Below are 57,311 nucleotides of genomic sequence, written 5' to 3' on the forward strand. Positions count from 1 at the left end.
AGACGGCCCTGCCCGCGCCCGGGGCGGGCAGCACCGGGGCGGCCCGGCACCGGAGGCGGACCGGCGCCCGAGGCGACCCGGCACCACCGCATGCCCGGCCCGCGTCTCGGCTTGTGCCGCGCGACAACACCCGCCCCCGCGCAATCGGCCCCCAGGACAGTGCGGCGCGCGCCCCCGCCCGCCCATGATGCGTACGCAGCACGCGACACCGGGGAATCCGGGGGAAGCCAGGGGAAGGAGAACGCCACCGTGTCCACACCACGCAGCGCCGTCGTCGTCGGGGCCGGAATCGTCGGGCTCGCCACCGCGTGGGCCCTCCAGAGCCGGGGCGTCGAGGTCACGGTGGCCGAGCGGCGGCGGCCGGCGGCCGGGGCGTCGTGGGGGAACGCGGGGTGGCTGACACCGGCGCTCGCCATGCCGTTGCCCGAGCCCGCCGCGCTGCGGTACGGGGTGCGCAGCCTGGTCACGCCGACCTCGCCCGTCTACATCCCGCCGCGGGCCGATCCGCGGCTGGCGCGCTTCCTGCTGTCGTTCACCCGGCACTGCACCCCGCGCCGCTGGCGGGTGCTGGCCACCACGTTCGCCGCGCTGAACCGGCAGGCGCTCGCCGCGTACGACGACCTCGCGGCGGGCGGTGTCCAGGAGCCGACCGTCCCGGTGGACCCGATGCTGCTCGCCTTCGGTACGGCGGCCGAGCGGGCGGGGATGGTGGAGGAGCTGGAGCACGCGCGGGCGGCGGGCTACGAGATTCCGTACGAGACGATCGACGGCGACCGTGCGCGCTTCCTGGAGCCGGTGCTCAGCGACGCGGTCGGCGCGGGCATCGCGCTGCACGGGCAGCGGCGGCTGAACCCCGGGAACTTCGTGCGGGCGCTGGCGGACGCGGTGCGGGAGCGCGGCGGGAAGGTCGTGGAGCAGGCCGACGTATCGGGCATCCGCGACCTGGGCACGGGCGTCGCGGTCGGCACGTCGCAGGGTGATCTGCGCGCGGACGTCGCCGTCGTCTCCACCGGGACCTGGCTGAACCGGCTGGTCCGGCCGTTCGGGGTACGGGTGCCCGTCCAGTCCGGGCGCGGCTACAGCTTCAGCGTGCCCGCCGCGGGCGCACCGGCGCGCCCGACGTATCTGGCCGGGCAGAAGGTGGTGTGCACCCCGCTGGGCGACGGCCGGGTGCGGGTCGCCGGGATGATGGAACTGGCGCCTCCGGAGCGGCCGGTCGATCCGCGGCGCATCCAGGCGATCATCGCCGCGGCCCGTCCGCTGCTGCGGGACGTCGACTGGGACGCCCGTACGGACGAGTGGGTCGGCTCGCGCCCGTGCACCGCCGACGGGCTGCCGCTGGTCGGCCCGACCGCCTCGCCGCGGGTGTACGTGAACGGCGGCCACGGCATGTGGGGCGTGGCCCTCGGCCCCCTCACCGGCCGGCTGCTGGCCGACGCCATCGCGACCGGCACCGCCCCCGCCGAACTGGCCGCGCTGCATCCTCTGCGCTGACGTTTTACGGGCGCGGGCACGGTTACCCGGTGCGGCGACAGCGTCGAAAGGAGTCACCGATGAGCACCGTGCGGGAGACCGTCGAGGTTGAGGTTCCGCTGCACACGGCCTACAACCAGTGGACGCAGTTCACCGAGTTCCCGCGGTTCATGGAAGGCGTGGACCAGGTGACCCAGGTGGACGACCGTCACAACCACTGGTCGACTTCCATTGCCGGTGTGCACCGCGAGTTCGACACCGAGATCGTCGATCAGCTCCCCGACGAGCGCATCGCCTGGCGTACGACCTCGGGCGATGTGCAGCAGCAGGGCCTGGTGACCTTCCGGTCCCTGGACGCCACCCACACCGAGGTCAACCTGGCCATGGTCTTCGAGCCGACCGGCATGGCGGAGAAGGCCGCGGACATGACCGGGACGCTCGACCGCCGGATCAAGGGCGACCTGCACCGGTTCAAGGACTTCATCGAGCACCGGGGCCAGGAAGAGGGCGGCTGGCGGGGCCGCATCAGCCCCGGCTGACCGCCTTCGCTCCGGATCGAGGGCGTCGGCCGACTATCCGGGTCGGCCGACGCCCTCGCGCATGCCCTGACGGTGCCGCCCGAGCCCGGCCGCGGATCGCCCTTGCCCGGCCGCCGTACCGGGCGCAAGCTGGTCATATGGGTACTCCAGGAGGCCCTACGCTCATCACCTCCGTGCAGCGAGCCTTCCGCCTGATGGAGGCCGTGGGCGCACATGAGGGCGGTGCGCCGGCGAAGCAGCTGGCGCGGGAGGCGGGGCTGCCGCTGGCCACCGCGTACCACCTGCTGCGGACCCTGGTCCACGACGGCTATGTGCACCGGCTGCCCGACGGCGGCTTCGTCGTCGGCGACAAGCTGCACACGCTCCAGGTCGGCAGCCGCGGGCAGGCGCTGCTCAACCGGGTGCGGCCGGCGCTGGCCGGGCTGCGGGACGAGCTGTCGGCGGCCGCGTACCTGACCTTCTACGAGGACGGCGAGATCCGGGTCGCGGAGATCGTCGACAGCCCCCGGGCGCCCCGGGTGGATCTGTGGGTGGGGTTCGAGGACGCCGGGCACGCCACCGCGCTCGGCAAGTGCGTGCTGCGCGAGCTGGGTGACGAGGCCCGCAGCGACTATCTGTCCCGGCATCCGCTCGCCGACCTCACGCCCCGCACCGTCACCCGCCCCGCCGAGCTGCTGCGGCGGCTGGACGCCTCGGCCGCCGACGAGCCGATGATCGACCTGGAGGAGTACGCGCTGGGCACGGTCTGCTTCGCGGTGCCCGTGTACAGCGGGGACCGGCTCGGATCGCTGGGGGTGTCGCTCCAGGCCGGTCGGGCGGGTCTGGCCGGTCGGGCCGGTCAGGCGGACCGGGACGCGCGGCTGGAGGAGATACGCGAGCGGCTGCTGCCGACGGCCGACCGCGTGACCAGGAGCCTTTCGCTCACTATCTGAAATTCCGGCCCTTGTCGCTCCCCGCGAAGCGCTGGTTCTCTGGATGAAACGGACATCACGCCGTATCCGAACGAAGCCGGCGAGCGAGAGAGAGCAGTCGACCCGGACATGATCCAGGCCCGTACCCATCTGGACCAGCCCTATCCCCCCGCGCCGTTCGCGGCCGGAGTGCCCGTACTCATCCTGGGTGCGGTCGCGGCCATCGCCTTCGTCACCGGAGACGGGACGAGCTGGCTGCCGCTGCTCGCCGTCGCACCCGCGCTGGCCGCCGCCGCGTGCCGCCCGTGGGCGGTGCTGCGGATCGGGTTCCTCGCCGTCGCGCTGGGCGCGGGGCTCGGCGCGTGGCAGGCCGCGCCGGTCCACGGGCAGGCGGTCATGCTGTCGACGCTCATCGCCGTGACCCTGGCGAGCTGCCTGGCCAGCGTGTTGCGCAGGCGCCGGGAACGGGTGCTGGCCGCGGTCCGCTCGGTCGCCGAGGCCGCGCAGAACGCGCTGCTCCGGCCGGTGCCCGCGAGGGTCGGCCAGTTCCAGGTGGCGGTCCGCTACAGCGCCGCCGCGGCGGAAGCCCGGGTGGGCGGCGACCTGTACGCGCTGGTGTCCACCCCGTACGGGGTCCGGCTGATCGTCGGCGATGTGCGCGGCAAGGGGCTGCCCGCCGTGTCCACCGCCGCGCTGGTGCTCGGCGTGTTCCGGGAGGCCGCGTACGACGAACCGGACCTGCTGGACGTCGTCGGCCGCATCGAGCGCAGCCTCGCCCGCAACCTGGCCCCCGACGACTTCGTCACCGCCGTCGTCGCCGGATACCCGGCCGACGGGCGCATGGAGATCGTCAACTGCGGCCACGCGCCGCCGCTGCTGATCGGCCCGGCCGGTGCGGTCGTGCCCGTCGAGCCGGTGCGCCCGGCGCCGCCGCTGGGCCTGGCCTCGCTGGGCGGGGAGGCGCCGAGCCTGGAGGTGGTGCCGTTCGCCGACGGCGACCAGATGCTGCTGTACACCGACGGGGTCATCGAGGCGCGCGACCACGGCCGGGCGTACTTCCCGCTGGCCGAGCGGGTGCCCGGGCACGTGTCCGACGAGCCGTCCCGGACCCTGGCCGGGCTGCACGACGAACTGCTGGCGCACGTCGGCGGTCGGCTGCACGACGACGCGGCGCTCCTGCTGCTGCGGAAGCCCGCCGCCTCGGGCCGGGTGGAGTCGGCGGTCGACGCGGCCACCGACACCACGGGCGTCTGAGCGGCGGCCCGTCCTCGCTGCGGCGGCCCGCTCTAGCCGAAGTCGGCGATCAGTTCATGGAAGAGATCGTGCACGGCATGGGCGGGCTCCGACAGCGGCTGGTGGTCGGACGTACACAACGAGAGCTTGACCGGGATGGTCGGGTTCACGATCCGGCGCACCACCAGGTTCTGCACGTCGAGGATCGCGCGCGCCGCCGACCACGGCAGCACCGTCGCCCCCAGGTCCGCGCCGACCGCGCTGACCAGCGTCAGGACGGACTCGACCTCGCCGATCACCCGCGGCTGGAGTGAGGCCTGCTGGAACGCGGCGTCCACGACCTGACGGATGGTGTGGATCCGGCTGGGCAGCAGCAGTTCCACGTCCGCCAGTTCCTCCAGCGGGACGTCCGCGCCCCCGCCCGGCTCCGTCGTCCTGCCCGGCGCCGCGATCAGGAACAGGTCCTCGGTGCGCAGCGGTTCGAACTGCACGCCCCGCAGCGGCCCCGCCCCGTAGATGAACGCCATGTCCATCCGGCCGGTCATGATCGCCTCGCTGATCACCCCGCCGAAGTTCTCGTTGATGTGCAGCACGATGTCGGGGTAGCGCTCGCGCACGCTGGTGAGCAGCGGCAGCGCGAGCGCCGCGCCCATGCTGTACGGGGCCAGGCCCACCGAGACGCTGCCCGCGGGTGCCCGCCCGGACACGTCGACGGCGGCCTGCGCCAGTTCGACCTGGCGCAGGATGAGCTGGGCGTGCCGGTACAGCGCCCGGCCCGCCTCGGTGGGTGCCACGCCGCGCTTGCTGCGGATCAGCAGCTGCTGTTTGAAGTGGGACTCCAGGTAGGAGAGCTGCTGGCTGAGGGCGGGCTGCGCGATGTGCAGGATGTCGGCCGCGCGCGTGATGCTCCCGGCGTCGACGATCTTCACGAACGAGTACAGACGCCTGGTGTCCATGGGCGGTCCTCCGGGCTGGGCGGGCCCTCATGGTAGGCGCCGCACCGGCGGCCGCAGACGGCGAGTGTGGTCCAGGTCATAACCAGAGCTGATTACGTCACACCCAACGCATATTTGCCGCCTTCTCTCCCGCAGATTACGTTCACCGGAACGCGAATTTCTCTCCACGCGAAGATCCCTCTCGCGACCCTCTCGCACGCTCCCTCTCACGAAAGTGCGACACCGCCGCTTTCTTCAATTTCCGGAGGACGTCAATGACGCATGCCGTCGATCTCGTGGCCGACCTCGGCGAGGGATTCGGCGCCTACACCATGGGCGACGACGAGGCGCTGCTGGACGTGCTGACATCGGCCAATATCGCGTGCGGATTCCATGCGGGCGATCCGAGAATCATGGACGCGACGGTTCGCCGCTGCGCCGAAATCGGTGTCGCCGTGGGCGCGCATCACAGCTTTCCCGATCTCGTCGGATTCGGCCGCCGCGCGATGGATCTGACCCCGGACGAGGTCCGCACCGACACGCTGTACCAGATGGGCGCGCTGCACGCCTTCGCGACCGCGCACGGCACCGGGCTACGGCACATCGCGCCGCACGGGCGGCTCGGCAACCTGGTCGCGACCCGCCCCGACTACGCGGAGGCGGTGGCCGGGGCCGTGGCGTCCTTCGACCGGTCCCTGATCGTCCTCGCCCAGGACGGCGAACTCGCCGACGCCGCCCGCGCCCTGGGCCTGCGGGTCGGCATCGTCGGCATCGCCGACCGGGCGTACCGCGACGACGGCACGCTGGTGCCCCGGAGCGAGCCCGGTGCGGTGCTCCACGACGCGGGGGAGATCGCCGAACGGACGGTCCGGATGGTCACCGAGGGCGTGATCCGCACCGTCGGCGGCCGTGACCTCCCGGTCGCGTGCGACACCGTCCTGCTGCACGGCGACACCCCCGGCGCCATCGCGCTCGCCCGCCGGATCCGCGGCGAACTGCTCACCGCGGGGGTGCGCATCGCGCCGCTCACCGAGGTCCTGGACCTCAAGGCCGACGCCACCGTCGGGAGCGCCTGACATGGCGGGCGAGGCCACCCTCGGGGACTCGGGCGAGGTCACCATCGCGGACTGCGGCGACTCGGCCGTCGTGGTCAAGGCCACAGGACTGCCGCCGGACCGGGCCTGGCGGACCGTCCACGCCCTGGCCGACGCGGTCGAGGCCGCCCGGCCGGGCGGGGTGTACGGCATCGTGCCCACGTACGACACGCTGCTCGTCGAGTTCGACTGCGCCACCACCGACCACCTCACGCTCCGGCGCCTGTTGCGGTACGAGAGCGGTCGCCTCGCCGAGGGCCCGCGCCCCGGGCCCGCGCCCCGGCGCTTCGTCGTACCGGTGGTGTACGGCGGCGAGCACGGCCCCGACCTGCCCGTCGTCGCCGAGCAGCTGGGGCTCACCGAGGCCGAGGTGGTGGAGCTGCACGCGCGCGCTCCCCTCACCGTCCGCTGCTTCGGCGCCCCGGCCGCGGCCCCGATGATGGACGGCCCGGCGTTCCCGCGCCCGGTGCCGCGGCTCGCCTCGCCGCGGACCAGCGTCGTCCCCGGGTCGGTCGCGGTGGCCGGACGGCAGGCCGTCATCTCCCCGATGCCGTCCCCCGGCGGATGGCCGCTGCTGGGCCGCACCCCGCTGCGGGTGCTCGACCTGGACGCCCGGCCGCTGACGCCGTACCGGCCCGGCGACACCTTCCAGTTCGTACCCATCGCCCCCGAGCAGTGGGACGAGCACGCGGGCGCACCCCTGGCGGCGTGCCATGACTGACGCCCCCACCGTGACGGACGCCCTCACCGTGACCGACACCCTCACCGTCCACCGGGCGGGCCTGGCGACCGTGCAGGACCTCGGCCGGTTCGGCCACTCCCGCTACGGCCTGCCGGTCAACGGCGCGCTCGACCAGCACTCCGCCCGCGTCGCCAACGTGCTGGCCGGGAACGACGAGGGCGCGCCGCTGGTGGAGATCACCGCCCTGGACTTCGGCTGCACCCCGTCCACCGACATCCTCGTCGCGGTCACCGGCGCGCCCGCCGACGTCACCGTGGGCGGGGTGCCGCGGCCGATGTGGGAGCCGCTGCCGGTACGGGCCGGGGAGACGATCACCGTCAGCGGCATCCGGCTGGGGCTGCGCGTCTACCTCGCCGTCCTCGGCTCGGTGGACACCCCGTCCCTGCTGGGCAGCTGCGCCCCCGACACGATCCTCGGCTTCGGACGGTCGCTGCGCGACGGCGACGAGCTGGCGCTGCGCACCTCCTGCCCGCCGGTCGCCCATCCGGTGTTCGGCATCCCGCTGTTCCGGGTGCACGCCCCGGTGGCGCACTTCGCCGAGTCCTGGACGGTCGACGTGACCGACGGCCCCGACCTCGCCGAGTTCGGCGACACCGCCGAGCGGCTGTTCCGGTCGCCGTTCACCGTGACCCCGCGCAGCAACCACATCGGGCTGCGGATGAGCGGCGACGTACCGCGGCGGGTGGCGACCGGCGAAGTGCTGTCCCGCGGTGTGCCGGTGGGCGCGGTCGAGGTGCCCGCGGGCGACGAACTGCTCGTCCTGCACCGCGGCCGCGGCGTCACCGCCGGATATCCGGTGCTCGCCGTGGTCACCGCGACCGGTCTGTCCGCGCTCGGGCAGGCCAGGCCCGGCCAGTCGGTCCGCTTCCGGCACCGGACCGTGGAGGAGGCGGTGGCCGACCACCGGTCCCAGCGCCATGCCGTCCGCGCCCTGGCCACCCGCGTCCGGACCGTCTTCGACGAGCTGGGCGTCCCCGTCCCCCCGGCCACCCCGTCCGTCCCCGCCCCTGTGTGACGTCCCGCCCCTGTGTGAATCCCCGTCCCCGTGTGACCTCCCGTCCTCGTGTGACCTCCCGTCCCCCTTCCCCCTGTGAGTGATCCGCCCCACCTGCCTGACCCCGCTCCAGAAAAGAGACATCATGACCGCCGTCGCCGCCGCCCAACCCACCCCCAACGTCGTCGATCCCAGAACCGCGCGAAAGGTGACCCTCGCCGGATGCGTGGGGATCTTCGCCGAGCTCTACGACAACGGCATCTTCGGTTTCATGGCGGGCACCCTGGGTGTCGTCTTCTTCCCCGACGCGTCCAACGCGGTGCAGGTGCAGCTCGTCTTCCTCGGCTACGCCGTCTCGTTCTTCTTCCGCCCCCTCGGCGGCATCATCTGCGGGCACCTCGGCGACCGCATCGGACGCCAGCGGATGCTCGTTTTCGTCATCCTGCTGATCAGTGTCGCGACCGCGGCGATCGGCATGCTGCCGACGTACGCGAGTATCGGCATCGCGGCCCCCATCCTCCTCATCCTGCTCCGCGTGCTCCAGGGCTTCTCGGTCGGCGGTGAGGCGTCGGGCGCGATGAGCTTCCTCGCCGAGCACGCCCCCGAGGGCAAGCGCGGCCTCTACACCAGCTACGCCCAGATCGCCTCGTTCCTCTCGCTGCTCACCGGCACGCTGGTCGCCGCGGGCATGACCAGCGGCCTCGGCTCGGACGCGATGGAGTCGTGGGGCTGGCGCGTTCCGTTCCTGCTCGCCGTCCCGCTGGGCGTCGCGGGCCTCTACATCCGCAAGCGCATCAGCGACACCCCGAACTTCAACCGGCTGAAGGAATCGGGCGGGCTGTCGAAGAACCCGCTCAAGGAGGCGTTCACCTCCTCCGAGCACCGTCGCGCGATGCTGCTCGCCCTGTTCATCCCGCTGATGAACGGCTCCGGCTACTACGTGCTGTTCGGCTACATGCCCACGTTCATGAGCACCGAGCTGCACTTCAGCAAGGTGCAGGGGCTGCTCGTCACCTCGGCCAGCCTGGTGGCCATCTCCCTCGCCATTCCGTTCATGGGCAGGCTCTCCGACCGGATCGGGCGGAAGAAGGTCCTGTCGGGCGCCGCGATCGCCATGGCCGCCCTGGGCGTTCCCTGTTACCTGCTCATCGGCACCGGCAATGTGGCGCTGGCCATTCTCGGCGCGAGCGTCATGGCCGTCGTCTTCGCGGGCCACACCGGCGTCATCCACATCCTGCTGGTCGAACTCTTCCCGACCCGGGTGCGCTACTCCGCCTACGGCCTCGGCTACAACATCTCCTCGGCACTCTTCGGCGGTACCGCGCCGCTGCTGATGACCTATCTCATCGCCCAGACCGGAAACGTCAACGTGCCCGCCTTCTACGCGGTCGTCACCGCCCTCGGCACGCTCATCGCCGTATCCCGGGTGACGGACAAGGCACATCTGCCGCTGCGCGACGCCTAACTCCGAACCCCCGCCTCACACTCCCTTTCTGACAGGAGCGAAGCCCCGATGCCCTTTTCCGACTACAAGACCGCACTGGTGACCGGTGCCTCCACCGGAATCGGCGCGGTGGTCGTCGAGCGGCTGGCCAAGCAGGGCCTGGAGGTGCACGCCGTCGCCCGCAACGCCGACCGGCTCGACGACCTCGCCCGGCGGACCGGCTGCATCCCGCACGCCGTCGACATCACCGACACCGCCGCGCTCACCGCGGAACTGCGGGATCTCCAGGTCGACGTCCTCGTCAACAACGCCGGGGTGTCCCGCACCGGAAACATCCTCACCGCCGACGAGTTCGCGGTCGACGAGCAGATCGCCGTCAACATCCAGGCGGTGCTGCACCTGGTGCGGCTGGTCATGCCGGGAATGGTGGAGCGCGACCTCGGCCACATCGTCAACGTCAGCTCCATCGCCGGTGTCTACAACTTCGGCGGAAACACCATCTACCACGCCACCAAATCGGCCGTGCACACCCTCTCCCGCCAGCTGCGGGTGGACGGATACGGCCGCCGTATCCGGGTCACCGAAATCTGCCCCGGGCGGGTCGAGACGGAAATCTTCGGACGGCTGCTCGGCGACATGGAAGAGGCCCAGCGCCAGTTCTACGACGGCTACGAATCGCTCAAGCCGGAGGACATCGCCGACGCCATCGAATTCGCGATCTCCTCGCCGCGCCACGTCAACATCGGCCATGTGGAGATCCTGCCCACCTTCCAGGTGCCGGGCGGGCTCAACTTCGAGCGGAGGGCCGACTGAATGAGCACCGCACAGCGCGGCACCGCACAGCGCGTCGGCCGTATCAAACCCTCGCCCAGCACTGCGGCCGCCCAGCGGGTCCGCGAACTGAAGGCCCAGGGCCGGGACATCCTCGACCTCACCGTCGGCGAACCCGACTTCGACACCCCCGGCCATGTGAAGGACGCCGCCATCGAGGCGATCCGCCAGGGCGCCACCAAATACACCCCCGTCAACGGCACCCCGCAGCTGCGGTCCGCCATCGCCGACCGGCTCCGGCGGCGCCACGGGCTGGACTTCCCCGACGACCGGATCGCCGTGGGCGGCGGCGGGAAGCAGATCATCTTCCTCGCCCTGATGGCCACGCTGGACGCGGGCGACGAGGTCGTCATCCCGGCCCCGTACTGGGTCTCGTACCCGGACATGGTGCTGGCCAACGACGGCACCCCGGTGGTCGTCCCCTGCCCGGAGACCGACGGCTTCAAGCTGACCCCCGACCGGCTGGCCTCCGCCCTCACCGACCGCACCCGCTGGGTCGTCCTCAACTCCCCGGGCAACCCGACCGGCGCCGTCTACACGGCGGACGAGCTGCGCGCCCTCGCCGGGGTGCTGCTCGACCACCCGCACGTCCACGTGCTCACCGACGAGATCTACGACGAGATCTTCTTCGGGACGGGCCAGGTCCACAGCCTCGCCGCCGTCGAGCCACGCCTGGCCGACCGCGTCTTCTCCACCAACGGCGTCTCCAAGACGTACGCGATGACCGGCTGGCGCATCGGCTACGGCGCGGGCAACGCCGAGCTGATCCGGGCCATCAACACCCTCCAGTCCCAGATCTCCTCCTGCCCCTCCTCCATCAGCCAGGCCGCCGCCACCGCCGCGCTCGGCGGCGACCAGGGGTTCGTCCACGACAGCGTCGCCGTCTACCGCAGCCGCCGCGACGCCGTCGTCAAGCTGATCAACGACATCCCCGGACTGTCCTGCACCCCGCCGGACGGCGGCTTCTACGCCTTCGTCAACTGCACCGGCGTCCTCGGCACCCGCACGCCCTCCGGCCAGGAGGTCCGCACCGACGAGGACGTCGCCGCCCATCTGCTGGAGTCGCAGTCGGTCGCGGTGATCCACGGCGCCGCGTACGGCTCCCCGGGCTACTTCCGCATCTCCTTCGCCACCTCCAACGACGTCCTCACCGCGGCCTGCGAGGCCATCGCCCGCGCCCGCGCCGAGCTCTCCTGAAGGAGTCGCATGATCCGCGTCAACACCGCCTTCACCCGCCCCGATCCTGACCTGGTGAAGCAGCTGAGCGGCTACTCCGCCGCCACCATCCACGAAGCCCAGGGCCGCCTCGGCGCCCTCGACTCGACCATCAAGCCGGTCGACCCCGCGATGTCCCTGTGCGGCCCCGCCTTCCCCGTGGTCTGCGCGCCCCGCGACAACATCATGCTCCAGGTCGCCATCGCCCACGCCCGCCCCGGCGACGTCATCACCGTCTCGGCGGGCGAGTACGCCGAGGCGGGCTCCTTCGGCGACGTCCTGGCCAACGCCTGCGTCGCCAAGGGCCTCGGCGGCCTGGTCACCGACACCGGTGTCCGCGACACCCGCGAACTGCGCGAACTCGGCTTCCCTGTCTTCTCCTACAGCGTCTGCATGAAGGGCACGGTCAAGGAAACCGTCGGCCCGATGGCCGAACCCGTCCTGATCGGCGGCGAGATCATCCGCCCCGGCGACGTGGTCCGCGCCGACGCCGACGGCGTCGTGGTGGTCCGCCACGAGGACCTGGCGGACGTCATCGCCAAGTGCCAGGAGCGCGTCGAGGCCGAGGACGCCTTCATCGCCGCCTACCGCTCCGGCAAGAGCGTCATCGAGGTCTGCGGCCTCGAACCGGTCCTGAAGGCCAAGGGGTTGGTCATCGACTAGCCACGGCGCGGTCCCCGGCGGTGGCGGGGCCCGGGCGGGCATCTGAGTACCCGGGCTCATGCGCCCCGCCCCGCCTCCGGGTTGGCTGGAGCCCATGGCTGAGAGCCCTGTGTGCGAGAACGCGCCGTGTCACGACGTGTGGTGCGACGACGTACGGTGCGGCGCCGCACCGCCCGAGCGGGAGCGCGGCCCGGACGACCGGGTCTCCTGGCAGTGGATCGCACCGCTGCTCTCCACGCTCGTCACCCTCATTGTGGGCTTCTACATCACCGTCGGGGCCGGGTTGTCCCAGATGGCCTGCGACGCCCCCGGCGAGGCGGCGCGGGCCCGGTGCGAGTCCACCTTCCACCCCGCCATGAGGGTCTACTTCGGCGGTCTCGCCCTGCCCTTGGGCCTGCTGGTCGCCGGCTGGGCCCTGCCGCGGCGCCGACGCAACATCCCGCGCCGCATCCGCCTCGCCTTCCTGGCCCCGCTCTCGGTGGCCGTCCCGTACGCGGTCTTCAACGGGCTGGTCGACTGGCCGTGACAGTCGGCTGGGCGCAGGAGCCCCACCACCCGCCCCGTTGCGCTTCCGGACACGGGTTGCGATCATCCGGTTACGGTTCCCGCGACGCGCGGCGGGACGCACGGCAGTGGGGGAAGCAGCGGTGGGGCTCCAGGTGGGGCGGCGATTCTTCGTAGCGCTGGGCAGCGGGCGGTACTGCCATCTGCCGGAGGAGGAACAGCTGCCCCAAGTGCCCGGGGACGTCGCCGCGATGACCGGGCTCTTCGAGGGGTTCGGCTACCAGGCCGTCCTGCCGGGGCTCGGCGACTACGACGGCGCCGAGCAGATCCGGCAGAAGCTGCGCCACTGGTCGGCCGACACCCGGCTCACCCCGGACGACGTGGTGGTCGTGTACTTCGCCGGGCACGGCCTCGTCCACGACCGGGACCGGCACTATCTGCTGTGCTGGGACTCGCAGGACGACGACCCGGCCACCACCGCCCTGGCCACCGAGGACCTGGTGCGCATCCTGTGCCGGGGCGAGCTGCGCCATCTGCTGATCGTGCTGGACACCTGCGGCGGCGGCGCGGGCAGCGCGGATGCCGCCGGGCTGGCGCTCCAGTCGATCGCGTACCGGCACGGCGGCGGCGCGGCCTCGACCGGGCTGTGGTTCCTGGCGTCGGCCCGCCGCAAGGACGTCGCCGAGGACGGCGCGTTCGTGGCGGCCCTCGGCTCGTCCGTGGAGATCACCACGGAGCGCACCGGGCAGCGGCAGCAGTACCTGGACCTCACCGAGCTGGTGAAGGCGGTCAACGAGTGCTTCGACGCCGCCGGCCGGGGCCAGCGCGCCGAGCTGGCCAGCGGGCTGGTCACGGGCCTGGCGCCGTTCCTGCCCAACGCCGGGTACCGCGAGGAGCTGCCGCCCCTCGGCACCGACCTCGAAGTGCAGCGCCGGGTCGCCGAACGCGACCTCACCGAGCACTTCGGGCCCCGCGCCCGCGGTGTGGAGTTCGAGTCCGAGCAGGGCCTGTACTTCAGCGGCCGCGAGCGGGTGCTGACCGAACTCGTCGCCTGGCTGACCGCCGAACACGGCGATGGCAAGGGCCGGGTCGTCACCGGAAGCCCCGGCTGCGGCAAGTCGGCGGTCCTCGGCCGGATCGTGGCGCCGTCGGACCCGGCGTACCGGGCGAAGTTCGACCGGGAGGGCGTCGATCCGGCGACGCTGGTGCCCGAGGGCTGTGTCACGGCCGCGGTGCACGCGCGCCACAAGCGGCTGGAGGAGGTCGTCGAGCGCATCGCGACCGCGCTCGGCACCCGGGCCGACGGCACGGCCGCGCTGCTCCAGGAGCTGACCCGGCGCGGCCGCCAGGGCCCGCCGGTCGTGGTCGTCGTGGACGCCGTGGACGAGGCGGGGTCCGACACCGCCGCCGACGCGGGCGGCCACGGCGAGCCGCGCCGCATCACCCGCGAACTGCTGCGGCCCATGTCGGAGATCCAGGGCGTACGGCTCCTGGTGGGCACCCGCCACGAGCTGGTGCAGCCGCTCGGCCCCACCTTCACCTGCCTCGACCTGGACCGTCCCGGCTACCGGGCGGAAGAGGCGGACGTCGCCGGGTACGTCGCCAAGGTGCTCCTCGCCGTGGAGGAGCCGGAGGTCCGTACGCCCTACCGGGACCGGCCCGCCCTCGCGGAGACCGTCGCCCGGGGCGTCGCGAGGAAGGCCGCGGGCGTCTACCTCTACGCCCGCACCACCGCCCGCACCCTGCGCTCCGACCGCGCCGCGGTCGACGTGGACCACCCCGGCTGGGCGGACCGGCTGCCCAGCGAGGTCGGCGAGGCGTTCGACGACTATCTGGCCCGGTTCGGCCCGGACGAGCCCCGGGTGCGCCGGATGCTGCTTCCGCTGGCCTTCTCCGAGGGCAAGGGGCTGCCGCGCGGCCAGGTGTGGACGACGCTCAGCTCGCTGCTGTCCGGCACCGACTGCACCGAGGAGGACGTCTCCTGGCTGCTGGACGTCGCCGAGGCGTACGTCGCGGAGGTCATCGACGACGACCGCCGCTCGGTGTACCGGCTCTACCACAAGGCGCTGGCCGAGCATCTGCGCGCGACCGCCGACCGGCCGTCCGCCGAGATCCAGAAGCCCGTGGTCGAGGCGCTGGTGTCGGTCGTTCCGGCGCCGGACGGGCGGCCCGACTGGTTCGCGGCACCCCCGTACGTACGCCAGCACCTGGCCACCCATGCCGGGGCGGCGGGCCTGCTCACCGAGCTGATCAGGGACCCCGGTTTCCTGCTGGCCGGGGAACCGCTCGGGCTGCTGCGGGCGTTCGCCTCGATCGACGGCGACGGGCCGCGGCGGATACGCACCGCGTACGAGCAGGTCGCACACCGGCTCACTCCCGACCGCCCGCTCGGCGGCCGGGCGGCCGACCTCCAGCTGTCCGCCCGCCGCTGCCAGGCGGACGACCTCGCCGACGCCATCGGACGCCTCGGCGTCGCCCTGCCGTGGACGGCCCGCTGGGCGTGGTGGTCGGCCACGGGTGCGCACCGGCTGCTGAGCGGCCACACCAAGCAGGTCGGCTGCGTCGCCACCGGGGACCTCGACGGCAGGCCCATCGCGGTGACCGGCGGCGAGGACCGCACCGCCCGGGTCTGGGATCTCACCAACCAGCGGCAGATCGGCGAACCGCTGCCGGTGTTCGTCCCGGTCAGCGCGGTCGCCATCGGAGACCTGGGGGACTACACGGTCGCGCTCACCGGCGGCGTCGACGGCACCGTCCGGGTGTGGGACCTGTCGGCGGGCCAGGAGTACGGGCAGCCGCTGACCGGGCACACCAACCGCATCGAGGCCATGGAGATCGGCGCCATCGATGACAGGCCCGTGGTGCTGACGGCCAGCCAGGACGGCACGGCCCGGATCTGGGACCTGGCCGGGCGCCGCCAGCTCGGCTGCGACCTGGCCGTCCACAAGCGCACCGTCCTGGACGCGGCGCTCGGCGAACTCGACGGCCGCCCGGTCGCGGTCACCGGCGGCGAGGACAAGACCGTCCAGGTCTGGGACCTGAGCGATGTTCTCGACGGCGGCGACGCCCGGATCGACGGCAGCCCCCTGATCGGCCCCGCCGAGGCGGTCACCGCCGTATGCCTGGGGCGGCTGGAGGACCGTACGGTGGCCCTCGTCGGCGACAAGTCCGGCATGCTCAGCCTGTGGGACCTGGCCGAACGCCGCCAGCTCGGCGAACCCGTCACCGCCCACCGCTACTTCAGCCGCAGCGGCGTCGCCTCCGCCGTCATCGGCGAGTTCGACGGCCGCACCGTGGCGCTCACCGCGGGGGTGTGGGAAACCCGGCTGTGGGATCTGCGCACCCTGCGCCAGGTCGGCCACTCGCTGCGCGGCCACGTCGAGGACATCACCGCCGCCGCCCTCACCGGCGGCGACGATCCGCTCGCCGTCACGGTCGGCAACGACCGCACCGCCCGCATCTGGGACCTGTCGGCCGATCAGCCCGCCGAGGGGCACACGGGCCAGGTGTGCGCGGTGGCCTACCGCGACGTACGGGGCACTCCGTTGGCCGTCACCGGAGGCCAGGACGGCACCGCCCGGCTGTGGGACCTGCGCACCCGCACCCAGGCCGGGCGGCCCATGGAGGGCCACCGGGGGCAGGTGCAGGCCGTCGCCCTGGAGCGCATCGACGGCCGCCCGGTCGCGGTCACCGGCGGCTCCGACACCACGGTCCGGCTCTGGGACCCGGTCAGCGGCGAACCCCTGGGCGCGCCGCTGACCGGTCACACCAACGTGGTGCGCTGCGTCGCCACCGGCACCCTGGCCGGGCGGCCGGTCGTGGTCAGCGGCGGCGAGGACGGCACCGTACGGATCTGGTACGCGCCCTCCGGCGAGCCCGCGACGCCGCCGCTGGCCGGACACATCGGCGGCGTACGGTATGTGGCGGTCCGGGGGACCACCGGGGGCATGGAGATCGCCATCGCCACGTCGCTCGACCACGCCTATGTGTGGCGGGTCGACGGCACGGGCACGGCCCCGCCCACCGGACCGTCCGCCCACTTCGACGTCGAGGACCTGACGCGGTCCTCGCGGGCCGTCGGGGTCGCGTTCCACGGGGACCGCCCGGTGGTGCTGTCCTCGCACGAGGGCAACGGCCTGTACGTACACGACATCGCCACCCGCACCGCGGTCGGCCGCCCGCTGCTGGGCCACACCGACTTCGTGGCGGCGGGCAGCCTGGCCCAGGTCGGCGGCAGGACCCTGGTGGCGTCCATGGCCTTCGACGACACGGCGCGGGTCTGGGACCTGGCCACGGGGAGGGCACTGGGCACCCCGATGGAAGGGTCGAACAGGGTCATGGCCCAATACCCCCCGGCCACGGCGCTCGGACTGGTGGACGGCACCACGGTCGCGATCACCGCCTTCCCCCGCGTGGTGCGGGTGTGGGACCTGACCGCCACCCGCCCGGTGGGGGAGCCGCTGTGCGGGGTGACCCACAGCCTGATCTCGGCCGACATCGTCGCGATTCCGCACACCGGCGGCTCGGCCGTGATCACCGGCGGTCTGGACGGCACCGTGCGCACCCACGACCTGCACAACGGACGGCAGATCGCCGCCCATCTCGTGTCGGCCGAGCACACCATTTACTGCATGGCCGCCGCCCGGGTGGACGGTGAGGCCGTCGTGGTGCGCGGGGGCTGGACGGGAGCCGACGTCTGGAGCCTGGGACTGCGCCGTCGGCTGGTCCGGCGGTCCGGCACCGCTCTGCGGGCGTGCCCGTACGCCCTCGACGGCCGGGCCCTGGTGGTGTCGGCCGCGAAGGATCACACCCTGAACATCTGGGACCTGCGCACCCAGGCCCCCGTCCATCCGCCGATGGCCGGTCACACCGCGGACGTCATGGCCCTGCGGGCGGGCCGGGCCGGCGACCGGGAAGTGATCGCCAGCTCCTCGGTCGACGGCAGCGTCTGGCTGTGGAACCCGCGGACCGGCAAACCCTTCGCGGAACCGCTCACCGGCCACACCATGGGCGCGCTCAGCGTCGATTTCGCCCACCACCTGGGCCGGGACGTCCTGGCCGTGGGCACGGGCGACGGCCAACTCCGCTTCTGGGACCTGGCCGACCACTCCGACCTCGGCATCGACCTGGAGCCCTTCCCCTCCGGGGTCCTGGCGGTCGAGGCCGCCGACATCGACGGCGTGCCGATCCTGGTCGCCGCCGACGGCTTCGGCCTGGTCCGCGTCTGGGACCTGCGGTCCGCGTCCTGGACGGCCGAGATCGACATCGGCAGCAGCATCCGGGACGTGGCCGTCGGCGGCGGGCAGCTGTGCGTCGCCACCCACATGGGCGCCGTCGTCCTCGGCCTCAACGCCCCCGGCACCGAGGAGCCCGACCCCCGATGACTCCCCTTCACGACTCCGCCCGCGAGGGGAGCCGCGCCCGATGACCCGCGTCGTACTCGTCCACGGCATCGCCCAGCAGGTGAAGGGCGCCGAGACGCTTCTCGCCGACTGGTACCCGGCCCTGTGCGACGGCCTCGCCCTCGCCTCCGGCCCCCGCCCGGAGCGGCACGAGGTGTCCATGGCCTTCTACGGCGACCTCTTCCGCCCCGCGGGCCACCGCGGCCTCGGCGTCCCCGACCTCGACGCGTCCGACGTCGAGGAGGGCCTGGAAACCGACCTCCTGCTCGGCTGGTGGCACGCCGCCGCCCAGCACGAACCCCAGGTCACCGGACCCGAGGCGACCACCCGCCTGCGCACCCCGTACGCCGTGCAGCGCGCCCTGAACGCCCTGAGCCACTCGGCCTTCTTCGCCGGGCTCAGCGAACGCCTCATGATCGCCAGCGCCCGGCAGGTGCGCCGCTACTTCACCGAACCCGACCTCCGCGCCCGCGTCCAGGACCGCCTCGCCCGCACTGTGACGGCCGACACCGAGGTCATCGTCGCCCACTCCCTGGGCACCGTCGTCGCCTACGAAACCCTCTGTGCGCACCCCGAGTGGCCCGACCTGCACCTCATCACCCTCGGGTCGCCGCTCGCCATCCCCCGTCTGGTCCTCGACCGCCTCCTGCCCCCACCCGCCCCGCACCCCCGCTGGCCCGCCCCCGTCGCCCGCTGGACCAACATCGCCGACCGCGCCGACGCCGTGGCCCTCACCAAGACCCTCGCCCCGGCCTTCGGTCCCCGCATCACCGACCTCCTCGTCCACAACGGCCCCCAGGCCCACGACGTCCGCCCGTACCTGACGGCCCGCGAAACCGGCGCGGCCGTCGCCGAGGCGCTGGCCGTGTAGCGCCCGGCACCCGCGCGGCTCCCGGCACGAGCGTTCCGACAGCGCCACTCGGATACCGCCGTTCCGCCGACAGCCGCCCGGGTGGATTCCGGGCGGCCCGGTGGCGTGGTGCGGACGGCGGCCGGGGGTGGGTTCCTAAGGTCGGGGTCACGGCAATGGGCCGATCGTCCGGAAATCACAGGTGGGTGTGGAATGGGCCGCTTCTCCGTACGGCACCGACTGACCGCGCTGGCGGGAATCCTGACGCTGTGTGCGTACGGGCTCGTCTCCGGCCTCGCCCCCGCGGCCGCCGCGCCGCGGGTCGCGCAGCTGTACGTCTCGGAGTACACCGACAACACCGTGCTGAAGGTCGCCACCGACGGCAGCGGCCAGAGCACCGTGCCCACCATCGGCCTCACCCGCCCCACCGGCCTCGCCGTCGACACCGACGGCAACCTCTACGTCTCCGACACCGGCAATAACCGGGTGGTGACGGTCCCCGCGGACGGCAGCGGTCAGAGCACGCTCCCCACCACCGGGCTGTCCCGCCCGATCGGGCTGGCCACCGAAGGCGAGGACGGTGACGATGAAGGTGACGACGACCTGTACGTCGCCGACAGCTTCAACGACCGGGTGGTGGAGGTGGCCACCAACGGCAGCGGCGGCCAGACCACCGTTCCCACCACCGGCCTGGTCCATCCGGACGGCCTGGCGCTCGACGCGCACGACAACCTCTACATCGCCGACTTCGTCAACGACCGCGTCGTGGTGGTGCCCGTGGACGGCGGGCCGCAGCTCACCGTGCCCACGGCGGGGCTCTCCGAGCCCACGGGGCTCGCGTTCGACCACGCCGGGAACCTGTACGTCGCCGACTCGGGCAACGACCGCGTGGTGAAGCTGCCCCGGGGCGGCGGCCCGCAGACGACCGTCCCCGCGACCGGGCTGAACACCCCGCAGGGGCTGGCGGTCGACGCGTACGGCAACCTGTTCGTCGCCGACTTCGGCAACGACCGGGTGGTGGAGGTCCCCGCGGACGGCAGCGGCCAGACCACCGTGCCCATCGCCGGGCTGAGCAGCCCGGTCGGGCTGGCCATCCCGCCGTCCCACCCCGTGTCCACCCGCCTCGAGGCGAGCGCGGCCACCGTGGAACGGCACACGTCGCCCGCGTCGCTGCGGGTCAAGGGGCTGTCCGCAACGCTGACCACCGCCGACGGTGACCCGCTGCCCGGGCAGACGGTCCGGTTCACCGACAACACCGGCGCCCGCAAGCTGTGTGCCGCGGTGACGAACGCCCGGGGCCGGGCGCGGTGCGACGCCACGCTCCGCACCGGTTCGCGGGCCCGCTACGACGACCTGCGCCACCACGGCTACCGCGCCACGTACGCGGGCACCGCCCCGTACCGTCCCAGCTCGGCCGCCGCCCACCTACGTGCCGCACGCCGCACCTGAGGCCCCGCCCCCGGCGGATCAGCCCGCGGCGCGCCGCCCCAGCAGCTCCGGGGCGAGCACCGTCACCGACCGCGGACCCACCTCGATCAGGCCGTCGCGGCGCAGCCGGGCGAGGGCACGGTTGACCGTGACCCGGGTGACGCCCAGCAGGTGGCCCAGCTCCGCTTGGGTGCCCGGCAGCGGGACCCGGCCCCCGGCGGCCGTCGCGGCCTCCTCCAGCAGCCAGGCCGCCAGCCGCGCCTCGGCGGACCCGGTGGCGGTGGCCATGAACCGTTCCTGCTGCCGCCGCGCCTGCCCGGCCAGGACGCGCAGGACGTGACCCCGTACCGGGGCCGCGTCCGGAGCGGGGTCCTCGACCAGCGCCAGAAAGCGGTCCCGGCGCAGCCTGCGCACGGTGCACGGGGTGAGTGCGGTGAATGTCGCGGTGTGCCCCCGGCCGTCGATCACCGCGATCTTGTCGAGGGCGCACGGACCGGACCACTGGCCGAACCGGACGACCCGCCCGGAGGCCGTCGTGCCGGTGGCGGCCACCGAGCCCCGCAGGAGCAACGGGAGGTACCCGGCCGGTTCGCCCGCGGCGGCCAGCACCTGCCCGGCCGGGCAGGTGCGCTGCGCCGAAGCGGCCCACAGCGCGCGCAGCCGCTCCTCCGGCAGCCCGGCGAGCAGCGGTACCTCGCCCAGCAGCCGCCAGCCCGCGGCCGGTGTATCGGCCGATACAGACCCGCCCATCCTCACCCGCCTACCTTCGCCGCATGCTGATCGTGGAACTGGCCTTCATGCCCACGCCGGAACGCCTCGCCGCCCGCCCGGCCCACCGCGCCCTCCTCGGCGACCTCTCCGCGGACGGCCGTCTCGTCGCGGCGGGCCCCTGGGCGGACGACACGGGCGCCCTGCTGATCTTCGACGTCGAGCGGGAGGACCTGGACCGTATCCTCGCCGCCGATCCGTACTACCGCACCCCCGGCGTCGACATCACGGCCATCCGCCCCTGGACCCCGCTGTTCGGCCCGCCGCACCGCTGACGCCAACGGCGGGCCGTCGGCTCACCTGGAGTGGCCCGTCACGCGGCCGATCCACGTCATGAAGTCCGCCGCGTCCTCGTTGGCGCCGTGGCCGGCGTCCCAGTACATCAGGGCGTTGACGTCGTCGCCCAGGTTCTCCAGGCCCGCGGCGAGGTTGCCGACGACGGTGAGCGAGGTGTCGGTGTCCTTGGTGCCGACGCGGATCCACCAGTGCTTCGCCCGGCCGGGGTTCCGCTGCCCGATGAAGAACATGGGGTTCATCAGGTCGAGTTTGCGGGGCAGGTCGCCGTCGAGGCGTGCGCTGTCGTTGCCGGTGGCGTGGCGGAGGCTGTACAGGGTGAAGTGGCGGGCCTTGGTGGCTCCCGTGCCGAACAGGTTGTTCTCCGGTGCGGAGAGGTCGAAGGGGTCGAAGGCGGGGGTGTTCTTCTTGCGGGCCCCTACGTGGGTGAGGAAGTCGCTCCACGCGAAGGCGGCCCGGTCGCCGGACCAGGTGAGCCACGGGTTCTTGGCCAGGTAGCCCGAACGGTCGGCTGCCGGGAGGGACTTGAGGTAGGTGGTGGCCGCCGGTTCGAGGTAGGTCGTGACGAGGTAGTCGTCGTAGGTGCGGGCCGTGAGGGGGCCGAAGCCGTGCTTGCCCCGCAGTTTCAGGGCGGCCTGGTATTCGGCGAAGGCGGAGCGCAGCTCCTTGGAGATGGTCTGGTCGACGGTGTCGCCGGAACTCAGCTTGTTGCCGCCCCAGTTCCATTCGTACGCCATGTCGGCGTGTTCCAGGTCGGCGATGGGGCACCAGGCGCCGCCCGCGAAGATGGCGTCGCCGGCGGGGGCCGCGCCCAGTTCCCTGAGGTCGGCCTCGTACAGGGGGCTGTCCCCGGACGCTCCGAGCAGGGCGGACAGGGCGCCTCCGGCGCTGGTTCCGGAGGAGACGATCCGGTCGGTGTTCCCCGGTATGCGGCCCTCGTTGAAGCGTACGTACCGCACCGCGGCCTTGAGGTCCACGATGGCGGTCGGCGCCGTGCCGTAGTACGTGCCGTCCGCGTCGACGAGGGTCCGGCCGCGGGCGCCCGGCTCCACGACGACGTAACCGGCGGCGACGGCCAGCTTGGCGTTGCTGACCATGGCCGCCTGCCCGCCGCCACTGCCGCCACCGCCACCGCCGCCGCCCCCGCCGGGCGGGGTCATCGGGGAACCGCCGACCCCGGTGGCGTCCGCCACGGACGACGGCATGTAGCCGCCCACCGAGTTGGCGAAGAGGATCGGCGCGCGGGTGGCGTCGACCGCCGTGCCGTCGATCTCGACGGGCACGCTGACGTTGAGGCACTGGTACTTCGCGTCCACCGGGTTCGTGACGTACGTGATGGCCTTGTAGAAGTGGTACGTCACGGCCTTGTCGCCGTCGTCCGTGGCGACGGTCGTCGTCAGGACCGTGTAGGCGTCCTTGTCGAAGACCAGCGCGTCCGAGGGCTTCCGCGAGCGGGCGGCGGCGACGCCGACCCCCGCCGTCGACGCCGCCGCGGTGGCCGCGGCGAGTCCCATGACCATGGTCCTGCGCTTCACTGACATCTCCTGCCGGTTCGTCCGTGGTCCCCGTCGCTTGGTGAACGTATGGATCGTCCGCAATATCGTCAACAATTTCGGCGGCATTCATGGCGAACGCACAGGCGGGGCAGAGCGGTTGCGGCACGGGGCAGGCGCTGAAACCGGCGGGACGGACGCCGCAACCGGACTGAAGCCGCGCTGAAGCCGAGCACCCGCAGTCTCTGGGGCATGACCTCACGAGACGGAACGACGGGCGCGGCGGCCGCGTCGGCCACACCGGCCATCGCCGCCGAAGGACTGCGCAAGGCATACGGCGACAAGGTCGTCCTCGACGGGATCGACCTCCACGTGCCGCGGGGGACGGTCTTCTCCCTCCTCGGCCCGAACGGCGCCGGGAAGACCACCACCGTCCAGATCCTCTCCACCCTGATCACCGCCGACGGCGGCCGGGCGAGCGTGGCCGGGCACGACCTGGCCGCCGCCCCGCAGGCCGTGCGTGCCGCGATCGGCGTCACCGGGCAGTTCTCCGCCGTCGACAACATGATCACCGGCGAGGAGAACATGGCCCTCATGGCGGATCTCCACCACCTGGGCCGCCGGGAGGGGAAGCGGATCACCGCCGAACTCCTCGACCGCTTCGACCTCGTGGAGGCGGCCAAGAAGCCCGCCTCCACCTACTCCGGCGGGATGCGGCGCCGCCTCGACATCGCGATGACCCTGGTCGGCTCGCCGCGCGTGATCTTCCTCGACGAGCCGACCACCGGCCTCGACCCGCGCAGCCGCCACACCATGTGGGAGATCATCCGCGATCTCGTCGCGGGCGGGGTGACGGTCTTCCTCACCACCCAGTACCTGGAGGAGGCGGATCAGCTCGCCGACCGCGTCGCCGTCCTCAGCCGGGGCCGACTGGCCGCCCAGGGAACCCCCGAGGAGCTGAAGCGGCTGGTGCCCGGCGGCCATGTCCGCCTCACGTTCGCCGATCCGGCCGCCCTCGCCGCCGCGTACCGGGCCCTCGGTGACGGCGCCGCGGCCGACGAGGAGGGCCTGTCCCTCCGGGTGCCGAACGACGGCAGCGTCCACGCGCTGCGCTCGCTGCTCGACGGCCTCGACCGGGCCGCCGTGACGTCCGAGGGCCTGACCGTGCACACCCCCGACCTGGACGACGTCTTCTTCGCGGTCACCGGCCGCCCCGGAAACGACAAGGTGGAAGCCCGATGAGCGACCGTTCTCCCGCCCCGCACCCGCTGCGCGACTCGATGACCATGCTGCGGCGCAATCTGCTGCACGCCCGCCGCTACCCCTCCATGACCATCGGCGTCACCGGGATGCCGGTGATCATGCTCCTGCTCTTCGTGTACGTCTTCGGCACGGCGCTCAGCACCGGCCTCGGCGGCGGAGGTGACCGTTCCGCGTACATCGCCTACGTCGTCCCCGGCATCCTGCTGATGACCGTCGGCTCCGGAACGGTGCCGACCGCCGTCGCCGTGTGCACCGACATGGCCGAGGGCATCGTGGCCCGCTTCCGCACCATGGCCATCTCCCGCTCCTCGGTCCTCGTCGGCCATGTCGTCGGCAGCGTCGTCCAGACCATGATCAGCCTGGCGGTGGTGACCGGGGTCGCGCTCGCCATCGGGTTCCGTTCCGACGCCGGAGCCGTCGAATGGCTCGCCGCCGCCGGAGTCCTCGCCCTGGCCTGCTGCGCGCTCACCTGGCTCGCGGTCGGCATGGGCCTCGCCAGCCCGACGCCCGAGGCCGCCAGCAACGCCGTACTGCCGCTGTCGTTCCTGCTGCCCTTCATCAGCAGCGCGTTCGTGCCGGTCGACGCGATGCCCGGCTGGATCCGGTGGTTCGCCGAGTACCAGCCCTTCACCACCGTGGTCGAGACCCTGCGCGGGCTCCTCACCGGCACGGAGATCGGTCACAACGGCTGGCTGTCCGTCGCCTGGTGCCTCGCCATCACCCTGCTCGGCTACGTCTGGTCGCAGCGCCGCTTCGCCCGCGACCCCCGCTGAACCCCTCCCACTCCACAAGGAAGCGAGACCGCCATGTCCGAGAACGCCGTCCACCTCACCCCCGAGCAGGTCGAGGACCCCGCACGCGGCTACGCCGACCTCCGTACCCGCGACGAACTCCCGCAGGTCGTCCTCCCCGGCCTCACCACCCCCGTCCGGCTGGTCACCCGGTACGCCGACGTCAAGGCCGCCCTCACCGAGCCGCGGCTGATCCGCGACCGCACCCGGATCCCGGGCGACGCCGACGAGGCCCAAGCCTCCGACGCGCAGGACGAGTTGCTGGAGGCGGCCTCCGCCGGGCTCCCCGCCGAGTACGTGAAGTACTTCGCCGGACACCTCGCCCTCTTCGACGGCGAGGAGCACGCCCACCGCCGCGCCCCGCTGACCCGCGCGTTCACCGCCCGCCGCATCGCGGCACTGCGTACCTTCGTCGAGCGGACCGCGGACGCCCTGGTCGCCGAGGCCGAGGGGAACGGCGGTACGGACCTCCTCGGCGCCTTCGCCTACCCCCTGGCCACCCAGGTCATCTGCGAACTGATCGGCGTCGAGGAGCGCGACCGCGACCAGGTCTGCTCCTGGATGCGGGACTTCGCCTTCGGCGACGGCAGCCGGGCCGGGGAGGCGCTCGTGGCGCTGGTCGAATACGCCAAGGAGCTGATCGCCCGCCGCCGGGCCGAACCCACCGAAGACCTGATCTCCGCCCTCCTCGACGGGGACGTGCTCACCGAGGACGAGCTGATCGGCATCGTCTTCCTGCTCATCAACACCGGCATCACCCCGCCCGCGCTCTTCCTGGCCCACGCCGCCCTCGCCCTGCTCGACCACCCCGAGCAGGCCGCCCGGCTGCACGCCGACCCCGAACTCCTCCCGCGCGCCGTCCCCGAACTCCTCCGGTACGTCTCCATCGTCCGCATCGGCGCCACCCTCTACGCCACCGAGGACTTCGACTTCGCCGGTACCGCGCTGCGCCGGGGCGAGTCGGTGACGGTCGCCCTGCTCGCCGCCGACCACGACCCGGAGGAGTTCGGCGACGGCGCCGGACAGCTCGACGTCGGCAGGGAGTTCGGCCGCGGCGACGGCCACCTCGCCTTCGGCCACGGCGCCCACTACTGCATCGGCGCCGCGCTCGGCCGCCTCGTCACGAGCGTCGTCCTCGACCGCCTCTTCGTCCGCCGCGACGACCTCCGCCTCGCCGTGTCCCGCGCCGAGCTGGAGTTCGGCCACTGGCCGGGCGACGGCTTCCACCTCCTGCGCCTGCCGGTCCGCCTGTGACCCCGGGCCACCGGCTACTGGCCACGGGTCCCGGCGCCCGTCTACCGGGGCTTGGGGCCCGCCCCGGCCACCGGCCCGCCGCCACAGGAGTCACCGGCCTGCGGCACCGGCCCCGCCACAGGAGGACACCGGCCTGCGGCCCCCGGGGCACCGGCCCCGCCACCGGTTCCCAGCCTCCGGCTCAGGCGCCCCGGTTACAGGGAGCCACCGGCCCCCCGGCCCCCGGCGCACCCCCCTCAGGCGCGCTGCCTCAGCAGCGCGACCGCCGCGCCCGGGAGGTCGTCCCGGCCCAGGGCGGCGTACGTCGACATCGCGTCGTCGTACGCCGCCCTGTCGGCCGTCTGCGCCGCGTGTCGCGAACGGGGTGACGCCGTCGTCGGCTGGAAACTCCGTAGGCACCGGAAACGCTCGGCCAGCGCGATCAGCCGCACGCCCGTACCGGGCCGGCCCGCCGCGAGGTCGGCGTAGCCCAGGGCCAGCAGCACCACGCCGCAGACCGGGATGTCCACCGCCACGCCCCGGTCGAGCAGCGTCACGATCCGTTCCGCGAGCGTCGCCGCGGACCCGGACACCAGGTCGAGGCGGCCGTGCTGGGCGTGGGCCGCGATCGAGACGGCCTGGATCTCCAGTGGCCACGGCTCCAGCAGCGGATCGCCGTCGGTCTCCAGGGTGCTCGTGGCCCGCCGCCACAACGCCAGCCCCCGCTCCGTCTCGCCCCGCGCGAGCGCGATCTCCGCGCGTGCCCCGAGGTCGGGGGTGAGCAGGTCGACGGCCTCTTCCGGCCGGTGCAGCACCGCCTGTTCCAGCCAGTGTTCGGCCGCGTCGAGGTCGCCGGTCTGGAGGTTGGCCAGCACCATGCCCCAGCGCAGGCCCATCATGTCGTTCCAGTCGCCCAGTTCGTCCATGATCCGCATGGCCTCAGCCATGTGGACCAGCGCCTCCGCGCCCCGTTCGGCGTGCAGGCACAGCTCGCTCAGCCGGGAATGCCCCATGACGGACAGCCACGGCACGCGCCGTCCCTCGAACGCGGCGAGCATCCGCCGGGCGGCGGCCATGGCCCGCTCCGGCTCGTTCTCGCTCTCCCACAGGTAGCCCGCCACCCCCTCCGCGACCCCCGCCACCAGTGGCTCGTCGCTCGCGCACAGCCGCTCCAGGGCCGTACGGTCCGGACCCAGCACCTCCGGTATTCGGCTGAGCACCGTGGCCAGCGCGCCGATCAGGGTCTCGGGCGCGCCCGGGGGCAGTCGGCGCAGTACGGCGAGGAAGCGTGGCGCGCTCGTGCCCCCGCCGAGGAAGGCGTTGACCGCGACCAGGGTCGCGAGGGTGCGGACCGGCTCGACGCCGTCGGGCTCCGGCCGGTAGCGGGACAGCAGCGGGCCGGTGTCCTCGGCCAGCGCGAACAGCCGGGTGTAGTGGGCCTCGGTGGCCCACAGCGTGCCCAGGGCGGCCGCGGTCGCCACGACCGTCGGCATGTGGCGCGCGTCCAGCCCGATGCGCAGCGCCCGCACCAGGTTGTCCTGCTCGGCCCGTGTCCGTTGCCAGGCGGCGATGGCGTCCGGGCCGAAGGGCGCGTCGTGGTACGTCGTACCGAAGTACCGGGCCCAGCCGAGGAAACGCCCCGTGACCTGCTCGTCCTCGCCCGCCGCTGTGCGGTGCGCCGCGCTGAACTCCCGTACGGTCTCCAGCATCCGGAACCGGGCGCCCGCCGGGGTGTCCGTCACCTTCAGCAGCGACTGCCCGACGAGATCCTCCAGGATCTCCAGCGCGTCGTGCCCGACGAGGTGCTCCGCCGCGTCGGCCGTGAAACCGCCCGGGAACACGGACAGCGCCCGCAGGGCCGCCTGCCCGTCCGGTGCGAGCAGATTCCAGCTCCAGTCGACCACCGCGTGCAGCGTGCGGTGCCGCTGCGGCGCGTCCCGCGTCCCGCCCCGCAGCAGCGCGAACCGGTCCTCCAGCCGCCGGGCGATCTCCGCCACCGACAACACCCGCACCCGCGCCGCGGCCAGCTCCACGGCGAGCGGCAGCCCGTCGAGACGGCGGCACAGCGCGGCGACGACCTCGGCGGGCAGCCCGACGTCCGGCCGCGCGGCCCTGGCCCGCTGCTCGAACAGCTCGACCGTCGTCGAGGGGTCCAACTCCGGCAGCAGATAGACCGATTCGGCGGCGATACCCAGCGGCGTACGGCTCGTGGTGAGCACCCGCAGCTCCCGGGTCACCGCCACCAGCGCCCGCACCACCTCGGCGACTCCGCCCACCACCTGCTCGCAGTTGTCGAGCACCAGCAGCACCGGGCCCGCCCCGAGCGCCGCGACGAGCCCGCCCAGCACCTCGGCCGAGGGCGCGCCGCCCGCGCCCCCCGCCCCGGGTGCGAACCCGCCCCCCACCGCGGAGGCACCCACTGCGGAAACACCCACCGCGGAGGCACCCACCGCGGAGGCGATCTCGCCCGCCACGTCCTCGTCCCTCGTCACGCCCGCCAGCGGCACCAGATGCACCACCCGCTGCTCGGCCGCCCGCGCCACCGCGGCCGCCAGCCGGGTCTTGCCGAGGCCGCCGGGCCCGACGATCGACGTGACGCGCGAGGAACGCAGCAAGCCCGCCACGGCCGCGATGTCCCCGTCCCGGCCGAGCAGCGCGTTCGGCTCGTGCGGCACCCCGCGCCGCACCACGGGCGCCTCGCCCCGCAACAACTCCTCGTGCAGGGCCCGCAGTCCCGGCCCCGGGTCGGCGCCCAGCTCGTCGCGCAGCCGCCGCCGGTAGCGCTCGTACGTGGCCAGGGCCGCGGCCGTGCCCGCGGTCGCCGCCTCGCAACGCACCAGCTCGAGCCACAGCTCCTCGTCCCTCGGGAACTCCCGCACCAGCTCCGCCAACGGCCCGGCCGCCGCCTCCCGGTCGCCGGTCCGGGCCAGACCCAGCGCCCGGCCCCGTACCAGTGCCCGGTGCGCCGCCGCCCGCTCGGCCCGTAGCGCCGCGACGGGATCGCCGAGCACCGCGTCCGCGTCCCTTCCGCCGTCGCCGCCGCCGTCCCAGAGGGCGAGCCCTTCCTCCGCCTCGGCGAGCGCCCCGGCATGGTCCCCGGCCCGCGCCTTCTCCGCGCAGGCGGCGGCGTGCAGCAGAACGGCCGAGGCGTCCACGCGCTCCTCACCGAGCCCCAGCCGATACCCGCTGGGCGTGCTCACCACTACCTCGGCCCCGAGCCGCGACCGCAGCCGTGAGACCAGGATCTGCACCGCCTTGACGGGGTTCTCCGGCTGCCCGTCCGGCCACAACCCGTCGACCAGCCGCCCGGTGCTGCACCCGGTGCGCAGGTCGGAGGCGAGCAGCGCGAGCAGCCCCCGGAGCCGCGGGGCGGTGATTTCCTCCCCGCGATACGAAACCGTCGACAGGACGGTCAGCTCGATGGTCACCCGCGCAGATTAGCGAGCGGTGCGCGGACGTTGCGGCTGTCCGGTCGATCGTGCGGGAGAAGAGCTCCGGCCCGCCCTGTCGATCCCGTGGTTCCCCCGCCCGAGCGGTTAGCGTGCGATCCGGTCGTCAGACGCCCGTCGGTCCGCCGGGCCGCACCGGAATGGAGCGCGCCAGACCACGTCGTCCTCGATCCGGAACGCGATCCGGAACGCGATCCGGGCCGCCCTCCTGCTGCTCGCGGCGCTGGCCATCGCGGTCGTCGGAGGCGTCACGGAGGTCGGTGCCACGTCGCCACCCGGGAACCCCGCCCCCCGCAGCCCCTTCCTCGCCGAGGTCGCCGAACAGATCGCCCTGCCGAAGCGGACCTGGACGGCGTGGGGCACCCATACCGCCACGGGCTATACGACCGAGGCGGCGCGGACCGTCGACGTCGAGGGCATGAAGGCCGACTGCGAGAACATCAACCTCAACAAGAAGCTGGCCGCCGATTTCCGCAGCGATGTGTTCGGCCCCGGCGTGAAGGGGTTCTTCCACCGGTGCGAGCGGGTTGCCTGGGACACCAACACGTACTGGTTCACCATCAGCTCCGCCGATCGATCCCAGATCGACGAACTCTGCGACCCGGACACCGAGTACCCGATCGTCTACGACGAGCAGCACAACACCTACTGGCTCGACGAGCCCTTCACCTGCACCAGGCGCGCCGCCCCCGCGTAACGAGGGGTCCACGGTCCTCGGTCAGCTCCTCCGCTTGCCCTTCCTCTTCTGCGGCTTGCTCCAGTCACCCCGGTGCAGCTGGCAGCGGGAGTAGCCGACCATCGCGGGGTTCTGGCACGGCCTCCCGGTCGCCGTCTTGGTCGATCCGCACTTCACCTGCTTGCCCATACGGTCGTTCCCCCCTTGCCCGGTTGATGCCGTCTCGGGTGAAGCGTCACCGGGCAGGGGCACGGTCCACACGGACCAGGGACACATGCGGCCGAATCCGGGCCATCCGAGGCCGGATCCATGGCATGGACCGCTGCCGGCTGCTACGCGTCGCCCTGCGGCAGGTGCGCCTTGGCGTCGTCGTACGTGGCGTCGCCGGGCGCCTCGGCCAGGGCGTAGACCAGGTGCAGCACGCCGGTGCTGAAGGTCTTGGAGGACAGCAGCCGCAGCGGAATCGTGGTCTCGCCCTCGTCGAACAGCCGCATGCCCTTGCGCACGGCGATCGGGTGCACCAGCAGGTGCAGCTCGTCCAGCAGCCCGTGCGCCAGCAGCTGCCGTACGACCGACACGGAGCCGCTCATCGCGATGTCCTTGCCCGGTTCTTCCTTCAGCGCGGTGACGGCGTCGACCACGTCGCCCTTGAGCTGCTCGGTGTTCCGCCAGGTGAACGTGAGCTCCTGGCGCGACACGACGATCTTGCGGGCATCGCCGAGCTTCTTCGCGAAGTCGGCGTCCTCACCCCCGGCCGCCTCCCGCTCCGGCCATGCCCCGGCGAAGCTGTCGTAGGTCTTGCGGCCCAGGAGGAGCGTGTCGGTCACGCTGAAGGTCGCGTCGACGGCGGCGCCCATCTCGTCGTTGAAGTAGGGGAAGTGCCACTGGTCGGGGGCTTCCACGACCCCGTCGAGCGAGATGAACAGGCTGGCAATGATCTTCCTCATGATGCCCCTCCACGAGTGGTGCGGATGACCCTTCCTCCTCTCGGACCGCGGTCACCGCACAAACTCATCGGCGGGGCCGGGGTGAAAAAGGAGCCGGGTCGTACGCTGTGGGCGCAGTCGGTGCGCATCCCCCGACGGGGTAGGCGTCGGCCGTAGCTCAGCCGAAGGAGTTCCCATGTCGATGGTCGGCAACCTCCGGAAAGTGGCGCGCCTGGCCCGGCGGCGCCGCCGCGTCGATCTCAACCACCCGGCCCGCTCGCCGCTCGGTACGTCGGTGGTGAACTGCGTGGCGTACGTCGACGGGAAGCGCCAGCCCGGCGACTGCCCGGTCGAGGAGGCGATCGCGCGGGTGCGCCGGGCGGGGCGCGGCTTCGTGTGGATCGGGCTGCACGAACCCACCGAGCAGGAGCTCTCCGGGATCGCGGAGCTGTTCGCGCTCCACCCGCTGGCGGTCGAGGACGCGGTCCACGCCCATCAGCGGCCGAAGCTGGAGACCTACGGCGACACGCTGTTCACCGTCTTCAAGACGGTCCGGTACGTCGATCACGACGAGCTGACCACGACGAGTGAGGTCGTGGACACCGGCGAGGTCATGGCCTTCACCGGTCCCGATTTCGTCATCACCGTACGGCACGGCCGCCACGGATCGCTCGGCCCGCTGCGGGAGGAGCTGGAGGCCGAGCCGGACCAGCTGGCCAAGGGCCCGTCCGCGGTGCTGCACGCCATCGCCGACCACGTGGTCGAGGACTACCTCGCGGTCGCCGACGCGGTGCAGGACGACATCGAGCTGGTCGAGACGGAGGTCTTCGCCCGCGAGCCCGCGGTCCGGGCCGACCCGGGCCGGATCTACCAGCTCAAGCGGGAGCTGCTGGAGCTGAAGCGCGCGGTGGCGCCCCTGGACCGCCCGATGGAACGGCTCTCCGCCCAGCGCCTCCCCGCGGTCGACGCCGACATCCAGACGTACTTCCGGGACGTCGCCGACCACCTGGCCCGGGTCACCGACCAGGTCGCGGCCTTCGACGACCTGCTGAACTCCATACTCCAGGCCCATCTCGCCCAGGTGACCGTCGCCCAGAACGAGGACATGCGCAAGATCACGGCCTGGGCGGCGATCATCGCCGTGCCCACTATGGTGTGCGGCGTCTACGGCATGAACTTCGACCACATGCCCGAGCTGCGCTGGCGCTTCGGCTACCCGTTGGTGATCGTCGTCATCGCCACCGCCTGTTTCGCCATGCACCGGGGCTTCCGCCGCAACGGCTGGCTGTGACCGTAACCGCGGGCTTCGCCGCTGGTCAGCCGTCGTGGCGCTGCCGGTAGTGCTCGCGCCAGCGCGGTGTCGCCGCGCCGTCGAGGACGGTCATCACCACGTCGTGGGCCAGCCGGTCGTCGATCGGCATGTGGCCGAACAGCACCCGGTGGTAGGTGGTGGCGGCCAGCAGGTCGAGCAGCAGGTCGAGGTCGGCGTCCGCGCGGAGGTCCCCGCGTTCGATCCCGCGGAGCAGCGCCGCCCTGGTGGTGGCGCGCCGGGGGTGGAAGATCGTGTCGGCGAAGACCCGGTCCAGTTCGGGGTCCCCGGCCAGGTCCGCGATCAGCGCGGGCAGCGTCCGGCGGCCGAAGGTGCCCCCGAAGGCCTGGCCGATGGTCTCGATGCCGAGGATCAGGTCGCAGTGGGTGCACCCCGTGTCGGGGGTGGGGGCGGTGCCCATGATCTCGCCGAGGGCCGTGATGACCAGCAGTTGCCGTGACGCCCAGCGGCGCCGGATGGCGGGTTTGGTGGTCCCGGCCCGGGCGGCGACGCCCTCCAGGGTGAGGCCGGGGTAACCGACCTCGGCGAGCAGTTCCCGGGTGGCGCTCAGGATCGCGGTGTCGAGCCGTGCGTCGCGTGGCCGCCCTGCCGCCCTGGCCTCGGTGCGCGCCTCGGGCCTGGCCTCGGTGCGGGCCTCGGCGCGGGCGGGGGTGTTCCCGGGGTTTGCCATGGCGGCCAGTATAGGTAGCATGCATTTTCGTTCCGTTCCGTAACGTAACGAAATTGGAGGGGTCCCCATGTCACCACGGCGGGAACTGGCCGACGAAGGATCCGCCGACGCCCCGGCGCCGCCCGACCCCACGGCGGAACCCCCGGGCCGGGCCGTGGGGCAGGGCGTCTTCCAGGCCCCGTACGCGGCCATGACCTGGGGAATCGTCCTCTCGGTCGGCCTGGTGGCCTTCGAGTCGATGGGCGTGGCCACCGTGCTCCCGAAGATCGCCGGTGCGTTGGGCGGCCTCGACGCCTACGGCTGGGGCTTCTCCGCGCTGATGCTCGCCAACGTGATCGGCACGGTCGCCGCCGGACGCTCCGCCGACCGCCGCGGCCCGGCCCGGCCGCTCGGCATCGGCCTGGTCGTCTTCGCGGCGGGCTGCGCCCTGGCCGGGGCCGCGCCGAACTGGCCGGTCTTCCTCGCCGGGCGCTTCGTCCAGGGCCTCGGCGTCGGCGCCGTGATGGCCCTGGCGTACACCGTCATCGGCCTGCACTACCCGGAACACCTCAGGGCCCGGATGTTCGCGCTGGTCTCCGGCGCCTGGACCGTCCCCTCGCTCGCCGGACCGGCCGTCGCCGGACTCATCGCCGAACACGTCCACTGGCGCGGCGTATTCATCCTCCTCCTGCCGCTGATCCTGCTCGCCTGGGCCATGGCGGTGCCCCCGCTGGCACGCCGCGGACACCCGAACCCGCCCGCCGCCGACGCGTCGCGCGACGCCTGGTGGCGCGGCCCGGTGGCGCGCGGAATCCTGGTCAGCGCGGGCACCGCGGTGCTGCTCGGCGGCCTCCAGTTCACGAAGCTCGCCCTCCTGCTGCCGCTCGCGCTGCTCGGCAGCGTGGCCGCGGTGCTGGGCCTGCGCACCGTACTGCCGACCGGTACGTTGCGCGGCCGTCGCGGCGTACCGACCGGAGTGCTGGTCCGCTTCCTGCTGTGCGGCGCCTACTTCGGCAGCGAGGCCTTCCTGCCCCTCGGCCTCACCGAGCTGCGCGGCCTGAGCACCACCGAGGCCGGTCTCGGCCTGTCCGCCGGGGCCCTCGCCTGGGTGCTCGGCGCGGCCTGGCAGGGCCGGGCGGACGACCGCTGGAGCGGGCGCTCCCGAGCGCTGCCGATCGCCGTCGGCTGCGCGATCCTGGCCGCGGGTGTCGCCGTCATCGCCGCCGGAATCCTGATCGACTCGGTCCCGGCCCTGGTCGCCGTGGTCGGCTGGGCGGTCGGCGGCGTCGGCATGGGCATCGCGTTCAACGCCGCCACCACCGACGCCATGGAGCAGGCCCCCGCCGACCGGCAGGGCGAGGCCAGCGGCGCGCTGCAACTCGCCCAGACCCTGGCCACCGCCGTCCTCACCGGCCTCGGCGGCGCGGCCATCGCCCTGGCCCACGCCCACGACACGGCCACCGCCACCGCCCTGACGGCCACCTTCGCCCTCACCACGGCCCTGGCCGTCCTCGGCGTGGCGATCGCCCACCGCATCAGGCCACGGGCCTGAGGTTCCCCGGGTTAGCGAAGAGCGGTGGCGTTGGCGGGGGAGCCGACGCCACCGGTGAGGTTCAGGGGCTTGACGGTCAGGAGGCTGGTCCAGCGGCCCGTGGCCCGGCAGTCGGCGGCCAGGTCGGCCAGGTTCCACAACTCGCCCAGGGGAAGGCCGAGTTTGGCTATCAGCTCCTGATGCATCATGCCGTTGTCCTCGGGCGCGCTCTCGTGGAAGTCGCTCCCGGGAGCCACGGGCAGGACCTCGACGGCGAAGGTGTCCGTGGCCAGCAGCGCGATGCGGTGGTCCCAGCACCAGGCGGCGACGTCCCGGGACTGGACGAATCCGGTGGCGCGCCGCGCGTCGCGGACCGCGGCCCGTTCGCCGGGTTCGGCGGTGAGGTACCAGTGGGCCCAGCCGGTGTGGACGAGGATCAGATCGCCGGGTTCGACACGGCAGCCCTGGGCGTCGAGCGCCGCGTCGAGCAGATCGGGGCCGAGGGCGGGACCGGCCGCGTGGTCGAGCGGTGTGCCGCGGCCGCGGAGGAGGCCGTCGAGGTCGAGGAGGAGCGCGCGGCCGACGAGCGGGGTCTCGGCCCACACCTGCACGCCGAGGCGCGGGCTTCGCGGTGCGATCTCGTGATCGGGTACGGCGTTGTAGAAGCCGTGCCCGGACGCGCGGCGGTGGCGCAGGCCGTCGACCTGGGTGCTCGCCTGGAGGAAGAAGGCGTCCAGCACGTCGTCGCGGGCCTGGTCGTGTTTGGCGGTGATGCGGTGGCGGGGAATGCCGCGGGCCCGGGACATGGGCGGGTCGAAGGCGTCGAGGGCGTAGTCGAGGTTGAAGGCACGGCCGTCCCGGACCTCGTGGGCCGCCCGCCGGACCTGCTCGGGGCCCGCGAAGTTGGCCATGCCGCGTTCGGGCTGGTCGGGGAAGAGGTGCCAACTGGAACCGGGCGGGGCGTCGGTGCGCCGCAGCAACGCGTCGTAGGTGAGGGACGGCAAGGAGTGGGACAAGGGGAGAGGCGCTTTCTGTGCAAGCCGTTCAAGCCGCGTTCCAGCCGCGTTCCAGCCGTTCAGGCTGTTCAGGGGCAGCGGGCGGCGATGGCACCGGCCGCCCGGCGTACCTCGGTGACGACGCGCGGGTGGTCGGCGGTGGGCAGATCACTGCTGGGGGCGGCGACGCTGAGCGCGCCGAGGACCTGTTCACCGCGGTGGATGGCGGCGCTGACGGCGGTGACGTCCAGCACGCGTTCGCTCAGGGAGACGGCGTGGCCGTCCTCCTTGGCGCGCCGGAGCTCGTCGCGCAGGTCGTCGGCGCTGACGCGTTCGCCGGAGATCCGGGTGAAGGGGGTGACGCTGTCGACATAGGCGTCGCGTTCCTCCTCGGGCAGCCAGGCGGCCAGGGATTTCCCGGCACCCAGGTGCAGGGGGAGCTTCTCGCCGATGGGCAGTTGGTAACGGAGCGGATTGAGGCCCTCGACGCGGGCGATCGGCACCCTTGTGAGGCCGACGCGTACGTACAGGGTGGACGTCATGCCGGTGGTGGCGGCCAGTTCCTGGAGTACGGGCAGGGCGACCTGGCTGAGCCGGTTGTTGACCAGGAAGGCGTGGGCGGTGGCCACGGACGCCGGTCCCGCGACATAGCCGGGCTCCTCCTTGACGGCGTAACCGCGGTCGACGAGGACGTTCAGGATGCGCTGGGCGGTGGCCACGTGGAGCTCGGAGCGGCGCGCGATCTCGCTCAGACGCAGCGGGTGGCGGGCGTCCTCCAGGACGGACAGCACGTCGAAGGCTCGGTCGACCGAGCGCATCGGAGAGGCGGGGGTGGCCATGGGGTGGCTCCTGGGTGGTCTGCTCGGCTGCGGAATTTCCTGATAAGTGTTATCAGCATGCGAGCAGCGGCGTGGTGCGCACAAGATCCACCCAGAGCGGGACGTCGTCCTATTCCGGCTGCGCCGCGGTTTCCGCGGGCCGCGCCACGGGCGTGGACTCCGCGACCGGTTCCGGGTCCCCGGGGCGGGCGTACGACAGGACGTAGGCGAGCAGGCCGGTGATAGCGGCGGTGATGAACGTCGGGGGCCCGGCGGTGGCGGCGACATCGCTCACCCAGGAGGCGTCGCCGAGAACCACTCCCAGCGTCTGGCCCGTGACGATGCAGAGGCCGCCGAGCAGGAAGCCGAGGACGCCGAGGCGGAAGAGGATTTTGATCAGGTGGGTGGGCATGGCACGACCTCGTATGGCTGGTGCGAAGGGGGATCAGACGGGCAGTACGCCGGTGGCCACCGCGGCGCCGATCAGCAGGATCGGCAGACAGTAGTAGCCGACGAGGGGAGCGAAGGTGCGGGCCGGGTTGACACCGGCGATGCCGCTGGCCACGTAGATCGGGGCTCCCGAGGGCGGCGAGGCACCCTCGGTGGAGGCGAAGATCAGGACGGCGACGCAGGCGGTGGCGGCCGGTACTCCGGCCTCCGCCAGGGACGAGACGGCGACCGGGCCGATGGCGGCCATGGTGGCGCTGGCGGTGAGCGGGATGGCCACGGCGACGACGATCACCCCCACGATCAGGGTCATGGCCCACTTCGGTGCGTGCAGCTGCGTCAGCACGTCGGTGAGTTGCTGCGGCAGGCCCAGCTCGCCGAGGACGTTCGAGGCGGAGAACGCGGCCACGATCGTGACGCCGATGACGCCGAACTGCGGTGCCGCCCCTTCCAGCAGTTGCCACCACCCGCGGGCGGCGCGGGGCAGCTGGCGGCGGCCCAGGAACAGCACGATCCCGATGAGCAGGACCGGTATCCAGGTGATCAGGCTGATCGCGTCCGACATCTTCGTACCGACGTACGCGCCCAACTCGCCACCGGTCGGCCCGCGGGTCAGCAGCAAGGGAACGATCATCCCGGTGAACAGGAACAGGCTCGTCCACCCCGCGCCCAGGCTGACCCGGAGCGGCAGCAGATCGGCACGGTCCATGGGCTGGATCTTGTGGCGGCGGACCATCCAGAACGCCGCCAGCAGGCGGTAGCCCAGACACCACAGCCCGCCCATGAACAGCGGCAACACGATGTCGTCCTGGGAGACCAGCGCCGCCACTCCGGCCGAGCCCATCAGGATGAACATGGTGGAGCTGAACGGGAAGGTGACACCCATGCCCGCGCCGCCGGCGGCGACGGTGGCGGCGAGTTCACCGCTGACCTTGGAGCGCTTCATCCACGGGATGGTCACCGAACCGACGGCGGCGGTGACGGCCGCTCCCACGTGGGCGATGGCGCCGAAGATGCCCGCGGCGACGGTCGAGGTGTACACCGGGCCGCCGCGCAGCCGCCCGAGGAGCGAGTTGAGGATGTTCAGCAACTGGTCCAGGACCGGCGTACGGCTCAGCAGGTAGCTCATGAACACGAACGCCAGGGCGGCGAACGTGACCTCCTCCTGCATCGCCTCGGCGAACCCGTCCCACATGACGTGGCCGATGTCGCCGCCCGCGAACAGGCCGGTCACCAGGAAGCCGACGAGGAGGGCTTCGCCGATGTTCCTCTTCAGCACGGCGTTCCAGACGATGATGGCCGCCATGTAGCAGACCAGGGCCCATATCGCGATCATGCTGCTTCTCCTGCCGGTCCGTCGGTGGCCGGTGTGCCGGTGGCCGGTGTGGCCGTGGCGGGTGTGCGTGTGGCCGGTGCGGCCGTGGTGGGTGTGCCGGTGGCTGATGCCGCCGCGGACCGCCCGGCCGCTTGGGCTCGCCCTGCTTCTTCGGCTCGTCCGGCCTCTTCGGCTCGTCCGGACCGCCCGGCCCGGATGCTGTTGCGGCGGCGCGCCTCGTCGGCCTCGATCGCACGCGCCGCGACCAGGGTCGACTCTGCCTCCTCGGCGGGGAGGACGGCGACCCCGTCGCCGTCCGCGACGACCAGGTCACCCGGCCTGCACACCGCGCCCCCCACGGCGACGGCGACGTTCACCCTGCCGGGGCCGTCCTTGTAGGGCCCGGCAGGCGTGACCGCGCGCGCCCAGACCGGGAAGCCGATCTCCTCGAGGACCTCCACGTCGCGGGCGGCGCCGTCGAGCACCATCCCGACCACTCCGCGGGCCAGGGCGCGCTCGGCGATCAGCTCGCCGATCAGGGCACGCCGGGTGTCGCCCTGCCCGTCGACCACGATCAGATCACCGGGTCCGGCGATCCGCAGCGCCTCGTGGATGGCCTGATTGTCCCCGGCCCGCGTCAGCACCGTCACCGCCCGGCCCACCGCGCGGGCACCGGTCCACAGCGGGCCGATGCCGGAGTCGAGCAGCCCCAGCCGGTCGCGCGCGTCGCCGATGTTGGCGGTCGGCAGCCCCTCGTAGGCCGCCAGCAGCTCCTCGGTCACGAGCGGTGCGGCGCGCAGTCCGTCCGGGCGGGCGGCGAGGGCGTGCAGCCTGCTGATGTCGTGCGCCAACGCCGCGTCCAGGCCGAGCTCCGCCAACAGCCCGGCCGCGGCGGCCACCTCACCGGCCCGCCGCAGCCCGTGCTTGAACGTTCCTGCATAGAGCCGTTCCACCGTGGACTCGCCGTCGGCCAGCTCCTGCGCGATCTGCTCGCGTACCCACCGCTCGTCCCCGGCGGCCCGGCCCGCCTCCACGGTCTGCACGATGACCGCGCCCAGCCCCTTCATGAAGAGGCTGCGCAGCAGCTTGCGGGCCGACGCCGCCCCCGGCTCCCCACCCAGGTCCTCCACCGGCGCCCCCAGCGCCCCGAAGTGCTCCGCCACCGCCGAGGCCCCGCGCCCGCTGGCCACCAGAGCCGTACGGTGGCGGTACTTGGGCACCGAACCGATCACGGACACGTCCGCGAAGACCGCCCGCCCGCCCTCGGTGACGATGCCGTCGATCTTCTGCTTGAGATCCGGCGCCCCGGCGTTCATGTCCGCGAAGACGACACCGCCCCGCAGATGCGGCGCGGCCTCCGCCGCCACCCCCGCAGCAGCCGCGGCCCCCGTCAGCCCCAGCACAAGATCGGCCCCAGCGACGGCCTCCGCCACGCTGTCCGCCCGGCTGACACCGGCCGGCGTCGGTACGTCGCCGGGGTCATACCCCACGACGGACCAGCCGTTTTCCGCGAACCCAGTGGCGTACAGCGCCCCGGCCTCGCCCAGCCCAAGGATCCCTACCCGCATCGACACCCTCGCTTTTCTCGTACAGTGATAACTTTTCTCACGTGAGGTGGGGAGGATCGTGCCCACGCCTGAACCCCACGTCAAGGGGTGAGACGGCACGGGCTGGGACGGCTGCGACGGCGCACAGGGCTAGGGTTCGGCTGTGACCGGCTCAGCGGAGCGCCCCGTGCTCTTCCTCGATGTCGACGGACCGCTCATCCCGTTTGGGCCGCCTGGACCGCCGCCCAGGCGGCCGCAACGGGCCCACGCTGTCCGCCCCGAAGGGCCCTCCGTCCCGGAGAACCCACTGCTGGAGCGCCTCGACCCAACTGTCGGGCCGCGCCTGATGGCGCTGGGGTGCGAAGTGGTGTGGGCCTCGACCTGGATGGACGATGCGAACGAGGCAGTCGCTCCACGGATCGGGCTGCCGCGGTTGCCTGTGGTCAGGTGGCCAGTGGTGCCCACCGACGAGAGCCCGCGCGGCTTGCACTGGAAGACTCGCCACATTGTCGCGTGGGCCGGCCACCGCTCGTTCATCTGGATCGATGACGAGATCAGCGCCATGGACCGCCTCTGGGTCTCGGCGCAGCACGAAGGGCAGTCCCTGCTTCACCGAGTTGACCCAGGCGAAGGCCTTACCGACGACGATTTCGCCGAGTTGGCCCGCTGGCTCCGCCGTGGCGTGCCCCACCACCGCTGAGCGCCTCGCTCGGGGCTGCACGGTGGGACCTACGTCTACTCCTGGGCGGCCCACCGGCTGATCAACCGCGGGATCGCCTCCCGCGCGGCGATGGGCACGATCTTCGGCCTCGGCGGGCTACTGCTCGTCCCCGTCCTCCCGACCACCGGCACCCCGCTCACCAACTCCTGGCCGGACGCGGCCGTCGGCGCCTACATGGCGCTGGTCCCCATGTTCATCGGCTACGTCCTGTTCGGCTGGGGCCTGGCGCACGTCCCCGCCACTCGGGGCGCCGGCGCTGCGAGCCCAAGGGGCGAACTCGCGAGGGGTGCCTCTCGGCTGAACGTCGGTGAACGGTGGTGACTGAGACGGCGCGGCCGAACCGCGAGCCCCGAGGCGGTGTCTGCTCCTCGTGCCATCATCCTCGCGTGCTGAAGATCCCCGGATACGAAGACGGCCCTCTGGTCCAGGGCAGTGCTCACCTGGACGATCCGTTGTTCTGGCCCGTGCACCTCGGCACCTCCTTGCGCGGTGAGGACGCGCAGCGAGCCGCGTTTGGTGCTGACTGGGACGCGGCCATGGAGCTGTATCGCGTGCTGTCCGCCGAGCGCGAGTGGCCGGTGTTCAGCGTGCCTCTGCGCTCCGGCCACACCATCCACGTCGTCTACCGCAACATCGAAGGCGACCGCGGGGTGGACTACCTGATACATCACCCGGAGTGGTCCGCAGCGGAAACCCTTGCCGCGGATGACGGTCACTTCATGGGGCCTGGCATGGCCTGGCCGGAGTTGCTGTCCGCTGCTCGACAGTCGGATACAGATGGCGGTGGCGACACCGACGCCCGTCTTTTGCTCCTCTTCCCGACACTTGGCGACGCGCGGTTTCCCGACGGGGCAGCCGTTGCCCTCACCACCGCGCTCGCCGCCCTCACCGTGATCGAGGAGCCCGCCGAAGTGGCGAGGATGCTCCTTGAGAACCACGGCCAATGGGCTCCTGCTCACTGGAGGCTGGCAGACGGCGTCTGGATCAACGACGGTGGGCACTCGTACCGAAACCCTCGCAACGCCTTCGCTCTGCCTGAGGGCCGCATCATGGAGATCAGTAACGCTCTGAATGGCGGGGAGACGAAGGGCCTTCATCAGGCTCAGGAGTGAACGGCCTCACATGACAGCGGCCTTGCCCCATACCCTGGCGGTGACGAGCTGGACAGAGAGGGGCAAGGCCATGCCATCTGATGTCACTCCGGACCCGATGGACCACCCGTTGGTCTTCGGCCAGCGCATGCAGGTCCTCCGTACACGTCGAGGCATGAGCCGTACCGTCCTCGCCGGTCTGCTCGGTAAGTCCCCGAGCTGGGTGAAGCAGGTGGAGAACGGCACGCTCCACACTCCGGGGCTGCCCATGATCTTGCGCGTCGCCGAGGTGTTGCGCGTGCGCAACCTCGGTGAACTCACGGGCGATCAGACCATGCCCGTCGACCTCTTCATCGGCCCCGGCCACGCCAAGCTGCCGGCCGTACGAGACGCGATCGACACGTTCCCCTTCGCCACCGACCGCGAGGCGCCTTCGGCCGCGCACCTGAGTGCTCGCCTCGCGAGTGCCTGGGCCGCGCGCCATTCCGCACCCAACCACCGCGAGGTGATTGGCGGTCTCCTGCCGGGCCTCATCCGGGATGCGCAGCTCGCCGTCCGTCAGGCCGACCGTGCTCCCGAGCGGCGAGCGGCCCAGGCTGTGCTTGCCGAGGTCTACGGCCTGAGCCAGTTCTTCATCGCCTATCAGCCCGACTCCGCCCTCCTGTGGCGCGCGGCCGAGCGCGGCATGGTTGCCGCACAGGAGAGCGAGGACCCGCACGCAATCGGTGTTGCCGCCTGGCTCACAGCCCAGGCCCACCGCGACAGCGGGCCCGCCCGTTTCGATGCGGCCGACGCGGTCACCCTCAAGACGCTGCGCTACCTGGCTCCGCTGCTGCCGGACGCGTCGGACGACGTACGCGCCATCGCCGGTGCCTTGCAGTTCGAGGCCGGATACACCGCGGCCCGCCGCGGGGACACCAGCACCGCCTGGCGCTACTGGGACACCGCCCGCAAGATGGCCAAGCGGCTGCCCGCCGACTACTTCCACCCGGCGACGTCGTTCTCCCGGGCTGTCATGGGCGCGCACGCGGTCACGGTCGCCGTCGAACTGCACGCTGGCGGGGAGTCCGTACGGCAGGCCGCGAAGGCGGACGCCAGGACGATTCCGTCGCGGCCGCGGCGAGCCCGGCACCGGATCGAGGAGGCCAGGGGCTACCAGTTGGACGGGCAGCCGGAGGCCGCGCTGGCGACGCTGGACAAGGCGTACGAAGCTGCGCCGGAGACGATCCGCTACAACGGCTACGCCCGCCGCATCGTCCTGGAAGAGACCGAGTCGAAGTCTCAGGTGCATCGCCGTCGCGCCGCCGAACTCGCCGTGAAGATCGGGGTATTGGCCGCCTGAACGTTCGAGGGGCAGAAATCCTGCCCCTACCCCGCTCCCTGCGCTCTTACGGTCGGTCATCACCTGCTCACCGCTGACGCCGGGAGACCGCGTGCAGACGCAACCGAGAACACCCAGTCCATGGACGCCGCCGCGCGGCAGCGACGTCGAGATGGTCAAGGTCGGCCCGTACTGGGACGTCTTGCGAGCTCCCGCTGAGATCGGTGAACGGGTGCTGGAGTTACGCGGCGACGCGTCCGGGGCCGTGATCGCCGACTACGGCTTGATGTACTGGCTCATCCCGGCGGGCCATGCCCAGCACTGGCGGGATTCGCCGCAGGTCCAGGTGCTCGGTGCGCACGGCGCCGAGGTGACGTACGTCGGCGTGCCGCCCGTCGACTGGAGGGAAGGCCCGCGCCTGCACTGGCGCGTCCCGGTGGGCCCGGACCAGTACCTCACCGACACGAACCGCCTCCGCGAAGCCCTGGGGAGGCGATTGCCGCTGAGCCCGCCGAGGGGACGACGGCCCAGTGAGCGTCCAGGTCTGCGCCCGTTGCCAAACGACCACCAGGCAGCCGGTCGTCGTCGCGCTCGCGTACGGCGCGAGCGCGGGCGGCGGCACGGTCTACGCCTGCCCCGACTGCGCGCCCACTTTCCCGAAGCAGCGAGACCCGTTCGCCGGCAGCCTCCACGCCTGCCACGGCCGAGTGGAGCGCGTTGCAGACCGGCCGGACACATAGACCGGGCGGGCCGCATCCGGTTCCGTACTCGACGGCGCCTGGCGTTGCTGGCTTTGGACCAGAGCGGTCTCACGCGAAGCCATCGCGACCTGTATCGCGCATTCTTGGTGCGGTAGAACTGATGCTTCGGGCTGATGCGGGCGCGGTTGCGAGGAGTTGGTACGTGTGGGGATGCCGCCTGGCCTCAAGGTGATAGCTGACGGGATGATCAAGGCATCCATGGGGATGGTCACGACGGTGATGCCGGGGGCCCGGGACACCACGATAGCCCTCTACCACGAATTGGACCGGCAGCACGGTATGGCCGGGGATGACGAGGCGGGCCGCGCCTTCGCCAAGGTCTACAAGTCGGCGGCGTCCACCACCCTCGACAATATGGGCTTCAGCGCCTATGTAATGGGTGAGACTGGCAAGGGGCTGATGCGCAACGCGCGCGAGTTCATGGCCAACGAGAGCCATATCGCTTCACAGCTTCTTGGTAAGCAAGTGGACCTGACTACCGGGATGGGCGATTCCGGCGAAGACTGCACCGAGAGCTTCCTCGGGCTCGGGCAGGAACTCCCTGAGGTCGTGGGCGACACGGCCTGGTACGACCAGTACGCCCCTGGCGGTGGGAGCGACCGCTTCCGCGGCTCTCCTGAAAAACTGCGAGATGTGGCCGGGTCCTGGCGCCAGGCGGGGAAGCTGATGTTGCGGTTCCTCGAAGATGCCCAAGCCTACGCACACACAGCAGACCATGCTCATTCTGGCGAAGCGGCTGACTCCTTCCGACGCTACTTCCGAGGATTCGTCGGCTTCTCCGCTCCTCCGGAGCGAGCTCAACAGGACGAGACTTTGGTCGCCAATTTGGCGGCTGCATGCGCTCAGCTCGCCAAGGCTTGCGACCGCTATGCCAACCACGTGGAGGCCGCGAAGGAGAAGATCGCTCTCGATGATATGGACCCGTTCCATGTCGAAATGCCCTGGGATCAGCCCATGTTCGGCGGAAACGGCAACGACGGTGGCCTCCTCAACGCTGTCCTGGAAGACCCCTACATCCATGGCCTCGGAAACGTCGCCCACGCAATCGATGCATCGGAAAGCCGTGTCAAACTGCCCGGCGGATCCGACTCCCCGCCGGGCCTGCCCGGGCTGCCTCTGCTTCCGGTACCCCGGCCGGTGCCGGTGCCCCTCGTCCTGGCGTCCTACCCCGGGCAGGCTCCGGCGATCATGCCGATGGGGAACAAGGTCGATCCCGGCATCCCCAGTCGAGATCCGGTTCCACCAGAGCCCGGGAGCACCCGCACTCTCACTCCGGCAGAACAGCAGCAGTTCCGCACCTGGCTCAACACACTGAACACTGGTGGGTTCGCGGGAGGTGGGGGGCCTAGCAATCCGGACAATGCCTATCAGCTGCGCGTGTCTGGCTATCCCGAACGCGAGGTCCCTCTGCCTGGTCGGCCCAAGGGGCTCATGGTTGACGGGATACGCCCGTCAGATGGTTATCTGGTCGAGGCGAAACACGTGCAGGACCCCGACTGCAAGAAGCGAAGTTTCCGATCTCTCGAACGCGTCAATGACACACTCGCCAAGCCCGTCAAGGTTGACAACCAAGGCAGGCCCAAATTCGATCCCGTCATCGACAGCATGTATGGCAACGATGAAAGGGAACTAGTCCGGTACAAGAGTGCCATGGCCAACCCGGCGAACTCGGAAATTCGGGGTCTTGAGATCGCGACGAACGGGAAGGATAATGTCGCTTACTGGCAGTCCATGATGGCAATGAATGATGTCAAAGGTTCCGCACGCTACGTGCCCTGAAGTAGAGGAAGCAAGTGTCAGTCAAGCACAACATTCGATCCAACTTTTCCTTTGCTCCGCCCGAGGACAATGAGTCGGCATGGCGGAGCAGCCTTGATACGTTCGAGGAAGCTTTGGCGCGGGCGTTTCCCGGAGCCATCACAGAGACACGGACCTCCGCTCTGCGGGGCGACACCGTCCTGGACTTTGACGTCGAGCTCGCTCCTGATGTCTGGGTGAGCGGCACCGCAGCCATGCCCGCTCCCGATTACGCCAGCATCGGCCTCATCGACGTCACCGCCGACGAATCGGCCGTATTCGCCCAGTGGCTCCGCGACACCTACCTACCCTCACGGAATTGCGTGCGGTTCCTGAGCAGTTTCGTCATGGAGAATGGAGACGAAACGCCGTGGCAGCTTCCCTCCAATGGGGACGCGCAGGATCTCGCGCTAGTGATGCACCGTCATATCGCGACAGCGCAGGCTGAGTAGCCAAATACGCTGATTAACGACTCAGTTTGACCACGCGTCGAGCCGACGCGACTATCCGATCCCGCCTCGAAATCGGCATCTCCCGGTACAGCGGGCGCACCTTCATCACCCACGTACGCAAGGCATGGTCGCTCAACGACAGTCCCAGCAGCGACTATCGCCCGGCGGTGCAGCTCCGCGACCACCAGGCGCGCGGTCGGGCCCTTGGCAGAGTCGACCGCGTCCGGCACCGCGAGCCCAAGTCCCGTGTCGAAGAAGGCCAGGTCGTCCCGGTCTGGGCGTTCGAGGTAGGTGGTCGCCAGGACCTACCGGTGGTGTGGGCCAAGAATGGCAGAGGCCCTACACGATTCGTCGGATTGGCGACCAGGTAAAGGCCACCTCGTCGGTGCGCCCCGCTGCATCAGCCGCTTGGCATCATGGCCCCGAACCAGCGGTAGAACCGTCAGTTCCGGGCCATGCTGAGTGGAAGCTCAGGCCGCCGCGGCGCGTGCGCCGACCGTCGTCTGCTTGGCGGGGACCTGGCGGAGCAGGTGCAACACTTCGTCGTAGACGCCGTCCGGATCGTCCGTCTTCAGGACCAGCACGGCCACCAGGCCGAGGACGTGGTCGATCTTGCCACCGGAGTCCTTCTTCGCCTGCTCGATCCGCTCCAGGTTGCGGGCCACCTTCGGCCGGGCGGCGGCGAAGGCAGCGGGCAGCCTGCTGAGTGCGTCAGTCAGGTCCCAGCCCTCGGGGACGAAGTACGTCGCCTGCGTCGGATCCTGGTCAAGCACTCTCACCGTGGGTTCCGTGATCCGCGGCTCAGTGGTGATCTCTACGTCCAGGAGGAGTTTCGAGGCAGCGCGGTACAAGGCTGTCAGGTCCGGGTCGTGACCTTCGAGAATCACTTCCGTGATGGTGATGCCCTCGGAGGAGAGGATCACGCGGGCGAGTACGGCTGCCGTGTGGAGGGAGGCCCGTTCGGAGTCGTAGGTAGCGATGAAGCGGTCCCCATCACGGCACAGCATGATGGCCTTCGCCTGCTGGGCACCCCCTTGGCGTAAGTGGAGCGACACGGTGAAGAGGCGCTCACGGGTCAGAATCGTCATGCCGAACCCTTCACTCGATGCCAGTTCCGGCCGAGTGCGTCACGGTGGTGGCCGCCGTGGCCATGCTGCTGGGTGCCCGGCAGGCGGTCGCGCCAGGTGTCGTCGGTGTCCGGCTGGCCATCCGTCCGATCGCCGGTCAGCGGGTCACGGCCTGGGCGTCGCTCCAGACACTCGGACCCGATAAGGCTGGTGAGTGCAGTACGCAGGGCGCTGGGCTCGACGTTGGTACGTCGACCGGCGATCTCCGCCATGTGCTCGGGGACGAGTTCCAGGACCACCTGGAGCGCAGTTTGCGGGTCGTCAGCCTGTCGGCAGATGTCGGCCAGCTCCTTGGCCATCTTCGCGATGACCAGTTTCCCGACGGGAGTGACCTGGCCGTTCTCGACGACAAGGGTGTCCGAGGGAAGCGCGTCGAGGTCGATGTCGGTTGTGGTCATGCGATCGCCTCGCACTCGGCCTCATCCGATGCGTGTTCGTTCACGGAACGGATCACGAACTCCTGGAGAAGCATGCAAGCGAGCTTGAGCTCCGAGCCGCCATTGCGCCTGACGAGCTTGGACAAGCCGATCCCGGCCTCGACCAACGGGGTCGTTACGCCGCAGTACGAATCGGTCATGGGGCGGAGCTGCTGCCAGGAGACGGGGGCTGGCTCGGGGTCGGGGACTGCGGGGGTGGTGGAGATTCGTGAGGGGTTTCCCCCAACACGCTTTCCAAGGGTGTTTGTGCCGCGCAGGGTTCTGTTCGGTGGCGTTCGCCAGCGTCCATGCGTGGACGTTGTCCCGGAGTTCGCCCCGCCCGCGTCCTCATCCGGACGGGGTTGGACAGAGGTGAATGAGACCAGAAGTGACCACCACCGAGAGGACGAGTTGGGTTGCGAGGTGTGCCGAAGAGTCGGCTGTTCCGATTTTGGTAGGGGCACTGACCTGGCCAACGGCCGAGCTGCGGCCGTTCGGATCGAGCCACCGTCCCGTCTTCAGGGCAACTGGCGATCGGACCGGAAACGGAGAGACATCCTCGTCACCGCGGCGAAGACACTCGTCGAGCGCTAGCGCAGAGCCGCTGCCACGTGTATGGACGACTCAAGCGAAATAGCCGGGGAAGTCTTCGTCAGGCGTCCCGACGAGATGGGCACGGTCGAGGAACGTGTTGTTCATTTCACAACTGGTCTCGGGTAGTAGGAGGCAGGCGTGGCAGGCGGCTAGGTTGAGCCCGCCGACCCCGTTGACATCGACCTCCATACACAAGGGGTCGGAGGAGCACCAGGAGGCGCGTTCCAAGGCAGCTGACAGGCTTCTCGACACTTCCGCGATCTCTCCTCGCGCGATGATGCCGCCCAGGCTGCCCGCCGAGTCGCTGGTCGCGGTGTAGAGGAGGACGCCACACATCTCGTCGCTGGCGTAGAGCCGTTCCCGTAGAGACGCTGCGGGATAGCCGCAGTCCAGACTCCACTCGTTGATCAGCACGTGGGCCAGCGTGTGCAGAAGGACGAAGCGTGACGTCAGCGGCGAGCGGGGACTCTCCCAATCCTGTTCCCGGAGCAGGTCCTCGTGCGCGACTCGCATGCGTTCGGTTCGGTCGGAGCCGGCGCGGAGCACAGCCGACTCCCATTGTTGGAGTCGCTCCTGGTCCATGGTGAGGAAGACGCCTTCGCCGACGACATCGATCGCCGGGAGCCAGCCGAGGTCCGGGCTCTTGCTCAGGCGGCTGATGCGATCACGGTCGGCCTTCGAGCCTTGCGGGGGACGGATGCGAGTGAAGCCGGTGAGGGCTCGGACCTCGCGGAGGCGCTTGACCAACATGACGCGGTCGATGCCTGGGAGGTCAGACGAATCCTCCTCGGGGGGCTCGCAGACGAAGTGCTTGTTCTCAGGCGTGTCCTCGATGACCCTGCAGAGCTGTTCGTACTCCTCCTGCCGGAGTGGCTCGCCGGCGGCGAAACGGATCTGATTCTCGTCGTCCTCTGCGGGTTCGAGGTGGGCTGCGTTCTCAAGGGTGCGGACCGTGCGCAGCACCTGGGAGGGGGAGTGTCCGCCGGGCGCGAGCCAGCCTTCGTCCTCTGCGAACTCCATGATGCGCTCGTCGCTCTTGTTGACGAGGTGCCTGCGGTGCGCGTCGACGAGTTCCATCAGCTCCGTGTGCCACGGAGGGATGGACAAGGCGGACCGCAGGTCGGCGAACCAGGCTGCCGAGGAACCACGCTGGAGAGTCCGTGGAGGACGGTTGCATTTGCTTTCTGTCGCCTCACGGCCCAGCCACGGGCGGGTGCCGCGGCAGCGAAGGCCCAGGGAGCGGAGAGCCATCTTGCCGAAAGCACCTTCCATCGATGCTTTCTGCCCGCAGCTACAGTTGATGACGATGCTGCGGAGACTGGCGGTGCGACCGTCGGTCTCCAGTGTCATCTCCGCAGTGGCTCGCGAGCATGCAGTGGGGCTACCGCCTTTGCGCTTCGGATCGGCATGGACCCAGTCCCAGTAGGGGAACTCGTCGAGGTGCCCGTCTTCACAGGCCACCATGAAGCGCGAGGGCACGAGTAGGGCCGAGCACTGGACGCAACGGTTCTTGTCTGGTCCCACGCTGAGGTCGCGGAACGCCTTGAGTGCCTTGCACTCGGGGCACGAGTACGTGGCAGGGAAACGGCGCACGCGCACGCCACGTCCGGTGGCCACGCGGGCTGCGGGCGGGCGCCGGAAGCCGTTGACGTGCAGCATCGGTTCCAAGCGCTGGTCTCGTAGATCGGGCTCGCCGGTGACGTCCCAGGTGTCCAGACCGCTGACGATGTAGGACTGATCGGCGACGGCGAGTAGGCCACCCACGCCGTACGTCGTGATCTGTTGGGCACGCCGGATCGAGCCGATGGAGGGGCGCTTGCGATCGTCGCCGGCCGCCGCGGTGCCGGGGTTGGTTCTGCGAGGCATATCAACTCTCCAGGTACAGATGGGACTCGACGTCGACGTCGCGCAGGCTCCACAGGGTTGGACGGGCCTTGGTGAGGTCGTGGTCCTGATGAGTGCGGAGCAGGGCGAGGTCCGGTCTACGGCGAGGGTTGGCTTTGAACTCGAACGCGGCCTCGTACTCCAGCCTCTCGTTGGTCTCGACGAGGTGGCGCCAGTGCTCGATGAAGGCGCGGATTTCCGCGTCTGCATGGGCGGCCTCTGCAGGCGAAAAGGCTTGGATGCGGTTCACCAACTGCTGGCGAATTGAGGAAAGCTGATGGGTGAAGCTGTTCACGTCCTTGGCGTCTGCGTTCTTGCGAATTTCCGGATGAAGCAGGCGGGCGAGCCCGAGGAACGCAGCATGGAGGGCCTTGTCACGGGCTCGGGCCGCGAACGGCGTCACGCTGGTCGACTCGACCTGTCGGTACAGAGCGGAGTGGTAGCTGACGAAGTTCTCGTAGTGTGAGAGGTCCCGGGACCGGGCTGCGTTGAACAGGGTGACGACGAGACCGGGGTGGGCGCGACCGACACGGCTAGTGGCCTGGATGTATTCGGCCGTGGTTTGTGGCTGCCCCGCCACGGCGATGAGACCGAGGCGATCGAAGTCGACACCGACGGAGATGATGTTGGTCGCCAGCGGCACGTCCAGGGCTGATCCCGTCCTTAGAGATCGGCCGAGGGCACCGAGGAGTCCTGGAAGATCGCTGGAGGGAACGCGGCTGGTGATTTCGGTCGGCAGGACCTGCCGCGGCTCCACCCCGTCCCGCATTGCCAGTGTCCGGAGCCGCTCGTTGACATCGGCGTTGACCTGCAGCTCTGCGGCGCCGAGGAGTCGCAGGCTGTTGAAGTATCCGAGCAGTGTCCAGTAGGTGTCCCGTACCGCCTCGTCCGGGAACGGCAGGTGCTTGGCATTGTGAAGAAGGGACGCGTAGGCGCGGATGAGGAGTGTTGCTTGGGAGAGTCCGGGCGCGAGAAGGCCGACGTAGAGGCGTGAGGGCCTGCGTTCTGCGGGGGCCTCGACGGCGAACCATGAGTCGCGGGCGTCCAGGCCGGACGGCGGGAACTGAACCACGTCCCGGCCGAAGAGGGCCCGTCCTTGCTCTTGGGCGCGTCGGATTGTCGCGGTGGAGGCGATGATCTTCGGGTGGGCGCAGGCGATGTCTACGGCCGCTTCGTACAGGCCGGCGAGGGTTCCTAGGGGGCCGGAGATCAGGTGGAGTTCGTCCTGGATGACGAGCTCGGGTGGTGGGGTGCCGTGCCGGAGTCGGTCCTCGTCCCGGTTGAACAGGGCGGCGACGTCCTCACGCCAGGCAATGCGGGCGAACTTGTCTGCGGTTGCGATGACGAGTGTGGGGCGGACCCGGTAGAGCTCAGTGTCGACGACGTGTACGGGGAGCCCGGAGGAGAAGTCACACGCCTGGTCATCGCAGTGGATGACCATCTGGTTCCCGGGGACGTCGACCTTGTGGTTACGGACCAGTAGAGGAGTGCCGCACCAGGGGCAGTTCTTGAGTTGGACGGGGTTTTCCTCGTGGAGTTTCTCGCCTCGTGCCAGCTTCTTCAGCGCCTTGTCGGCATTCTTGAGCCTGTTGGGTGTGGCGGCCTTCCCCACCCACATGCCGATGGAGATCTTCTCTTCCCCCAGACGTTCGAGCTGCTCGGCACGTACGGTCTCCATCGCGCAGATCAGTAGGGCCGCCCGTTCGAACTGCTGCAGGGTGAGTAGACGCAGGGTGTACCGCATGAGCACGGTCACTCCACCACCTGCTGCGCCGTGACGCAGACGCCGGTGGAAGACGGTGAAGGCGATCAGCCCGAGGTACGCCTCCGTCTTGCCGCCACCGGTCGGGAACCACAAGAGGTCGGCGATGGCTCGGTCGGGGTGGGTCGCGTCCACCATGCCGTTCAGGCACAGCAGCACGAACCCGAGCTGGAAGGGCCGCCATGTGCCCTCGGGCGAGGGCGCCCCGGCACGTTCTCGCTTGATCCACTGGCCTCTGCCGCGCTGCAGCGCCATGACGCGGTTGGCCAAGCGGAATGCCTCCAACGCATCCGGATCGTTCTCCAGCAGATCGATCCCGGAGCTCATGCGATGCTGCGCAATCCGGCAATGCTTCAGCTGCTCCTCGGCCAGGCGTAAGTAAGCGGAGTCGCCGTAGATTCCGTCGCGCAGCAGTTCCGCATCCATGGCACGGCCATTGATCCAATTCCCGTACAGGGAGACGAACGTACGCAAGGAGCTGATCAGTTCGAGCTTCGTTGCATTGGCGAGGTACCCCATCTCCAGGCGCGTCGTGGGGACGGAGGAGTTGGAGTCGGAGAGGAGGACCTCGCTCACGGGAACGTGCTCTGTCCAGACGGAGCAGACTCCCTCGGGCGCATCGTGCCGCTGGGGCCGGCCAACGGGCGGGGGGGTCCAGGACCAGTCCGCCGCGCAGCCGTGGCCGACTGCGAACGAGGGGGCGTGGCGATGCAACAGCACGGCCAGCCGGCTCTCGTCGTCGAGATCACGGACCGTCGGACGTTCGACGAGCGCCGGGCTGCCGTCGGGAATTGTGACCTGCAGTCCCACCTGGAAGAAGCACTTCGGATCCTTGATCTCCTGCTGCTCCACGGCGTGAGTGTTCATTAGGGTGGCAGTCACGGAGATCGTTCCGCGAGGGCCGTGAGGCGGACGGGCCCGCAGGTGCAGGTACAGGCCTTCGTCGAGTTTCACCGTTTTGTCGGGTGGGGCCAGAACGTCCACGGGTGTGGGGGAAAGCTGTAGGGGACGGCGGCGCCAACGCACGTCGGGTTGCTGGGTGCTGCGCTGTTCGGCACGTTTGGGCTCGACCGATTCGCCTGCGGCGTCCACAGGCTCGTACACGGCGGCGAACGCCTGCACGAGTATGTGACGGTTGCGAGTGGGGTCGACGGCGAAGGTGAGACCAGTCGCCGAGGGGCGGGCGACCCTCGCGAGGACGATGCCCGTGTCGGGCATTTCGTCCATCGCTACAGAGGAATCAGCATCATCGAGATCCTGTTCCGCGGCCTCCGGGTCCGACTGTTCCGTCTGCGTCGGGTCCACGACGCGGGGAAACAGGACACCGGTGGAGTAAGTGGTGACAGGCCAGTCGTGGAGGATCTCGACGTCGTGGCGATGTTCGCTGTGGGGACCGAGCAGGTCCGATTTCAAACGCTCGGCCAACTGCCCGCGAAAGCGGTAGTGTCGCGCGTGATCACCCGTCATGCGTCCTCGCCCTTGCGGTCGTAGTGGAACCGGCCGATTCCGATCAGCCGTGGTGCGAGCCAGAGTCCGCACGGACCAAGACCGGCACGGACGGCTGCGGCATCCTCGCCCGCTACGGTCTCGACGAGGTCGACCCGCGTTCCGGTGACGTGACGAGGCCAGCTTGCCGGCTGATGCGACTTCCACTGCTGCACGAAGCGATACAGGTCGCGGCGGAAGACATCAGAGGCGACACCCACGATCTGTTCGCCGTGCATGATGGCGTAACCGGGAGCCATCCGCTTCTCGTGGGCCACGGGCACGTCGTTCAGTCTCGTCCATACCGCCTCGTCGCCGGGGCGGACCTTGTGCGCCAGGTATTCCTGGACCTTTCCGGGGTCGCAGGTGATCTGTTCCAATCCTGCCGGATGGTCACCATGGACGTCCTCACCCAGGAACGAAAGCCCCAACCGCTGGCTCGGCTTGTAGCCGTATCGTCCCCATCGTTGCGTGCCTTTGACCTTGCGTACCAGCCGAAATCCGCGGTGACGAGTGGCGTATGCGTCGGGCGGTTGCAGACGGTAGAGATCGTGGCGGGCACGAGTCATGGCGACGTATAGGGCCCGGGCAGCGTCGCAGCGATCGGCAGCCACCTGCTCGTCGTCCAGTGAGCCAGGGTCGACGACGAGCACCTGGTCGAACTCCAGGCCCTTGGCCCGGTGGAACGTGGAGACGATCAGACCGTCCTCTTGCTGTGCCACGAGGCTGTCCGGCAGGTGACCGCGGGCGATGGCTTCGTGGAGCCGTCCAAGCTTGACGACGTGCCCGCTCCGGTCGCCCGCGGTCCGCAGAAGCAATTGCCATGCGTTGCGGCCATGGTCGAGGTCGGGCGTGTGCGGCAGGGATTGCCAGGCCTCAATGAACCGGTCCCGCGAAATGGAGAGGGCACCGGGCAGGCGGGACACGACCTGAGCGACCCACGAGGGCACAGAGTGATCATCAGTGCCTCCGCGGACCCGATGGTCGATGCCCAGATCGGCCAGCCACCGTGAGAGCAGAAGTGCGTCGCCGTTCGTGGCGCACAGGATGGCAGTGGTGAGTTTCGTGTCGCACAGGGAGGCCCGCACATGCCGGACCCGCAGGTCGCCGAACTCCAGCTTGGAGGCTAGTTCCATGCGCAGTTGCTCGTGGACCGCGTCGGCCTCTGCGCGGGTGGAGCAGGCGCGGACCGCGGCCTCGTAAGGGCGGGCACAGGCGGCGTCGTCGGAAGCGGCTCGGAAGTTCTCGTCGAGGGCGAACTCCTCAAGCTCGTCCGAGAACCGCTCCCGGAGCCTGGAGAAGAATCTGCCCGTATCGCAGGCTCGCTTTTCGGGGTCTTGGACCTGGAAACCATAGATGGCCTGGGCCGGGTCGCCGACGATGGTGAACCCGCACTCGTAGGCGTCAAGGAAGGTATCCACGAGCTGTCGGCGATCACCGACCAGATCCTGGACTTCGTCGATGACGACGTGTCGGACCGCGTCGAGTGACTCGGGAGCTCGCATCTCGTCTTCGATGACTCGAGTGGCCGCTCGGATGCGTTCGTCGAAGGAGCGGGCGTACCAGGTTTCGTCGTTTGCGGCCTCGCGGAGTAGACCCAGAGCCCACGCGTCGAACGTTGTCACACGCACGTGTCGGGACCTACCGCTCAGCGACCGCAGTCGTTCACGCAGCTCTACTGAAGCGGCACGCGAGAAGGTCAAGACGATGAGGTCTCCGCCGGTGAGACCTTCCGAGACCAGGTATTCGATCCGTCTGACCAGTGTGAAGGTCTTGCCGGTTCCGGCGCCTGCGGTGACAAGCGCCTTGCGTTCCGCCGGCTCTTCGACGATGCGGCGCTGGACATCCGTCAGTGCCGGTGCACTGGCTCTGGATGCGGTCATCGGTCCACCTGGTGCCACAGATGCTCCATGCGGGTGTAGGCGAGTCCGCGACCAAAATTCTTGATGTTGTCGGCCACATTGAGGATCAGGCAGGAGTCCTTGCCCCCGTTCAGCTTGCCTCGTAGGCCTCGGCCGATCATCTGTATGTAGGTGTTGGGGCTGAAGGTGGGACGGGCGACCACGACGGCTCGTACGGCGGGCGCGTCGAATCCCTGTGTCAGAACCCTGTAGTTGGTCAGAACTCTGATTTTGTTGTCCCTGAACGCGGCGATGCGGCGCCGCCTGATGCTAGGTGGTGTCCGTCCGTCGATCGAGGCCGCCGTGATACCACGGTCCTGCAGCAGTGCGGCAAGAACCTGGGCATGCTCGACCGAGGTGGCGAAGACCAATACTGGCCAGTCGTGATGCAGTTTCTCGATTCTGTCCACGATGCGCTGGGTACGTTCGACGTCCTGTGCGAGGCTCCGGATGACGTCTGCCGGCAGGGCCATCGCGTGAGTTCTCTGTATCTCTGTCACTTGCTCTCTGCTCAGAGAATAGGAACCACCGAGGAGTTCCTCGTGTTCGACATCGGCCAGGACCTTCAACGACTGCAGGTGACTGTAAGCGTCGTTGTTCTTGAACACGCCGTGATCCAGGCGCTTTTGTCCGAATCGTGAGACCAGGGTTCGCGTCTCATCGTCGTTGTCCCCGCGAAACGCGGTGGCCGTCAGACCGACGAGATGACGTGAGGTCTGGTACTGGTCGATGCCAAGGGCGTCGAGGATTTGGGTGTAGGTCTTCGGTACGGCGAAGTGGGCCTCGTCGACGATCACAAGGGCGCACGCACGTAGCCAGGCGTAATCCTCCTTCGGGAGCCGCTTGACGGCGGTGTCGTCGATGGCGACGACAACCTGCGGCCCTTCCGAGACGGGAACGGCATCCGGGATACCGCCCCACAAGCGGGTGATGCGCAGTGGCTTGTCCGTTCCCTTGCTCTGCCAGACGTAGGACCAGGTCTCGATGGCTTGTTCCGCCAGTTCCTGGCTCTGTGTGATCCACAGGATCGGCCCGTTGATGAGGCCGTTATGCAGCGCTCGGACGCCGGCCTCGGCTGCGATCCGCGTCTTGCCCGACCCGGTGGGGATCTGCAGCATGGCCCGCTTCTCCGCGTTCTGGGCGAGGTGCTCGTACATGCGCTGCACCAGGGTCTTCTGGTAGTCATGCAACTTCAGCGGTTTTCGCGGACCCGGCACCGTCTCGTACGGCTTGGGGTTGCCGTGGGTCTGCGGATCACCGGCCCAAGACTCCGGAAAGCCATACGTGCGGACGAAACGCCGTGCCGCCGTGCCGCCCGTCCAGCTCTGCGGCACATCGAAACCCGCCTCGGCGAGTGTGGGTGCGAGGACGCGCAGGACGTCTTCCCCGTGAGCGGCGAGCAGCAGTTCGGCCGCTCGCAGGCCATCGACCGGGATTCCGCGCAGCTCCGCGTCGGCCAGCGCCAGACCGGGGGGCAGCTCGGTCGTCAGCCGGTTCTCGCCGACGGCAAGCAGGAGCTTTTTGGATAGATCGGTCTCTTGGCGGACCAGCAGCAACCTTTTGTCGTCACGGTCCCGTGCCTGCTGACGCAGGAGCTCCCGACAACCGTCGACCCCCAGTCGTAGCCCAAGGAGTCGGTCCAGGGCCTGCAGGGTCGAATCATCGTCACGCTCCCCGGACAGCAGCACCGTGAGCCCGTCGAGCGTTTCGGTCAGGATCTGCTCACGTCGCCCCTCAGGACCGCGGACGATGTTGACCAGCTCGGAGCAGTGCGCCAGTTTCCAGGCGGCTCCCCGAGGGAGCACCTGACGCAGCCGAGGAAAGACATCCGTCACGGGGACCGGCTCTGTCAGCAGGACGGAGTGGACCTCCTCGACCAAGAGGTCGGAAGGGGTGCGGAAGCGGGAGCGGTCGATGAGGAGTTGCGCGTCGGCCTCGGTGGGGACCAGAAGCGTCGGCACGCGTTCACGGAGCAGGACCTCGTACTGGTCCTCCTCGAAGGTGACGGCGATGCTGTCGCTCTGTTGCATCTCCCAGTTCTCGCCCGCCTGGCAACGGAACAGACGCCCTCGGTCCCCGAGAGTGCCCGTGGGGGCCGAACTGGCCAGCAAGGTATAGGCGCTTCCCACGAAGGAGGCGTCCGTCCCCGAGTCCGCGCGCTTGGCCAATTCGCTCCACAAGGCGACGGGGACGTCCTGGATCCTGGATGGCAACCG

The 57,311-nt window shown here is 70.8% G+C and carries 48 protein-coding genes (1 of these 48 running past the window's edge); 29 read left to right on the forward strand and 19 right to left on the reverse strand.

Annotation, left to right across the window (positions count from 1 at the left end; all coding sequences use genetic code 11):
- The first annotated feature begins 249 nt into the window (after positions 1 to 249).
- From EEJ42_RS06950 to EEJ42_RS06965, 4 genes are all read left to right on the forward strand, one after another.
- Positions 250 to 1,494 (forward strand): NAD(P)/FAD-dependent oxidoreductase, encoded by a 1,245-nt coding sequence (locus EEJ42_RS06950; protein ID WP_246096177.1) that lies wholly within the window; start codon positions 250 to 252, stop codon positions 1,492 to 1,494.
- 59 nt (positions 1,495 to 1,553) lie between these two features.
- A complete protein-coding gene (locus EEJ42_RS06955) occupies positions 1,554 to 2,012 on the forward strand; it encodes an SRPBCC family protein (RefSeq protein WP_123099092.1) in 459 nt (152 codons plus the stop codon).
- Positions 2,013 to 2,149: 137 nt separating this feature from the next.
- Positions 2,150 to 2,944 carry an IclR family transcriptional regulator gene (locus EEJ42_RS06960; RefSeq protein WP_123099093.1) on the forward strand — a complete coding sequence of 265 codons (795 nt, stop codon included), beginning with the start codon at positions 2,150 to 2,152 and terminating at the stop codon, positions 2,942 to 2,944.
- Positions 2,945 to 3,052: 108 nt separating this feature from the next.
- Positions 3,053 to 4,177, forward strand: a complete 1,125-nt coding sequence (locus EEJ42_RS06965) for a PP2C family protein-serine/threonine phosphatase (protein ID WP_123099094.1) — start codon at positions 3,053 to 3,055, stop codon at positions 4,175 to 4,177.
- A gap of 32 nt (positions 4,178 to 4,209) precedes the next feature.
- Here the strand turns inward: EEJ42_RS06965 and nac are convergent, their stop codons facing one another.
- Positions 4,210 to 5,112, reverse strand: coding sequence for a nitrogen assimilation transcriptional regulator NAC (nac, locus tag EEJ42_RS06970; RefSeq protein WP_123099095.1), 903 nt, complete (start codon positions 5,110 to 5,112; stop codon positions 4,210 to 4,212).
- Positions 5,113 to 5,366: 254 nt separating this feature from the next.
- Here nac and EEJ42_RS06975 point away from each other — a divergent pair, with 254 nt between their 5' ends.
- The 11 genes from EEJ42_RS06975 to EEJ42_RS07025 all read left to right on the forward strand — a co-directional run bounded on the left by EEJ42_RS06975 (position 5,367) and on the right by EEJ42_RS07025 (position 20,279).
- On the forward strand, positions 5,367 to 6,167 hold the full coding sequence (locus EEJ42_RS06975; protein ID WP_123099096.1) for a LamB/YcsF family protein: 801 nt from the start codon (positions 5,367 to 5,369) through the stop codon (positions 6,165 to 6,167).
- A 1-nt stretch (position 6,168) separates the two neighbouring features.
- Positions 6,169 to 6,906, forward strand: a complete 738-nt coding sequence (locus EEJ42_RS06980) for a 5-oxoprolinase subunit B family protein (RefSeq protein ID WP_123099097.1) — start codon at positions 6,169 to 6,171, stop codon at positions 6,904 to 6,906.
- The gene (locus tag EEJ42_RS06985) at positions 6,899 to 7,942 is read left to right on the forward strand and encodes a 5-oxoprolinase subunit C family protein (protein ID WP_246096178.1); all 1,044 of its coding nucleotides are present in this window, start codon (positions 6,899 to 6,901) and stop codon (positions 7,940 to 7,942) included. The genes EEJ42_RS06980 and EEJ42_RS06985 overlap by 8 nt, the downstream gene beginning before the upstream one ends.
- 124 nt (positions 7,943 to 8,066) lie before the next feature.
- The gene (locus EEJ42_RS06990; RefSeq protein ID WP_123099098.1) at positions 8,067 to 9,386 is read left to right on the forward strand and encodes an MFS transporter; all 1,320 of its coding nucleotides are present in this window, start codon (positions 8,067 to 8,069) and stop codon (positions 9,384 to 9,386) included.
- 48 nt (positions 9,387 to 9,434) lie between these two features.
- Positions 9,435 to 10,178, forward strand: a complete 744-nt coding sequence (locus tag EEJ42_RS06995) for an SDR family oxidoreductase (RefSeq protein WP_123099099.1) — start codon at positions 9,435 to 9,437, stop codon at positions 10,176 to 10,178.
- The gene (locus EEJ42_RS07000; protein ID WP_123099100.1) at positions 10,179 to 11,393 is read left to right on the forward strand and encodes an aspartate transaminase; all 1,215 of its coding nucleotides are present in this window, start codon (positions 10,179 to 10,181) and stop codon (positions 11,391 to 11,393) included.
- A 9-nt stretch (positions 11,394 to 11,402) separates the two neighbouring features.
- Positions 11,403 to 12,074, forward strand: coding sequence for a 4-carboxy-4-hydroxy-2-oxoadipate aldolase/oxaloacetate decarboxylase (locus EEJ42_RS07005; protein ID WP_123099101.1), 672 nt, complete (start codon positions 11,403 to 11,405; stop codon positions 12,072 to 12,074).
- Positions 12,075 to 12,168: 94 nt separating this feature from the next.
- Positions 12,169 to 12,600, forward strand: a complete 432-nt coding sequence (locus EEJ42_RS07010; RefSeq protein ID WP_246096180.1) for a hypothetical protein — start codon at positions 12,169 to 12,171, stop codon at positions 12,598 to 12,600.
- Positions 12,601 to 12,721: 121 nt separating this feature from the next.
- A complete protein-coding gene (locus tag EEJ42_RS07015; RefSeq protein ID WP_281291409.1) occupies positions 12,722 to 17,962 on the forward strand; it encodes a caspase family protein in 5,241 nt (1,746 codons plus the stop codon).
- 40 nt (positions 17,963 to 18,002) lie between these two features.
- Positions 18,003 to 18,851, forward strand: coding sequence for a hypothetical protein (locus tag EEJ42_RS07020; RefSeq protein WP_123099103.1), 849 nt, complete (start codon positions 18,003 to 18,005; stop codon positions 18,849 to 18,851).
- 192 nt (positions 18,852 to 19,043) lie between these two features.
- Positions 19,044 to 20,279, forward strand: a complete 1,236-nt coding sequence (locus tag EEJ42_RS07025; protein WP_123099104.1) for an NHL repeat-containing protein — start codon at positions 19,044 to 19,046, stop codon at positions 20,277 to 20,279.
- A gap of 18 nt (positions 20,280 to 20,297) precedes the next feature.
- On the opposite strand, the gene EEJ42_RS07030 is transcribed toward EEJ42_RS07025, so the two are convergent.
- Positions 20,298 to 21,008, reverse strand: coding sequence for a Crp/Fnr family transcriptional regulator (locus EEJ42_RS07030; protein ID WP_123099105.1), 711 nt, complete (start codon positions 21,006 to 21,008; stop codon positions 20,298 to 20,300).
- A gap of 23 nt (positions 21,009 to 21,031) precedes the next feature.
- On the opposite strand from EEJ42_RS07030, the gene EEJ42_RS07035 reads away from it, so the two are divergent.
- Positions 21,032 to 21,301, forward strand: a complete 270-nt coding sequence (locus tag EEJ42_RS07035; RefSeq protein ID WP_123099106.1) for a YciI family protein — start codon at positions 21,032 to 21,034, stop codon at positions 21,299 to 21,301.
- 21 nt (positions 21,302 to 21,322) lie between these two features.
- Here the strand turns inward: EEJ42_RS07035 and EEJ42_RS07040 are convergent, their stop codons facing one another.
- Complete coding sequence (locus EEJ42_RS07040) at positions 21,323 to 22,834, reverse strand: subtype B tannase (RefSeq protein WP_184502976.1); 1,512 nt, start codon at positions 22,832 to 22,834, stop codon at positions 21,323 to 21,325.
- On the opposite strand from EEJ42_RS07040, the gene EEJ42_RS50195 reads away from it, so the two are divergent.
- Genes EEJ42_RS50195 through EEJ42_RS07055 form a run of 4 tightly spaced genes read left to right on the forward strand, consistent with a single transcriptional unit; the run spans position 22,833 to position 26,121 of the window.
- Positions 22,833 to 23,039, forward strand: a complete 207-nt coding sequence (locus EEJ42_RS50195) for a hypothetical protein (protein ID WP_148081874.1) — start codon at positions 22,833 to 22,835, stop codon at positions 23,037 to 23,039. The two genes, EEJ42_RS07040 and EEJ42_RS50195, sit on opposite strands and share 2 nt — an antisense overlap.
- Before the next feature lie 26 nt (positions 23,040 to 23,065).
- Entirely contained in the window at positions 23,066 to 24,055 is a 990-nt protein-coding gene (locus tag EEJ42_RS07045) for an ATP-binding cassette domain-containing protein (RefSeq protein WP_184502977.1), read from the forward strand.
- Positions 24,052 to 24,849, forward strand: coding sequence for an ABC transporter permease (locus EEJ42_RS07050; protein ID WP_123099108.1), 798 nt, complete (start codon positions 24,052 to 24,054; stop codon positions 24,847 to 24,849). Before EEJ42_RS07045 ends, EEJ42_RS07050 begins: the two co-directional genes overlap by 4 nt.
- Positions 24,850 to 24,882: 33 nt before the next feature.
- Complete coding sequence (locus tag EEJ42_RS07055; RefSeq protein WP_123099109.1) at positions 24,883 to 26,121, forward strand: cytochrome P450; 1,239 nt, start codon at positions 24,883 to 24,885, stop codon at positions 26,119 to 26,121.
- A 236-nt stretch (positions 26,122 to 26,357) separates the two neighbouring features.
- On the opposite strand, the gene EEJ42_RS07060 is transcribed toward EEJ42_RS07055, so the two are convergent.
- Positions 26,358 to 29,528 carry an ATP-binding protein gene (locus tag EEJ42_RS07060; RefSeq protein WP_123099110.1) on the reverse strand — a complete coding sequence of 1,057 codons (3,171 nt, stop codon included), beginning with the start codon at positions 29,526 to 29,528 and terminating at the stop codon, positions 26,358 to 26,360.
- Positions 29,529 to 29,967: 439 nt separating this feature from the next.
- Here EEJ42_RS07060 and EEJ42_RS07070 point away from each other — a divergent pair, with 439 nt between their 5' ends.
- Positions 29,968 to 30,246, forward strand: coding sequence for a hypothetical protein (locus tag EEJ42_RS07070; RefSeq protein ID WP_123099112.1), 279 nt, complete (start codon positions 29,968 to 29,970; stop codon positions 30,244 to 30,246).
- Positions 30,247 to 30,267: 21 nt separating this feature from the next.
- Here the strand turns inward: EEJ42_RS07070 and EEJ42_RS50685 are convergent, their stop codons facing one another.
- Positions 30,268 to 30,414 (reverse strand): HGGxSTG domain-containing protein, encoded by a 147-nt coding sequence (locus EEJ42_RS50685; protein ID WP_184502978.1) that lies wholly within the window; start codon positions 30,412 to 30,414, stop codon positions 30,268 to 30,270.
- Positions 30,415 to 30,557: 143 nt separating this feature from the next.
- Positions 30,558 to 31,172: a dihydrofolate reductase family protein gene (locus EEJ42_RS07075; RefSeq protein WP_123099113.1), complete on the reverse strand. Its 615-nt coding sequence runs from the start codon at positions 31,170 to 31,172 to the stop codon at positions 30,558 to 30,560.
- 175 nt (positions 31,173 to 31,347) lie between these two features.
- Between EEJ42_RS07075 and EEJ42_RS07080 the strand changes: the two genes are divergently transcribed.
- Positions 31,348 to 32,442 (forward strand): magnesium and cobalt transport protein CorA, encoded by a 1,095-nt coding sequence (locus EEJ42_RS07080; RefSeq protein ID WP_123099114.1) that lies wholly within the window; start codon positions 31,348 to 31,350, stop codon positions 32,440 to 32,442.
- A gap of 25 nt (positions 32,443 to 32,467) precedes the next feature.
- On the opposite strand, the gene EEJ42_RS07085 is transcribed toward EEJ42_RS07080, so the two are convergent.
- Positions 32,468 to 33,151 carry a TetR/AcrR family transcriptional regulator gene (locus tag EEJ42_RS07085; protein ID WP_246096182.1) on the reverse strand — a complete coding sequence of 228 codons (684 nt, stop codon included), beginning with the start codon at positions 33,149 to 33,151 and terminating at the stop codon, positions 32,468 to 32,470.
- A gap of 67 nt (positions 33,152 to 33,218) precedes the next feature.
- On the opposite strand from EEJ42_RS07085, the gene EEJ42_RS07090 reads away from it, so the two are divergent.
- On the forward strand, positions 33,219 to 34,682 hold the full coding sequence (locus EEJ42_RS07090) for an MFS transporter (protein WP_123099116.1): 1,464 nt from the start codon (positions 33,219 to 33,221) through the stop codon (positions 34,680 to 34,682).
- A gap of 11 nt (positions 34,683 to 34,693) precedes the next feature.
- Here the strand turns inward: EEJ42_RS07090 and EEJ42_RS07095 are convergent, their stop codons facing one another.
- The 5 genes from EEJ42_RS07095 to EEJ42_RS07115 all read right to left on the reverse strand — a co-directional run bounded on the left by EEJ42_RS07095 (position 34,694) and on the right by EEJ42_RS07115 (position 39,804).
- The gene (locus EEJ42_RS07095) at positions 34,694 to 35,677 is read right to left on the reverse strand and encodes a cyclase family protein (protein WP_246096184.1); all 984 of its coding nucleotides are present in this window, start codon (positions 35,675 to 35,677) and stop codon (positions 34,694 to 34,696) included.
- A gap of 68 nt (positions 35,678 to 35,745) precedes the next feature.
- Entirely contained in the window at positions 35,746 to 36,495 is a 750-nt protein-coding gene (locus EEJ42_RS07100; protein ID WP_123099117.1) for an IclR family transcriptional regulator, read from the reverse strand.
- A 109-nt stretch (positions 36,496 to 36,604) separates the two neighbouring features.
- A complete protein-coding gene (locus tag EEJ42_RS07105) occupies positions 36,605 to 36,886 on the reverse strand; it encodes a hypothetical protein (RefSeq protein ID WP_123099118.1) in 282 nt (93 codons plus the stop codon).
- Between the two features lie 33 nt (positions 36,887 to 36,919).
- Complete coding sequence (locus EEJ42_RS07110; protein ID WP_123099119.1) at positions 36,920 to 38,257, reverse strand: TRAP transporter large permease subunit; 1,338 nt, start codon at positions 38,255 to 38,257, stop codon at positions 36,920 to 36,922.
- On the reverse strand, positions 38,254 to 39,804 hold the full coding sequence (locus EEJ42_RS07115; RefSeq protein WP_123099120.1) for an RraA family protein: 1,551 nt from the start codon (positions 39,802 to 39,804) through the stop codon (positions 38,254 to 38,256). Before EEJ42_RS07115 ends, EEJ42_RS07110 begins: the two co-directional genes overlap by 4 nt.
- Before the next feature lie 142 nt (positions 39,805 to 39,946).
- Here EEJ42_RS07115 and EEJ42_RS07120 point away from each other — a divergent pair, with 142 nt between their 5' ends.
- From EEJ42_RS07120 to EEJ42_RS07155, 6 genes are all read left to right on the forward strand, one after another.
- Positions 39,947 to 40,483 carry an HAD domain-containing protein gene (locus EEJ42_RS07120; protein ID WP_123099121.1) on the forward strand — a complete coding sequence of 179 codons (537 nt, stop codon included), beginning with the start codon at positions 39,947 to 39,949 and terminating at the stop codon, positions 40,481 to 40,483.
- Positions 40,484 to 40,498: 15 nt separating this feature from the next.
- Positions 40,499 to 40,825, forward strand: a complete 327-nt coding sequence (locus EEJ42_RS07125; RefSeq protein WP_123099122.1) for an EamA family transporter — start codon at positions 40,499 to 40,501, stop codon at positions 40,823 to 40,825.
- Between the two features lie 65 nt (positions 40,826 to 40,890).
- Complete coding sequence (locus EEJ42_RS07130) at positions 40,891 to 41,616, forward strand: hypothetical protein (RefSeq protein ID WP_123099123.1); 726 nt, start codon at positions 40,891 to 40,893, stop codon at positions 41,614 to 41,616.
- A 70-nt stretch (positions 41,617 to 41,686) separates the two neighbouring features.
- Entirely contained in the window at positions 41,687 to 42,937 is a 1,251-nt protein-coding gene (locus tag EEJ42_RS07135; protein ID WP_123099124.1) for a helix-turn-helix domain-containing protein, read from the forward strand.
- Between the two features lie 923 nt (positions 42,938 to 43,860).
- Positions 43,861 to 45,456, forward strand: a complete 1,596-nt coding sequence (locus EEJ42_RS07150) for a restriction endonuclease fold toxin-2 domain-containing protein (RefSeq protein ID WP_246096188.1) — start codon at positions 43,861 to 43,863, stop codon at positions 45,454 to 45,456.
- A 14-nt stretch (positions 45,457 to 45,470) separates the two neighbouring features.
- On the forward strand, positions 45,471 to 45,926 hold the full coding sequence (locus EEJ42_RS07155) for a hypothetical protein (protein WP_148081875.1): 456 nt from the start codon (positions 45,471 to 45,473) through the stop codon (positions 45,924 to 45,926).
- Positions 45,927 to 46,396: 470 nt separating this feature from the next.
- Here EEJ42_RS07155 and EEJ42_RS07160 read toward each other — a convergent pair whose 3' ends face one another.
- From EEJ42_RS07160 to EEJ42_RS07190, 7 genes are all read right to left on the reverse strand, one after another.
- On the reverse strand, positions 46,397 to 47,014 hold the full coding sequence (locus EEJ42_RS07160) for a hypothetical protein (RefSeq protein ID WP_123099127.1): 618 nt from the start codon (positions 47,012 to 47,014) through the stop codon (positions 46,397 to 46,399).
- Positions 47,011 to 47,451 carry a hypothetical protein gene (locus tag EEJ42_RS07165; RefSeq protein ID WP_123099128.1) on the reverse strand — a complete coding sequence of 147 codons (441 nt, stop codon included), beginning with the start codon at positions 47,449 to 47,451 and terminating at the stop codon, positions 47,011 to 47,013. The genes EEJ42_RS07160 and EEJ42_RS07165 overlap by 4 nt, the downstream gene beginning before the upstream one ends.
- Positions 47,448 to 47,630 (reverse strand): hypothetical protein, encoded by a 183-nt coding sequence (locus EEJ42_RS07170; protein ID WP_123099129.1) that lies wholly within the window; start codon positions 47,628 to 47,630, stop codon positions 47,448 to 47,450. Before EEJ42_RS07170 ends, EEJ42_RS07165 begins: the two co-directional genes overlap by 4 nt.
- Before the next feature lie 463 nt (positions 47,631 to 48,093).
- Entirely contained in the window at positions 48,094 to 49,929 is a 1,836-nt protein-coding gene (gene drmB / locus EEJ42_RS07175) for a DUF1998 domain-containing protein (protein WP_123099130.1), read from the reverse strand.
- Position 49,930: 1 nt separating this feature from the next.
- On the reverse strand, positions 49,931 to 53,176 hold the full coding sequence (locus EEJ42_RS07180) for a DNA helicase (protein WP_123099131.1): 3,246 nt from the start codon (positions 53,174 to 53,176) through the stop codon (positions 49,931 to 49,933).
- Positions 53,173 to 55,077, reverse strand: a complete 1,905-nt coding sequence (locus EEJ42_RS07185) for a UvrD-helicase domain-containing protein (protein WP_123099132.1) — start codon at positions 55,075 to 55,077, stop codon at positions 53,173 to 53,175. Before EEJ42_RS07185 ends, EEJ42_RS07180 begins: the two co-directional genes overlap by 4 nt.
- Positions 55,074 to 57,311, reverse strand: partial view of a DEAD/DEAH box helicase gene (locus EEJ42_RS07190; protein ID WP_184502979.1) — the end only. The gene runs 2,469 nt beyond the window's last position; only the last 2,238 of its 4,707 coding nucleotides appear in the window; the start codon falls outside the window, past its right edge; its stop codon occupies positions 55,074 to 55,076. The genes EEJ42_RS07185 and EEJ42_RS07190 overlap by 4 nt, the downstream gene beginning before the upstream one ends.

It is taken from the genome of Streptomyces botrytidirepellens, assembly GCF_003721215.1.
Classification (GTDB): domain Bacteria; phylum Actinomycetota; class Actinomycetes; order Streptomycetales; family Streptomycetaceae; genus Streptomyces; species Streptomyces himastatinicus.

Bases quoted from the DNA above. Each gene is read 5' to 3' on its own strand.
- EEJ42_RS06980 (WP_123099097.1), top strand. From the start codon at position 6,169: ATGGCGGGCGAGGCCACCCTCGGGGACTCGGGCGAGGTCACCATCGCG.
- EEJ42_RS07100 (WP_123099117.1), bottom strand. From the start codon at position 36,495: ATGGCCACCCCCGCCTCTCCGATGCGCTCGGTCGACCGAGCCTTCGAC.
- EEJ42_RS07165 (WP_123099128.1), bottom strand. From the start codon at position 47,451: ATGACCACAACCGACATCGACCTCGACGCGCTTCCCTCGGACACCCTT.
- EEJ42_RS07080 (WP_123099114.1), top strand. From the start codon at position 31,348: ATGTCGATGGTCGGCAACCTCCGGAAAGTGGCGCGCCTGGCCCGGCGG.
- EEJ42_RS07005 (WP_123099101.1), top strand. From the start codon at position 11,403: ATGATCCGCGTCAACACCGCCTTCACCCGCCCCGATCCTGACCTGGTG.
- EEJ42_RS07085 (WP_246096182.1), bottom strand. From the start codon at position 33,151: ATGGCAAACCCCGGGAACACCCCCGCCCGCGCCGAGGCCCGCACCGAG.
- EEJ42_RS07150 (WP_246096188.1), top strand. From the start codon at position 43,861: ATGATCAAGGCATCCATGGGGATGGTCACGACGGTGATGCCGGGGGCC.
- drmB (WP_123099130.1), bottom strand. From the start codon at position 49,929: ATGCCTCGCAGAACCAACCCCGGCACCGCGGCGGCCGGCGACGATCGC.
- EEJ42_RS07075 (WP_123099113.1), bottom strand. From the start codon at position 31,172: ATGAGGAAGATCATTGCCAGCCTGTTCATCTCGCTCGACGGGGTCGTG.
- EEJ42_RS07020 (WP_123099103.1), top strand. From the start codon at position 18,003: ATGACCCGCGTCGTACTCGTCCACGGCATCGCCCAGCAGGTGAAGGGC.
- EEJ42_RS06960 (WP_123099093.1), top strand. From the start codon at position 2,150: ATGGGTACTCCAGGAGGCCCTACGCTCATCACCTCCGTGCAGCGAGCC.
- EEJ42_RS06985 (WP_246096178.1), top strand. From the start codon at position 6,899: ATGACTGACGCCCCCACCGTGACGGACGCCCTCACCGTGACCGACACC.
- EEJ42_RS07170 (WP_123099129.1), bottom strand. From the start codon at position 47,630: ATGACCGATTCGTACTGCGGCGTAACGACCCCGTTGGTCGAGGCCGGG.
- EEJ42_RS07040 (WP_184502976.1), bottom strand. From the start codon at position 22,834: ATGGGACTCGCCGCGGCCACCGCGGCGGCGTCGACGGCGGGGGTCGGC.
- EEJ42_RS07160 (WP_123099127.1), bottom strand. From the start codon at position 47,014: ATGACGATTCTGACCCGTGAGCGCCTCTTCACCGTGTCGCTCCACTTA.
- EEJ42_RS07045 (WP_184502977.1), top strand. From the start codon at position 23,066: ATGACCTCACGAGACGGAACGACGGGCGCGGCGGCCGCGTCGGCCACA.
- EEJ42_RS07070 (WP_123099112.1), top strand. From the start codon at position 29,968: ATGAAGGCCGACTGCGAGAACATCAACCTCAACAAGAAGCTGGCCGCC.
- EEJ42_RS50685 (WP_184502978.1), bottom strand. From the start codon at position 30,414: ATGGGCAAGCAGGTGAAGTGCGGATCGACCAAGACGGCGACCGGGAGG.
- EEJ42_RS50195 (WP_148081874.1), top strand. From the start codon at position 22,833: ATGACCATGGTCCTGCGCTTCACTGACATCTCCTGCCGGTTCGTCCGT.
- EEJ42_RS07010 (WP_246096180.1), top strand. From the start codon at position 12,169: ATGGCTGAGAGCCCTGTGTGCGAGAACGCGCCGTGTCACGACGTGTGG.
- EEJ42_RS07115 (WP_123099120.1), bottom strand. From the start codon at position 39,804: ATGCGGGTAGGGATCCTTGGGCTGGGCGAGGCCGGGGCGCTGTACGCC.
- EEJ42_RS07035 (WP_123099106.1), top strand. From the start codon at position 21,032: ATGCTGATCGTGGAACTGGCCTTCATGCCCACGCCGGAACGCCTCGCC.
- EEJ42_RS07030 (WP_123099105.1), bottom strand. From the start codon at position 21,008: ATGGGCGGGTCTGTATCGGCCGATACACCGGCCGCGGGCTGGCGGCTG.
- EEJ42_RS06965 (WP_123099094.1), top strand. From the start codon at position 3,053: ATGATCCAGGCCCGTACCCATCTGGACCAGCCCTATCCCCCCGCGCCG.
- EEJ42_RS07180 (WP_123099131.1), bottom strand. From the start codon at position 53,176: ATGACGGGTGATCACGCGCGACACTACCGCTTTCGCGGGCAGTTGGCC.
- EEJ42_RS07110 (WP_123099119.1), bottom strand. From the start codon at position 38,257: ATGATCGCGATATGGGCCCTGGTCTGCTACATGGCGGCCATCATCGTC.
- EEJ42_RS06995 (WP_123099099.1), top strand. From the start codon at position 9,435: ATGCCCTTTTCCGACTACAAGACCGCACTGGTGACCGGTGCCTCCACC.
- EEJ42_RS06975 (WP_123099096.1), top strand. From the start codon at position 5,367: ATGACGCATGCCGTCGATCTCGTGGCCGACCTCGGCGAGGGATTCGGC.
- EEJ42_RS07105 (WP_123099118.1), bottom strand. From the start codon at position 36,886: ATGCCCACCCACCTGATCAAAATCCTCTTCCGCCTCGGCGTCCTCGGC.
- EEJ42_RS06990 (WP_123099098.1), top strand. From the start codon at position 8,067: ATGACCGCCGTCGCCGCCGCCCAACCCACCCCCAACGTCGTCGATCCC.
- EEJ42_RS06955 (WP_123099092.1), top strand. From the start codon at position 1,554: ATGAGCACCGTGCGGGAGACCGTCGAGGTTGAGGTTCCGCTGCACACG.
- EEJ42_RS07000 (WP_123099100.1), top strand. From the start codon at position 10,179: ATGAGCACCGCACAGCGCGGCACCGCACAGCGCGTCGGCCGTATCAAA.
- EEJ42_RS07050 (WP_123099108.1), top strand. From the start codon at position 24,052: ATGAGCGACCGTTCTCCCGCCCCGCACCCGCTGCGCGACTCGATGACC.
- EEJ42_RS07090 (WP_123099116.1), top strand. From the start codon at position 33,219: ATGTCACCACGGCGGGAACTGGCCGACGAAGGATCCGCCGACGCCCCG.
- EEJ42_RS07135 (WP_123099124.1), top strand. From the start codon at position 41,687: ATGCCATCTGATGTCACTCCGGACCCGATGGACCACCCGTTGGTCTTC.
- EEJ42_RS07055 (WP_123099109.1), top strand. From the start codon at position 24,883: ATGTCCGAGAACGCCGTCCACCTCACCCCCGAGCAGGTCGAGGACCCC.
- EEJ42_RS07025 (WP_123099104.1), top strand. From the start codon at position 19,044: ATGGGCCGCTTCTCCGTACGGCACCGACTGACCGCGCTGGCGGGAATC.
- EEJ42_RS07185 (WP_123099132.1), bottom strand. From the start codon at position 55,077: ATGACCGCATCCAGAGCCAGTGCACCGGCACTGACGGATGTCCAGCGC.
- nac (WP_123099095.1), bottom strand. From the start codon at position 5,112: ATGGACACCAGGCGTCTGTACTCGTTCGTGAAGATCGTCGACGCCGGG.